This window comes from Pirellulales bacterium (assembly GCA_035546535.1).
Classification (GTDB): domain Bacteria; phylum Planctomycetota; class Planctomycetia; order Pirellulales; family JACPPG01; genus JACPPG01.
Genome location: DASZWQ010000031.1, coordinates 57,672 through 113,480 on the forward strand (window position 1 = coordinate 57,672; position 55,809 = coordinate 113,480).

Annotated in this window: 38 protein-coding genes, 3 tRNA genes and 1 pseudogene (1 of these 42 cut by a window edge); 25 read left to right on the forward strand and 17 right to left on the reverse strand. The window is 62.3% G+C overall.

What is annotated here, in order from left to right; genetic code table 11:
* Positions 1-735: the 5' portion of a carbon-nitrogen hydrolase family protein gene (locus VHD36_03695; protein HVU86399.1), read on the reverse strand. It extends 90 nt beyond the left edge of the window; only the first 735 of its 825 coding nucleotides appear in the window; its start codon is at positions 733-735; the stop codon falls past the left edge of the window.
* A 154-nt stretch (positions 736-889) separates the two neighbouring features.
* Here VHD36_03695 and VHD36_03700 point away from each other — a divergent pair, with 154 nt between their 5' ends.
* Both VHD36_03700 and VHD36_03705 read left to right on the forward strand, forming a co-directional pair.
* Complete coding sequence (locus VHD36_03700; protein ID HVU86400.1) at positions 890-1,744, forward strand: glycosyltransferase family 2 protein; 855 nt, start codon at positions 890-892, stop codon at positions 1,742-1,744.
* Positions 1,745-1,825: 81 nt separating this feature from the next.
* Positions 1,826-3,181 (forward strand): right-handed parallel beta-helix repeat-containing protein, encoded by a 1,356-nt coding sequence (locus VHD36_03705; protein ID HVU86401.1) that lies wholly within the window; start codon positions 1,826-1,828, stop codon positions 3,179-3,181.
* A 149-nt stretch (positions 3,182-3,330) separates the two neighbouring features.
* Here VHD36_03705 and VHD36_03710 read toward each other — a convergent pair whose 3' ends face one another.
* Positions 3,331-3,696, reverse strand: a complete 366-nt coding sequence (locus VHD36_03710) for a MauE/DoxX family redox-associated membrane protein (GenBank protein ID HVU86402.1) — start codon at positions 3,694-3,696, stop codon at positions 3,331-3,333.
* A 202-nt stretch (positions 3,697-3,898) separates the two neighbouring features.
* Here VHD36_03710 and VHD36_03715 point away from each other — a divergent pair, with 202 nt between their 5' ends.
* From VHD36_03715 to VHD36_03735, 5 genes are all read left to right on the forward strand, one after another.
* Positions 3,899-4,654, forward strand: a complete 756-nt coding sequence (locus VHD36_03715; protein HVU86403.1) for an ABC transporter ATP-binding protein — start codon at positions 3,899-3,901, stop codon at positions 4,652-4,654.
* Positions 4,651-7,170 (forward strand): FtsX-like permease family protein, encoded by a 2,520-nt coding sequence (locus tag VHD36_03720; GenBank protein ID HVU86404.1) that lies wholly within the window; start codon positions 4,651-4,653, stop codon positions 7,168-7,170. Before VHD36_03715 ends, VHD36_03720 begins: the two co-directional genes overlap by 4 nt.
* A 328-nt stretch (positions 7,171-7,498) precedes the next feature.
* Positions 7,499-8,719, forward strand: coding sequence for a cyanophycinase (locus tag VHD36_03725; GenBank protein HVU86405.1), 1,221 nt, complete (start codon positions 7,499-7,501; stop codon positions 8,717-8,719).
* 310 nt (positions 8,720-9,029) lie between these two features.
* Positions 9,030-10,415, forward strand: coding sequence for a lactate racemase domain-containing protein (locus VHD36_03730; GenBank protein ID HVU86406.1), 1,386 nt, complete (start codon positions 9,030-9,032; stop codon positions 10,413-10,415).
* A 216-nt stretch (positions 10,416-10,631) separates the two neighbouring features.
* On the forward strand, positions 10,632-11,543 hold the full coding sequence (locus VHD36_03735; GenBank protein ID HVU86407.1) for a DUF1559 domain-containing protein: 912 nt from the start codon (positions 10,632-10,634) through the stop codon (positions 11,541-11,543).
* A 7-nt stretch (positions 11,544-11,550) separates the two neighbouring features.
* Here VHD36_03735 and VHD36_03740 read toward each other — a convergent pair whose 3' ends face one another.
* The 8 genes from VHD36_03740 to VHD36_03775 form a co-directional block, all read right to left on the reverse strand.
* Positions 11,551-13,227: an efflux transporter outer membrane subunit gene (locus VHD36_03740; protein HVU86408.1), complete on the reverse strand. Its 1,677-nt coding sequence runs from the start codon at positions 13,225-13,227 to the stop codon at positions 11,551-11,553.
* Positions 13,228-13,491: 264 nt separating this feature from the next.
* Positions 13,492-15,105 (reverse strand): DHA2 family efflux MFS transporter permease subunit, encoded by a 1,614-nt coding sequence (locus tag VHD36_03745; protein ID HVU86409.1) that lies wholly within the window; start codon positions 15,103-15,105, stop codon positions 13,492-13,494.
* A 43-nt stretch (positions 15,106-15,148) separates the two neighbouring features.
* The gene (locus VHD36_03750) at positions 15,149-16,774 is read right to left on the reverse strand and encodes an HlyD family secretion protein (protein HVU86410.1); all 1,626 of its coding nucleotides are present in this window, start codon (positions 16,772-16,774) and stop codon (positions 15,149-15,151) included.
* Positions 16,775-16,960: 186 nt separating this feature from the next.
* The gene (locus VHD36_03755; protein ID HVU86411.1) at positions 16,961-18,070 is read right to left on the reverse strand and encodes an ABC transporter permease; all 1,110 of its coding nucleotides are present in this window, start codon (positions 18,068-18,070) and stop codon (positions 16,961-16,963) included.
* A gap of 4 nt (positions 18,071-18,074) precedes the next feature.
* The gene (locus VHD36_03760; GenBank protein ID HVU86412.1) at positions 18,075-19,232 is read right to left on the reverse strand and encodes an ABC transporter permease; all 1,158 of its coding nucleotides are present in this window, start codon (positions 19,230-19,232) and stop codon (positions 18,075-18,077) included.
* The gene (locus tag VHD36_03765) at positions 19,229-20,962 is read right to left on the reverse strand and encodes an ATP-binding cassette domain-containing protein (protein HVU86413.1); all 1,734 of its coding nucleotides are present in this window, start codon (positions 20,960-20,962) and stop codon (positions 19,229-19,231) included. The genes VHD36_03760 and VHD36_03765 overlap by 4 nt, the downstream gene beginning before the upstream one ends.
* 3 nt (positions 20,963-20,965) lie before the next feature.
* Positions 20,966-22,144, reverse strand: a complete 1,179-nt coding sequence (gene hlyD / locus VHD36_03770) for a secretion protein HlyD (GenBank protein ID HVU86414.1) — start codon at positions 22,142-22,144, stop codon at positions 20,966-20,968.
* A 175-nt stretch (positions 22,145-22,319) separates the two neighbouring features.
* On the reverse strand, positions 22,320-24,053 hold the full coding sequence (locus VHD36_03775; GenBank protein ID HVU86415.1) for a hypothetical protein: 1,734 nt from the start codon (positions 24,051-24,053) through the stop codon (positions 22,320-22,322).
* A gap of 208 nt (positions 24,054-24,261) precedes the next feature.
* Here VHD36_03775 and asnB point away from each other — a divergent pair, with 208 nt between their 5' ends.
* Both asnB and glgC read left to right on the forward strand, forming a co-directional pair.
* Positions 24,262-26,199: an asparagine synthase (glutamine-hydrolyzing) gene (gene asnB / locus VHD36_03780; GenBank protein HVU86416.1), complete on the forward strand. Its 1,938-nt coding sequence runs from the start codon at positions 24,262-24,264 to the stop codon at positions 26,197-26,199.
* 162 nt (positions 26,200-26,361) lie between these two features.
* Positions 26,362-27,624: pseudogene (gene glgC, locus VHD36_03785) on the forward strand (glucose-1-phosphate adenylyltransferase).
* A 377-nt stretch (positions 27,625-28,001) separates the two neighbouring features.
* On the opposite strand, the gene VHD36_03790 reads toward glgC, so the two are convergent.
* Positions 28,002-28,280, reverse strand: coding sequence for a hypothetical protein (locus VHD36_03790; protein HVU86417.1), 279 nt, complete (start codon positions 28,278-28,280; stop codon positions 28,002-28,004).
* A gap of 668 nt (positions 28,281-28,948) precedes the next feature.
* Entirely contained in the window at positions 28,949-32,212 is a 3,264-nt protein-coding gene (gene carB / locus VHD36_03795) for a carbamoyl-phosphate synthase large subunit (GenBank protein ID HVU86418.1), read from the reverse strand.
* Between the two features lie 253 nt (positions 32,213-32,465).
* Between carB and VHD36_03800 the strand changes: the two genes are divergently transcribed.
* The 3 genes from VHD36_03800 (at position 32,466) to VHD36_03810 (ending at position 35,055) form a co-directional block, all read left to right on the forward strand.
* Positions 32,466-32,753 carry a hypothetical protein gene (locus tag VHD36_03800; protein ID HVU86419.1) on the forward strand — a complete coding sequence of 96 codons (288 nt, stop codon included), beginning with the start codon at positions 32,466-32,468 and terminating at the stop codon, positions 32,751-32,753.
* Positions 32,754-32,956: 203 nt separating this feature from the next.
* Positions 32,957-34,027 (forward strand): putative zinc-binding metallopeptidase, encoded by a 1,071-nt coding sequence (locus VHD36_03805; protein HVU86420.1) that lies wholly within the window; start codon positions 32,957-32,959, stop codon positions 34,025-34,027.
* Positions 34,024-35,055 carry an ATP-grasp domain-containing protein gene (locus VHD36_03810; GenBank protein HVU86421.1) on the forward strand — a complete coding sequence of 344 codons (1,032 nt, stop codon included), beginning with the start codon at positions 34,024-34,026 and terminating at the stop codon, positions 35,053-35,055. The genes VHD36_03805 and VHD36_03810 overlap by 4 nt, the downstream gene beginning before the upstream one ends.
* Before the next feature lie 184 nt (positions 35,056-35,239).
* Here the strand turns inward: VHD36_03810 and VHD36_03815 are convergent, their stop codons facing one another.
* Both VHD36_03815 and VHD36_03820 read right to left on the reverse strand, forming a co-directional pair.
* Positions 35,240-37,351: a carboxypeptidase-like regulatory domain-containing protein gene (locus tag VHD36_03815; GenBank protein HVU86422.1), complete on the reverse strand. Its 2,112-nt coding sequence runs from the start codon at positions 37,349-37,351 to the stop codon at positions 35,240-35,242.
* A 178-nt stretch (positions 37,352-37,529) separates the two neighbouring features.
* Positions 37,530-37,874 (reverse strand): helix-turn-helix transcriptional regulator, encoded by a 345-nt coding sequence (locus tag VHD36_03820; protein ID HVU86423.1) that lies wholly within the window; start codon positions 37,872-37,874, stop codon positions 37,530-37,532.
* Positions 37,875-38,116: 242 nt separating this feature from the next.
* Between VHD36_03820 and argH the strand changes: the two genes are divergently transcribed.
* The 5 genes from argH (at position 38,117) to VHD36_03845 (ending at position 43,326) form a co-directional block, all read left to right on the forward strand.
* Positions 38,117-39,517, forward strand: coding sequence for an argininosuccinate lyase (gene argH / locus VHD36_03825; GenBank protein ID HVU86424.1), 1,401 nt, complete (start codon positions 38,117-38,119; stop codon positions 39,515-39,517).
* Between the two features lie 27 nt (positions 39,518-39,544).
* Positions 39,545-41,791, forward strand: coding sequence for a hypothetical protein (locus tag VHD36_03830; GenBank protein HVU86425.1), 2,247 nt, complete (start codon positions 39,545-39,547; stop codon positions 41,789-41,791).
* Between the two features lie 57 nt (positions 41,792-41,848).
* On the forward strand, positions 41,849-42,928 hold the full coding sequence (locus VHD36_03835; GenBank protein ID HVU86426.1) for a sigma-54 dependent transcriptional regulator: 1,080 nt from the start codon (positions 41,849-41,851) through the stop codon (positions 42,926-42,928).
* A 159-nt stretch (positions 42,929-43,087) separates the two neighbouring features.
* Positions 43,088-43,161 (forward strand) — tRNA-Ile (locus tag VHD36_03840).
* Positions 43,162-43,253: 92 nt separating this feature from the next.
* Positions 43,254-43,326, forward strand: a tRNA-Ala gene (locus tag VHD36_03845).
* A gap of 172 nt (positions 43,327-43,498) precedes the next feature.
* Here the strand turns inward: VHD36_03845 and VHD36_03850 are convergent.
* Positions 43,499-43,933 (reverse strand): hypothetical protein, encoded by a 435-nt coding sequence (locus tag VHD36_03850; protein HVU86427.1) that lies wholly within the window; start codon positions 43,931-43,933, stop codon positions 43,499-43,501.
* 522 nt (positions 43,934-44,455) lie between these two features.
* Here VHD36_03850 and VHD36_03855 point away from each other — a divergent pair.
* Positions 44,456-45,004, forward strand: coding sequence for a DUF4253 domain-containing protein (locus tag VHD36_03855; GenBank protein HVU86428.1), 549 nt, complete (start codon positions 44,456-44,458; stop codon positions 45,002-45,004).
* Positions 45,005-45,247: 243 nt separating this feature from the next.
* On the opposite strand, the gene VHD36_03860 is transcribed toward VHD36_03855, so the two are convergent.
* On the reverse strand, positions 45,248-45,811 hold the full coding sequence (locus tag VHD36_03860; GenBank protein HVU86429.1) for a hypothetical protein: 564 nt from the start codon (positions 45,809-45,811) through the stop codon (positions 45,248-45,250).
* 560 nt (positions 45,812-46,371) lie between these two features.
* On the opposite strand from VHD36_03860, the gene VHD36_03865 reads away from it, so the two are divergent.
* From VHD36_03865 to VHD36_03895, 7 genes are all read left to right on the forward strand, one after another.
* Positions 46,372-48,216, forward strand: coding sequence for a c-type cytochrome (locus tag VHD36_03865; GenBank protein HVU86430.1), 1,845 nt, complete (start codon positions 46,372-46,374; stop codon positions 48,214-48,216).
* Between the two features lie 415 nt (positions 48,217-48,631).
* Positions 48,632-49,801: a PQQ-binding-like beta-propeller repeat protein gene (locus VHD36_03870; GenBank protein ID HVU86431.1), complete on the forward strand. Its 1,170-nt coding sequence runs from the start codon at positions 48,632-48,634 to the stop codon at positions 49,799-49,801.
* A gap of 254 nt (positions 49,802-50,055) precedes the next feature.
* Complete coding sequence (locus VHD36_03875) at positions 50,056-50,478, forward strand: response regulator (GenBank protein ID HVU86432.1); 423 nt, start codon at positions 50,056-50,058, stop codon at positions 50,476-50,478.
* A 221-nt stretch (positions 50,479-50,699) separates the two neighbouring features.
* Positions 50,700-50,773, forward strand: a tRNA-Val gene (locus VHD36_03880).
* A gap of 481 nt (positions 50,774-51,254) precedes the next feature.
* Positions 51,255-52,148: a PEP-CTERM sorting domain-containing protein gene (locus VHD36_03885; protein ID HVU86433.1), complete on the forward strand. Its 894-nt coding sequence runs from the start codon at positions 51,255-51,257 to the stop codon at positions 52,146-52,148.
* A gap of 293 nt (positions 52,149-52,441) precedes the next feature.
* Positions 52,442-53,272 (forward strand): hypothetical protein, encoded by an 831-nt coding sequence (locus VHD36_03890; GenBank protein ID HVU86434.1) that lies wholly within the window; start codon positions 52,442-52,444, stop codon positions 53,270-53,272.
* Between the two features lie 206 nt (positions 53,273-53,478).
* On the forward strand, positions 53,479-54,597 hold the full coding sequence (locus VHD36_03895; GenBank protein ID HVU86435.1) for an SGNH/GDSL hydrolase family protein: 1,119 nt from the start codon (positions 53,479-53,481) through the stop codon (positions 54,595-54,597).
* 74 nt (positions 54,598-54,671) lie between these two features.
* On the opposite strand, the gene VHD36_03900 is transcribed toward VHD36_03895, so the two are convergent.
* Positions 54,672-55,631, reverse strand: a complete 960-nt coding sequence (locus VHD36_03900; GenBank protein HVU86436.1) for a PEP-CTERM sorting domain-containing protein — start codon at positions 55,629-55,631, stop codon at positions 54,672-54,674.
* Positions 55,632-55,809 lie beyond the last annotated feature (178 nt).

The following is a 55,809-nucleotide window of genomic DNA, read 5'->3' on the forward strand; positions in this document are numbered from 1 at the left end:
AATCACGCCTTCGCCGTCGGCCGCGGTGGCCAACACCGTGCCCCATGGATCAACGATCATCGAGCGCCCGTACGTCGTCAGCCCGGGAGCGTGCTGGCCGTATTGATTGGGCGCGATCACGTAGCACTGATTCTCGATCGCTCGGGCGCGCAGCAAGATTTCCCAATGATCGCGCCCCGTCGCCAGGGTGAAGGCAGCGGGAATGCAGAAAATAGCGCTTCCCAAGTCGACCAATTCGCGAAATAGCTCGGGAAAGCGCAAGTCGTAACAGATCGCCTGTCCGATCGTGCCGCAGGGCGTTGGCGTGGCGCACAGCGCATCGCCGGGCAATAGCCAACTCGACTCGCGGCACGACACCTGGCTGGGAATTTCGAAATCGAACAGGTGCCGTTTGCGGTATTGCGCCAGGATTGTGCCCGTCGGATCGATCAACAAGCTCGTGTTGAAACACTTCGTCGGATCGGGACTCTGCTCGCAGTAGCTTCCGGCCACGAGCGTGATCGATAGCCGCTTCGCCAGCGCGCATAGCAAATCGCTCGTGGGCCCCGGAATCGACTCGGCCGAGCCGACCATCTGTGCCGAGCGGCCCAGGTAAGCGAACGTTTCCGGCAAGGCAATAAGCTGTGCCCCCGCGGCCGCCCCTTGTTCGATCAAAGCGCTGGCTCTGCGCAGATTATGTGGCTGATCGTCACCCGACGACATCTGTACAGCGGCGACACGAAAGAGGTTGCTCATGGGTGGATCGTTCCTGGCGACTACGTTCGACTTTCGGCCGCAAGTCAATTGTACAGTTTGGAGATTTCTTCGTAGGATAGCACACGTGGTTCGGGTGTCGCCTCGGGCGGTGGCGGACAAAATCCTTCGAGGCAATTCAACCAGCAAGGTCGACGTGTCGCAGCAGCAACCGAACGAGGAAAAGTCACAGTTGTGGCGCCTGGCCGAACAACCTTCGGCCGAGTTTGGCTCTCCCGATTACGAAACGGTGCGACAATTGCTCGGTCCGAGCGTCTGCCGCCGATTGGGAATCTATGAATTGCCGCCGGGTTTCGTCCTGTCGGTCGTGATCCCGGTGTACAACGAGCTGCGCACCATCGAAGAAGTGGTGCGCCGTATCCGTGGCACGGGCTTGCCCATCGAAATGGTCCTGGTCGACGACGGCAGCGTGGACGGCACGCGCGACATTCTCTCCGAGTGGCGCGATCAGCCGGACATGAAGATCATCTTTCACGCCCATAACCAGGGCAAAGGCGCCGCCCTGCGCACCGGCTTCGCCGCGGCCACGGGCACCGTAGTAATCGTGCAAGATGCCGACTTGGAATACGATCCGGCGGAGTTCGTCAAATTGATTCAACCGATCATCGAGAATCAGGCCGACGTCGTTTTCGGCAGCCGCTTCTCGGGCGACAACCAGCGCGTACTCTATTTCTGGCACTATGTCGGCAATCGCGTGCTGACTTTGTTGTCGAACATGATGACCAACCTGAACCTGTCGGACATGGAAACCTGCTACAAGGCATTCCGACGGGAAATCATTCAAAAGATCGCCCCCACGCTGCGCGAAAACCGTTTTGGCATCGAGCCGGAGCTGACCGCCAAGATCGCCAGCATCAAGAACGTGCGCATTCACGAGCGGCCGATCAGCTACGCCGGCCGCACGTACGCCGAAGGCAAGAAGATCACCTGGCGCGACGGTTTCCGCGCCCTCTATTGCATCATTCGCTACTCGCGCGGCATCGGCGAGTAGAGCTGCGTTGGCGTTATCGGGTGCTTTCTTGCCTATCGCGCTGCGTCTACACTGGAAGCAATCCTTGAAAGGAGCGCTTTCATGTTCACTCGCAGTTCGCGAACTTGCGATCGTCGCCGCTTCTTGCAAACTTCGGCTGCGTTGACCTCCACCGGCGCGTGGCTGGCGACGGCCGCGGCCGAAGAGCCAGGCGAGGCGCCGCCGCCCCGCGCTACGTCGGGCGATACGCACGAGCCCGACTGGAACGAGCGACTCACGATTACCGTCGGGCCTGACAAGGCCGATCTGGTTGGAACGAGCGACAAGGTCCTGCAAGCTGCGGTCGACTACGTGGCGCGTGCCGGCGGCGGTACGGTCCACGTGCAGCCCGGCACGTTTCGTTTGCGCAACGCTGTTTATTTGCCATCGCGCGTGCGCATTCTCGGTAGCGGCACCGACTCGATCCTCGTCAAAGAACCTTCGGTAGCGACCGAGCTATCGGCCGACTCGGATTGGTTCGATCAGGAGATCACGCTCGTCGACCCGGCCGGATTTCGCGTCGGCGACGGCGTTTGCCTGCGGGCGCGCAATCCGCACAACGGCGGCCCAACCGTTTGCAAACGCACACTCGTCGCGCGCAGCGGCAATCGCTTCAAGCTCGATCGCGCCTTGCGCGAAAACTTCTGGCTGATGGGCGAATCGACCGTGGCCACGCTGTTTCCGATCTTCAGCGGCGAGAACATCGCCGATGTCGTGATCGAGAACATCACGCTCGACGGCAACCGCGCGAATAACGACAATCTCGACGGTAATTACGCCGGTTGCGTCTTCCTGCAAGACTGCAATCGCGTCACCATGCGCGGCGTTACGGCGCGAAACTACAACGGCGATGGACTGAGTTGGCAAATCTGCCACGACGTCACGGTCGAGGATTGCCACAGCTACGATCATGTGGGGCTGGGCCTGCACCCCGGCTCAGGCTCGCAGCGCCCTGTCATGCGCCGCAACCGGCTCGAGAACAACGATATCGGCATCTTCTTTTGCTGGGGTGTGAAAGGGGGCCTGGCCGAAGCGAACAAAATTGTGGGAAACCGCAGCTACGGCGTTTCGATCGGCCATCGCGACACGAACAACATCGTGCGCGACAACGACATCGAGCGCAGCGGCAAAGCCGGTGTGCTGTTCCGGCCCGAGCGCGGCCGGGATTTTGCCCCGCATCGCAATCGATTGGAACGTAACCGGATTTTTGATAGTGGCCCGGCCGACGGCGTCGCGGTCGACGTGCAAGGCCAGACCGAGTCGATCGTGATCAGCGCGAACGACATTCGCGAAACGCGCGAGCCCATGTCACGGATCGGCGTCCGCATCGGCGCCGAAACCAGCGACGTGCGCCTGGCGGAGAACCGGATCGAAGGTTTTGCGAGCGCCGTGGCGGATCTGCGCGAAAAGCGGGGATAAGGAATTCATCCGCCGCAGATAGACGCAGATTCGGCAGACAGGATTCGCCAGTCCGATATGGATCGATCCACTCTCTTTGTCGAAATTCTGCGTAATCTGTGAAATCTGCGGATTGTGCTTTCGCTTCCTTGCAATCTCGATGGCGAAATTCAATCGCGTGTGTACCACCACGCCCATAGGATCAATAGACCCTGGATCGGCAGCCGCGCCAGGTGAAACGACGGCGGTACGTCGGGGAAGATTTCCTGGTGCTGGTACACGTAGATGTTCGCCGGAAAGACCGCCAGCAGCAGCGCGATCAATCCCCAGGCGGCCGGCTTCGTGGTGCGCGGGATCATCAAGAGCACGCCCAGGAACACTTCGGCCAGCCCGCTGACGAACACCGCGAGAGCGTGCCAGGGCAGGTAGGGGGGCATGATCTTCAGGTAGAAGGCCGGGTTGATGAAATGGTTCATCCCGGCCACGATGTAGAGCGCACCCTGCACGTATTTCAGCACGCCTTTCACGGTTGGCATCGGCACGGACCTCGCTGGGATTGCGGCGACTACCCAAAGCCATTCGACCGATTCCTCGAACCTTCCGGCTGCAACTATCCGCCCACCGGCTGTGGCCCTGAACCTATCGGTTGTGGCGTGTTATAGTGCCCGCATGTGGTAAGGGCCAAGAGCGCCAGGGTGCGCTCGCGCTGCCTGGGCACCTCGTTCAAGGATGCGTTTCGTGTCTAATTCCTCGCAACCGGCGGTGCAAATCCGCGATTTACGCAAAGTCTTCGGCGCGGCGGCCACGCGCGTGATCGCACTGGCTGGCGTCGATCTCGATATTCCCAGCGGGCAATTTCTGGCCGTGATGGGTCCGTCGGGGTCAGGCAAGAGCACGCTCTTGCATCTCGTGGCCGGGCTCGATCAACCCGACGGCGGTAGCATCCGCGTCAGCGGCCAGGACATCTTGGCCCTTTCGGACGATGATCTGACGTTATTGCGTCGGCGCCAGCTGGGGCTTGTCTTTCAAGCGTTTAATCTGCTCGATGCGCTGTCGGCCGCCGAGAACGTGGCGCTACCGCTGATTGTCGATGGAGTCGACGAATTCACGGCCAACCAGCGCGCGGCCCAAGCGCTCGATCGTGTCGGTCTTGCTCACCGTGGCCGGCACTTGCCCAAGGAAATGTCGGGCGGGGAACAGCAGCGCGTGGCCATCGCCCGGGCCTTGGCCATCAGGCCGGTGCTGCTGCTGGCCGACGAGCCGACCGGCAATCTCGACACGCACAATGGCGATCAGGTGATGCAACTCTTGCGGCAACTGGTTAGCGAAGGGCAGACCATTCTCATGGTCACACACAACCCAGCACACGCGGCCATGGCCGACCGGATCGTCATGCTGCGCGACGGCGAGATCGTTCACGATCGCCTGCTCGGCCAGGAGCACGCGCGCGGCCATGCCGCGGCCGGCAATGAAAGCTCGGGCACGCTGCCATGATGCTGCGGCATTACACCTATCGTGAGTTCGTCCGCCGGCCGGGCCGGACGCTGCTCACGCTCGCCGGCATTGTCATCGGCGTGGCGGGTGTGTTTGCGATCGCGCTCGTGATCAACACCACGCGGCACGCCTATCAGCAGATGTTTTCGGATCTAACCGGGAACGCCGCATTGGAAATCGTGGCTGAAGGGGGCGGCGGCTTCGATCCTGCCTTCGCCGCCGACTTGACTACGATCCGCGGCGTTCGTTCAGCCGATCCTGTCGTGCAGATGGTGGCCGGCCTGGTGAACGGCGAGAACCCGCTGGGCGTGATGGTCATCGGTAACGATCCCGCGCGCGACGAAGAAGCCGCGGCCCATCTGGTCGCCGGCCGCGGCCTGGCCACGGACGACGAGGTGCTGCTGGTCGATAACTTTGCCAAGAGCCTGAAGCTTGCTGTCGATGCGAAGGTCCGGCTCTTGTCGCGTGGCGGCGTGAACGAGTTTCGCGTCGTGGGCCTGGTCGAGCCCAGCGGCATCGCCGGCTTTAACGGCGGTTCGGTCGTGTTCGTCACGCTGCCGATCGCGCGGCGAATGTTCAAGCTGGGCAATCAAGTCACGGCGATCCCCATCGTGCTCACCGACGGCGCCGACCCCGACACGGTGCAGGAGAAAATCGCTGCGCGCTTGCCGGCCGGATTGATTGTGCGTTCGCCGGCCACGCGCGGCGACCTGGCCCAGCACAGCCTGCTAGGGGCTGAGCAAGGGCTATCGGCCCTCAGCGTCGTGTCGATCGTGGCCGGCGCCTTCGTGATCCTCAATTCCTTCCTGATGAGCCTGGCCGAGCGGCGCAAGCAACTGGCCATCCTGCGCGCCATCGGCGTTACCAGCAGGCAGGTCACCGGATTCCTCCTGCGCGAAGCCTTGATCCTGGGCATCGTCGGCATGGTGATCGGCATTGGGCTGGGCCTGGGCGTTTCGGTGGTGCTGGTGCAGGGCATGGAACAATTGCTGGGCGTGACCTTGCACCGCCTGGAACTCGCGCTGCAGCCGTTCGTCCTGGCCGCGCTGTTTGGCCCCGGCATGGCCGTGTTTGCCACCTTCGCGCCGGCCCGCCGCGCCGCCCAGCGACCACCGCTTCCCGATTTGCTCGGATTGCAGATTCAAGGCAGCGATACGATCGTCGCACGGATGGCGTGGATCGGTGTGGTAACAGGCGTCATTGCTATCACGGGCGTGTCGTCGTTCATCGGGCGTTTGCTTCCCGGACCATTACAGCGCACTTTACCGGCACCGCTATTGGGCCTGATTCTCGTCAGCGGAGTCTTGTTGACTCCCGCGCTGTATCCGTACGTCGCCCGCCTGGTCGCCGGGCTGCTAAGGCCGCTCTGGGGTATCGAAGGGCGCCTGGCTGTGCAGCAGTTGTCGCGCAATGCGCTGCGCAGCGGGCTGACGGCCGCCGTTTTGTGCGTGGCTTTGGTGATTTCGATCGCTATGGGTCAGTCGATTCGCAATAACATCAAGGACGTCGAACAATGGTCGGTCCGCACGTTCAAGGCCGACTATCTGTTGCGCAGCACACTGCCTGAGCTGAGCTACGCGGTAGCCGCGCAATTGCCCGAGGAATTGCTCGACGAGCTGCGCCGGCTGCCCGACGTGGAGACGGTACACGAGCTGAACCTGGTGCAAGCCAAGGTCGGCGGCGAGGCGATCGTCGTCGTGGCGCGCTCGTTCGACGCCGAAGCGACCGAGGCGCTCGACATTGCCGAGGGGACGCAGGTCGAGGTGACGCGCGGCCTCTTGGCGGGCGAAGCCGTGATCGGCACGGCTCTGGCCCGGCGTTTGAACCTGGGCGTCGGCGACGAATTGGCACTCCACACGCGCCGTGGCGACCGCAAGGTGCGCATCGCGGCGACGGTCACTGAGTACATCGCGGGAGGCATGGCAGCCTATATCGAACGAAAGGCGGCACAGGACCTTTTCGGTTTCGACGGCGTCGATGTTTACATGATCACGGCCCGGCCGGGAGGGACGGATGCTCTCGGGAGGACGATGGCAGCCTTCTGCGAAGAGCGTGGCTACATGCTGCAATCCAACGCCGAATTCCGGGCACGCATTCACCACATGATGGGTGGCGTGATCGGCTTTCTGTGGTTGCTTTTGGCCCTGGTGTTCGTGGTCGCGTCGCTGGGCATTGTTAACACGCTAACCATGAACGTCATGGAGCAGACCCGCGAAATCGCCGTGCTCCGCAGCGTGGCCCTGCGCCAGGGGCAGGTGCGGGCGATGATCCTCTATCAGGCCCTGGCCCTGGGGCTCTGCAGCCTGGTGCCGGGCGTGGGCATTGGCCTGATTCTGGCTTTTTTGATGAATCTTTCCACGCACATCCTGCTGGGGCAGCCCGTCGAATTCCAGGCCGAGATCTGGTTCGTGCTGGCATGCTGCGTCGCCTGCCTGGCGATCGCGTCGGCCGCCGCCTGGATGCCCGCCCGACGTGCTTCGCGACTCGAAATCGTCCGTGCGTTACAATATGAATAGCATGTCCACTGCCGGCGGTCCGCCGGCGCCTGCGTCAGAGCGATGCCAAGTCGAAATTCACGAACTTGTAAGCATTTAGTTGCTGCGCGATGCCCGCGACCGCAAAAGTCGCGGGCAGCAAGTCGCTTGTCGCTGCGCACTGGGTATATAATGGGCACGTCAAGGCCACCGGGCCCAGGATTTGGTCTTGATGCGAAGCCGGTAATCTCGTTACTTTTCTGCCGGAGCATGACGCCCGCCCATTGCACGCCGACGAATCTGACGCACTTACACTTCGCCGGTCGATATGGTGTTTGACAGGGAGCGAACGATGGTGAGGAGTTCGAGAGTGGCTGTTCTTGGCCTGTGTCTGATTGGAATAGCCTCCGCGGCCAGGGCTGACGAGAAAAAGGGATCGTTGGTCATTATCGGCGGGGCTTTGCGTTCGACCGATAGCCAGGTGTGGGAACGAGACATCTGGGAACGCATTGTCGATCTGGCCGGTGGCGACAAGGCGCAGATCGCGGTCTTCCCGACGGCTAGCGGTACCCCGCTCGATAGCGGCGACCGGGCCGTGGCCGCCTTGAAGAAGGCCGGAGCCGAAGCCTTCGTCGTTCCACTGGGACTGATGAACGTCGACGTCGACTTCCGCAAGCTGGTCGTCGACGAGGAAATGGTCGAAAAGGTCCGCAATGCCACCGGAGTGTTCTTTACCGGCGGCGATCAAAAACGCATTACCAAAGCCCTACGCACCGAAGACGGCGAGAACACGCCCCTCTTGGATGCGGTGTGGGAAGTCTACAACGACGGTGGCGTGATCGCCGGCACCAGTGCCGGGGCCGCCGTGCTCAGCCGCGTGATGTTCGCCGATCCCGAGAGCGTGCTGGCCACGCTGAAGAAGGGTGTGAAGTTCGGCAAGGAAATCGACGAAGGGCTCGGCTTCCTCGATCACGGCTGGTTCATCGAGCAGCATTGCATGACCCGCGGCCGCTTTGCCCGGGCCCTGGTGGCCATGCACTCGCAGGGGCTGAAGTTCGGCATCGGCGTCGACGAGAACACGGCCTGCGTCGTGCGTAACGGCACCGAGGTCGAGGTCGTCGGCTTCAAGGGAGCCGTGGTCCTCGACCTATCCAATGCCAGCCATGACCCCGATGTATCGGGCTTTAACCTCAAGAACGTGCGCATGACGTATCTCGATCATGGCGACACGTTCGATCTGAACACGCTGACCGTCACGCCGGCCAAGCAGAAAGTCGCCGGCTCGATGCCGCACGGCGAGGAACTCGACAACGAAGCCGAGCCCTTCATGTTCCCCGACATCCTGGCCAACACGACCGTTGTCGAGGTCCTGGGACGGCTGATGCAACGCCGCAAGGTCGAGGCCATTGGCCTGGCCTTCGACGGGCTGGCCGCACGCCAGGAGCCGACGCAGGGTTTCGAGTTCCGCTTCTACCCCGGCGAGGATAGCGCTGGCTGGTACGGCGACGTCCCGGCCGGCACGGGTTTCACCGTCAGCAACATCCACCTGGATGTGCGGCCGATCGAAATCTCGGGTCCGCTGTACAAGTAGCCGTCGGGTAGTCGGGAATGTGTGGGTTGAGCGTCTGCGGCGCACGGACAAGCGCGTTGTCCGTGCCACCCGGCTAGCGTGTGCCATGCTTTTTGCCGCAGGCAATAAGCATGCGATTCTTCCTCTGACCCTGTGCCATGCTTTTTCGCCGCCAGGCGAATAAGCATGCCGATTGGGTCTTCGACGGGTCCCTCCTCTCAACGAACGCTGCCGCAGCGAACTCCCCCGCCAAATGTTTGACGCTCCACCTCCGCGCGCTGTAGCCTGACCCGCGGACTTTTTCGGGCTCGGCACAGGCGGAGGTTCGCGCATGCGGCTGGAAATCCCTTTCGGCGATGACCTACTTCCCGTAGAGCTGCCGGTTCGAGCGCAGGTCATTTCCGGTGGCCCCCAAGCGTCGCTTCCGCCGGTCGACGATCTTGCCGCCACGGTACGCTCGGCCCTCGATCGGCCGCTCGGCATGCCACGCGTCGAGGAACTCGTACGGCCCGGTGCACGGGTCACGATCGCCTTCGATGATCCGACGGTCATGTCCTTTGGCCCGGTCCGCCGCGTGGCCATCGAGGAGCTGTTACGTCGATTGGCCACGGCAGGTGTCCCTCGGCAGAACGTGACCCTGATCTGTGCCAATGCGCTACACCGCAAATACCGTGCAAGCGAGCTGGCCGATCTCTTGGGGCAGGACCTGGTCGATGAATTCGGCCCGCGGCTCTTTTCGCACGACGCCGAGGACCAAGAAAACCTGGTCTATCTCGGCAAGACGCCCGGCGGCTACGACGTCGAAATCAGTCGCTATTGTTTGGACGCCGATCTGACGATCTACCTCAACGCCGCCCACAATCGCGGCTTCTCGGGCGGGTGGAAAAGCGTGTGCGTCGGGCTGTCGACCTACCGGTCGATCCGCCATCACCACACGCCCGACGGCATGTCGATGTCGCTCTCGCACAATCGCATGCACGCGATGCTCGACGAGATGGGCGCGTTGCTCGAGGCGCGGCTCGACCAGCGGATCTTCAAGATTGATACGATCCTGGCCAACCCGTTTCAGGTCGCGCGGCTGTTCGCCGGCACGGTCGACGACACGCGGCGCGCCACGCTCGACGTGCTGCGCACGCTATATTCCGACCGGCGCGATCTAAGCGCGCAAAAGTTCGACGTCATCCTGTACGGCGTCCCGAACTGGAGCCCGTACGCGATCTATTCGTCGATGAACCCCATTCTGACTTTGATCTCGTCCGGGCTGGGATACATGGGCGGAGCGGTGGCAGCGCTGGGCAAGCCCGGCTGCACGGTGATCATGGCTACTCCTTGCCCCGATATGTGGGACCAGGTGCATCACGCGTCGTACCCGGCAATCTGGAGGGACGTGCTTCCACAGACGCGCGACCCCTATGCGATCGAGCGCGATTTCGCCGAACGCTACGCGCACGACGAACCGCTCATCAAGAAATATCGCGACGAGTTCGCGTTTCACCCGGTACACGCCATCCTGGCCTGCTACCCGCTCAAGCGGCTGGCACACATCGGTCAGGTGTTCGTCGCCGGGGCCGAATCTCCCGACGTGCCACGGCACCTGGGCTTCACGCCCGCCAAGTCGGTCGACGAAGCCTTGGCCCTGGCGGCCGGGCACCATGGTGCCGATTTCAGCCTGGCCTGCCTCGACCAGATGCCGTCGCCCACGAAGGTGCCGATGTAAGCGTATCGGACCGCGGCACACTGGTGGCTCGAGCACCAGTGCTCGATACGACGCTGCGTCATCGACAGGCGGTTCGTCAATCATCATTTTGCATTCTGCATTTTCTGCGCAGCGCTGGGCGGCTCCGTAACCGTTCTCTAGAATCAACGGCTGGAGCGGCATACTCGGCCGGGGGTCCGATATCCGGGGCACGGCCGGATTCTGGAGAGGTGCGAAATGAGCCGATCCTCTTGCGCGCGCCGCGGGTTCACGCTCGTTGAGTTGCTGGTCGTCATCGCGATCATTGGCGGGCTGGTGGCGATTCTCTTGCCGGCCGTGCAAGCAGCCCGCGAGGCGGCGCGCCGCTCCTCCTGCACGAATAATCTCAAGCAAGTTGGCCTCGCGCTTTTGCAGTACGCCGATCTGTACGGTGGATTCCCGCCGAGCAGCACCAGCCAGATCGACTTCGGCGTTTGGAGCCCCAACCCAGCCAGTTATCACTTGCACAGTTGGGCCAGCCTGATCTTTCCCCTGCTGGAACAGGCGAACCTGCAGAACCAGATCAACTACAATGTGTCGGCACTCGCCGCTGCCAACTACGCCGTGGCCGGGCAGCAGATCCCGATCTATCGTTGTCCTTCGTTTACCGGCAACGAATTCAGCCAGGCCGAGGTCTACGCCAATCTGTCGCCGAACTTTGCCACGCGCAATTACGCGGCGCTCGGGGCCACGACGATCGGAAACCTGTGGCAACAGCCAGACGGTGTAATCTATCCTCGCGCGAGCACGCGTTACGTCGACGTGACCGATGGGCTGTCAAACACGCTCGTCGTGGTCGAAACGTGCGAGCCGGACATCGCCGTATGGATCGATGGCGGCACGGCGGCCGTGGCGGTGCATCCGTACGACGAGTCGAACTCGCCGAGCTACGCGCTGCCGCAAATCGCGCTCAATTACCAGCCGTACTTCGGCGGCAATGGGCAAGGCATCGACGCACAGTTTGGGCCGTCGAGCATGCACCCGCGGGGCGCCGTGCATCTGGTCGGCGACGGCTCGGCGCGTTTCATCAGCGATTCGATCAACGCGGCCACCTACGATGGCCTGGTGACGCGCGCCGGCGGCGAGGTGGTGGACGCGTCGCGCTTCTAAACACACGCTATGGCTGCTTCTTGCCGTCCGCCGGCACCGGACCGTTGATGACGGGGCCGGGTTCAGCCGGTGCCGCAGGCACTTCTTCGGCTGGCGGCCCTACGGGCGGTTGATTGCCCGCGGCGGGCCCCTCGCCCGCGGCAGCGCCCCGCGCGGCCGGTAGCGGCATCTGACCGTCCATGAAGTAGCGCCAGCCGCCGCCGAGCGAGCGATAAACGTCGATCAACCGCAGCGCGATGTCGCCTTGCGTTTGGGCCAACTGATCTTGCTGCGTGACAAGCGTCGACTGCGCGTTGAACACGCGATTGAAATCGGTGACGCCTCCCTGGTATTGCAGCAAAACAAGATCGACGGCCCGGCCCGCCTCGAAAACACTCTGCCGCAAAGCCTCCGCCTGTTGCTGCGATTGCAGGAAGCCCACCAGCGCATCTTCGACTTCGCGGCCGGCGTTTAGCACGGCCTGTTGATATTCCAAGGCCTCGCGCTGCAGCCGAACATCTTGCGTGATGATGTTATTGGCGATGCGACCGTAGTTGAGGATGTTCCACTGCAGGCTCGGTAGAACGAACGCCGTAAAGCTATCCGTCCGGAACAATGTGCGGAAATCATTGGCCACGTAGCCTATGAACCCGTTTACTGCCAAACGCGGATACAGATCGGCCTCGGCGATGCCGATCTGCGCGCTTTGCGCGGCGACTTCGCGCTCGGCGCGGCGCACGTCCGGGCGGCGGCGCACCAGGTCGGCCGGAATGCCCAGGGCCACTTCGGCCGGGGCGCGGGGGATCGGCGCCCGATCGAACGAAGCAGCCAGGTCTGTCACTGGCATGCCCATCAGCACGCACAACTGGTTGGCGGCCTGGCGGCGGCCAGCGACCAGGGGCGGGATCAGCGCTTCGGTCTGGGCCAGGTTGGTACGCGCCTGGCGAACGTCCAACTCGGTGGCGGCGCCATTTTTGAATCGCTGCTCGGCCAACTGCGTCGAGCCGCGCTGAATCTCGACATTGCGGCGGGCAAAATCGAGCCGCTGCTCGAACGTGCGCAATTGCACGTAACTCGACGCGACTTGCGACAAGAGCATGACCAGCGAGTCGCCATAGCCTTCGATGGCCGCGTCGACATCGGCCGTCGAACTCTCGATCTGGCGGCGGTACCGGCCCCAGAAATCGAGTTCCCAAGAAGCGTTGAACCCGGTGGCCCACAGGCTCGCACTGGTCGGCAGCGGAATGCCGAGGTTATCGGTGATCTGCCCGTGGAAGTAGGTGCCGTTGGCGGTTTGCTTTTGCGGGAACAAGTTGCCGACGGCGATGCCGCGCTGGGCCCGCGCTTCGAGGATGCGCGTGCCGGCGGCGCGCAGATCGAGGTTCTGGGCGCGGGCCTGTTCGACGAGGCCGTTGAGCGTGGGATCGTTGAAGACCGTCCACCACGAGCAATCGGCGGCCGGCGCGCTAATCACGCGCGGATCGGCACTATCGACCCAGGCGGGGGCCACGGGTGCCGGTGGGCGCGCGTAGTTGGGCCCCACCTTCGCGCCGTTGCGCCACCATTGCCGTAGCGACGTGCACCCGCAAGTGGCGCCGGCGATCACCAGCAGCAGTGCCGCAACGAGGCGCGCGCGGCGGTGCGGCTGTGCATGAGACGCACGGCGCGCGGCAGACTGACTCGAGGGAATACTCTGCGGAGCCATCGGCGAAGGTCGCTGGCGGTGGGCGCACGAAGGGAAAACAGGTGAGGTGCGGCGGCGGCAGAAGCGTGCTGGCAAAGTCGCTACCAACGCTTCTCTACGAATTACTCGGCGAACTGCGAAAGACCGCATGAACCGGAGGGTCGGACGCCCCAGGACCGCCAAAATGCTCCTACCTTAACGTCTGCGGTAACTGTGCTAGCAGCGGTTTGCGAAAGTTGGGCGCTGCGAACGGGCCCGCGCGACGTCCGAGCAAGAGCCGAGTTGTCACTCGGCGGCCAGATGAGCGCCCTTTTCGGCGACCGAGCGCTTCATGAAGAAGACCAGCACGACCAGGAACAGGGCCAGCACCGACGCCAGCCAGAACACGTCGAAGTAGGCCAGCGACGAGGACTGTTGCTCGCGCAAGTTGGAAAGCATCTCCAGCGCCATGTCCTGCGACGCGACCGGGTCACCCGTTTGTTGATAAAAATAGGCCTGGGCGTTTTCCGTGAAGGAGGTGACCGCCGGATTGTAGGGATCGAGCGTTTCGTTGACGCGCAGGGCGTGGAACTGATCGCGGCGTTCGTGAATCGTTTGCGCCATCGACGTGCCCACGCTCCCTCCTTCGTTGCGGATCAAGCTGAACAGCCCGACCGCCGCGCCGCGCAACTCCTTCCGCGTATACATGTAGGCGGCGACGTTAATCGGCGCAAAAATCAGCGACAGCCCCATGATCGACACGACACGCGGCCAGACTACCAGGAACGGGCTGATTTGCAGATTCATCTGCGACATCCAGTAGCAGCCAGCGCCCATGACCAGCAACCCGACGATGATCAACTTGCGCGCATCGACGCCGCGGCCAAGCAGAAACCCGACGATCGGCAGCAGCGATACCGAGAAAAAGCCCGACGGCGACATCACGAATCCTGAGCTCGTGGCATCGTAGTTGAACAGCGATTGCAGCAGACCGGGTAGGGACGTGCTGATGGCGTACAACACTCCGTACGCGCAGAAGATGATGATCGAAGCCATGGCGAAGTTGCGTTCCGCCAGCGGGCGAAAATTGACCACCGGATTGGCAATGCTCATTTCGCGATAAATTAGCGCCACGAGTGACCCGACCATGAGGAACGTCAGCGTCTGCACGCGCCAGAACGGATCGCCGAACCAGTCCCATTGCTGACCTTTGCTCAAGACGACTTCCCAGCAGATCATCGTGGTGGCGAGGAATACCAATCCCAGCGTGTCGAAGTAAAAGGGACGGCGGCGCAGCTCGGCGCGCTCTTGCTTGAGATAGTCAGGGTCTTCGAGCAGATAGTAGGACGCGGCAAAGGCGATCGCACCCATCGGTATGTTGATATAGAAAATCCAGCGCCATGAGTAATTGTCGGTGATGTAGCCACCCAGCGACGGCCCGAGGATCGGCGCGAGCAAGCCGGCGACGGCAAACAGCGTCATGGCCGACCCCTGTTTCTCGGGCGGAAACGCATCAAGCAGCACTCCCTGCGTGCTCGGCTGCAGTCCGCCACCAGCCAGCCCCTGCAAGACGCGGAAGAAGATCAACTCACCCAGGCTGGTCGACATGCCGCACAAGCCCGAGCTGATCGTGAAGACCGCGATTGACATGAGAAAATAGTTGCGCCGGCCGAAATGCGCTGCCAGCCAACCGGAGATAGGCAGGATGATCGCGTTGGCCGCCAGGTAGCTGGTGATTACCCACTCGCTATCGATCACCGCGGCCGACAATCCGCCGGCGATGTACCGCAGCGCGACGTTAGCGATCGTCGTATCGAGCACTTCCATGAACGTCGGCACCACCACGGCCGCTGCCACGAGCCACGGGTTGACCGTGCGCGGCATGACGGCGGTGGGAAGTGCAGCGGCCGAACTGCTCATGAAAGGATGTCTGACCGGGGCTCGGTTGCGATACCGCTCGGCTTCACTGGGCCGGGCGCGATTGCGGTGCTGCTTGCGGCTGGGTCGTCGTTGACGGTTTGCTTGGCGCGGATGGCATGGCCGACGGAGCTTGCTGCGCGGCTGCCGCTTCGCGCGCCGCCTCGGGAATAACCTCTTGCAATCGCTGCCCCGCGTTCGGGCCGGTCGGCGCTTCGCGATAATGGACGTAGGGCACCACCGACAGCCCGACGAAGAGCGTGTGCTCGTCGGGATTGTAGTCTTCCAGATCGATACGCACGGGCAGACGCTGCACGACTTTCACGAAATTGCCCGTCGCGTTCTGCGGTGGCAGCAGGGCCAGGGTCGAGCCGGTGCCCATCGTGAAACCGGAAATGCGCCCTCGGAAATGGTGCTGGCTGCCGTACATGTCGACCTTGATGTCGACCGGCTGTCCGATGCGCAGCCGCGCGAGCTGGGTTTCCTTGAAATTGGCGTCGACCCATATTTCCGTCAGCGAGCGAATGGCCATCAGGGCCTGGCCCGCCTGCACGTTATTGCCCGGATTGACGTTGCGGCGGGTGACGACACCGTCGATCTCGGCCAGCACGTCGCAATAGCGCAGATTGAGCTTGGCCTGAGCCACGTCGGCTTCGGCCTGGTGCACTTTGGCCGTGGCCTGTTTGATTGGTGCCGCGTCGGCAATAAGCTTCGCATAGATACGATCGAGGTTTCCTTCGGGATCGCGCTTGTAAAACTCTTCGATCAGTTGCTTAGGAGAGAGGTCGTACGACGTAGGCACGATGCCAAGCGGTGCAGCGCTCACTAGGACGTCGGCCAACGCCTGCCGCACCGTGGAGAACGTCTGATCAAGATTCTCGGGCATCTGCAGAGGATTCTGATTGTTCGCCTGTAGGCCCAGGCTGGCACGCGTCTGCTGCGCGGCCTGTTCGGCGCTGGCCACGCGGTTTTTGGCGACGTCGTAGGCCGCCTTGTACTGATCGAATTGTTGCTTGCTGATGGCGCCGGTACCGATCAGCGATTCGCCGCGAGCGAAGTCCCGCTCGGCCAGCGCCAGATTGGCCTCCTCGGCTTTCAATTGCGCGACGTTCGATTGCAGCAGGGCCTGTTGGTTGCGCACGTCTTCCATGGCGTGCTCCAGGCGGAAGCGAGAACTGCGAGCCTGCGCCACGATACCGCGAACTCGATCTTGCGCGGCCACGAGATCGGCCTGTGCCGTTTCCAACGTGGCTTGCTGAAGAGAAAGTTGAATCTCGTACGGCTCGCGATCGAGCTTCACCAGCACGTCCCCTTTGCGGACGCGATAGTTGTCGTCGACCAACACTTCGATGACCTGGCCGGGAACGCGGGCGGCGACCGACGTTACGTGGCCGTTGACGTACGCGTCGTCGGTCGAGACGGTCGTCATCGCGCGGATCGTGATCGGAACCAGGAAATAGCACGCGGCAATCGTGGCCACCACCCCCAGCGCCATCCACAAACCACGGCGCGATTTGGCGGGCTTCGCCGCGCTTGGCACGTGCGTCGCCGTGGCAGCATGCCCGTCCGGTGGATGCCCTCCTGCCTGAGCCCCGTCGGCCGGATGGCCTTGCACGGCCGATTCGGCCGCGCCGCCGGCGGGGAGCGAAGCCTTGGATTCTTGTGCTGCCATCGTTCACTCCTGATGCACAGGCCGGCGCTCCTCGAGCACAGGCCAATGGCCAATCCGCCGATGTACGTCGCCTTACCATCGATCCTGCAACGCGCCTGTATTTTCCCGAGGCGGAGCGATTCGGCAAGCAGCCGGTAGAAAAGAAACCCGCCCGTCCTACGTGTTCGGAGCAGACACCCCGGCCGATTACTCCATGCGATGGCGGAATAACCACGCCGCGCTCGATAACGTGATCCCCGCGATCACGGCCATTGGCCACAGGTTGGCCACCACGACCGAGAGTGGGGCGTTTTTCAGAAAAATCCCCTTTACGATCACGATGTAATACCGGATCGGATTGGCCAGCGTGGCGTATTGCAGCCAGTCGGGCATGTTCTCGATCGGGCTGGCAAAACCCGATAGACACATCGCTGGGACCATGAACACAAACGCCCCCAGGATGGCCTGCTGCTGCGTCTTGGCCAGGCTGGAAACGAACAACCCCACGCCGATCACGGCAAACAGGTAAACGACCATGCTACCGTACAACAGCAACAGAGATCCTTCGAAGGGAACGCGAAACAGCGTGACCCCGACCGCGATCATGCCCGTCGCCTGCGCGATCCCCAAGATCAGGGCCGGCACGGTCTTGCCGATAATGATCTCGAGTGGTCCGAGCGGCGACACGAGCAGTTGCTCGAAGGTGCCCAATTCGCGCTCTCGCGCCACCGACAGCGCCGTGACCAGCAAGCCCATGAGCGTGGTCAGAATGGCCACCAGGCTGGGAACCGTGTTCCAGGTGACGGTCTGATTGGGATTGAACCACAAACGGCCGACAACGACCGTCGAGGGAGGCGCCGCCTGGCTGGCGGTGAGCAGTTGCTGATTGAAGCCGGTCACGATGGCGTTGGCATAACCCTCGACGATCTGCGCCGCGTTCGAACGACGGCCGTCGAGCAACAACTGAATCTGCGCCGGTCGGCCCGACGCCACCTCGCGCGAGAAGTCGGGCTGAATATACAGGACCACGAGCGCGCTGCGCGAATCGATCGCCGGCGCGATCTGGCTCTCGTCGGTAAGGAAATCCACCTCGGAGAAATTCGGCGAGCCGGTAAAGAGCGCGACTAAATCGCGCGAGCTGGTCCCCTGGTCGCGATTGAGAACCGCGATTCGTACATCCTTCACTTCCTGAGTGGCCGCGAACGAAAAGACCAGCAGTTCGACCAGCGGCGGCACGATCAGGATCATGCGGCTCTTCGGATCGCGCCATACGGCGAGAAATTCCTTGACGATCAATGAACGGATGCGCTGCCACATACGGCTACTCCAGTCGCATCCGGGTGGAGCGCAACAGCAGTATGAGCAACACGCCTCCCATCGCCAGCAGGGCGAGCGTGTTGGGCACCAGTACCGACATCACATCGCCGGCCAGAAACATTGTCTGCAGACTGGCCACGAAATACCGAGGTGGCAGCAGGTACGTCGACCATCGTATCGGCCACGGCATGGCGTCGATCTCGAAGATAAAGCCCGACAATTCGAAGGCGGGCAAGAATCCCGCGATGAGCGCGGCCTGGCTTGCGGCGAACTGGTTGCGCGTCAACGTCGAAATCAACAATCCCAATGGCAGCATGGCCGAGAGAAACGCCGTCGCGACAATCACCAGGGCCAAAATCGAGCCGCGGAACGGCACGCTGAACACGTATACGGCCGCCGTCACCGACAGACCCATCGCCCCCATGCCCAATAGAAAGTACGGGAGCAGCTTGCCGATGAGAAACTCGGCGCGGCCCACGGGCGTGGACATCAGCGCCTCGATGGTGCCGCGCTCCCATTCGCGCGCCACGACAAGCGCCGTCAGCAGCGTGCCGATCAACGTCATGATGATGGCGATCGAGCCCGGGATGAGAAAGTTCTGGCTGCGAATGTCGGGGTTGAACCAGTAACGCGGTTGGATCGTCACCAGGCCCGGCAGCGCCCGGCCCGACACCATTCCGCTGCGGGCGTAGGTCTCTTGCACCAGCCAGTTGCTCCACACGCCTTCGACGTAATTCAGCACCAGGCCGGCCGTGTTGGGATCACTACCGTCGACCAGCACCTGCACGGGCGCCGATTCGCCGCGCCCCACGCGCTCGGTAAAATCGGCCGCCAGCACGATTACGCCTTTTAGCCGACCGGCGACAAGCTCGTCTTCGACCTGTCGGCGGTCATGCGCCGCAATCACATTGAAATAAGGGGAATTGTGAAACGAGGCCAGCAGGCTCGACGTATCCGGCGTCGCTTGCTCGATAACCACCGCCACCGGCACGCGGCGCAGATCGAGCGTGATGCCGTAACCGAAAATGAATAGCAACAACAGCGGCAACAATCCCGCGATCAAGTAACTGCTGGGATCGCGGCGGATTTGCAGCATCTCCTTGCGCACGAGCGCCGCGACGCGGCGGAGCCAGGCCGCAGGGCCGGTGACCGTGGCGCTCATGACGCCTCCCTACGCTGGTCGTACGATTCGACGAGGTCGATAAAGGCGTCTTCCAGCGACGGCTCCTCCCGATCGGGCCGACGCACCGATTCTTTTAGTCGGTCAGGCGAACCCTCAGCAATGACGTGCCCTTGATAGACCAGGCCGATGCGATCGCAATACTCGGCCTCGTCCAGGAAATGTGTGGTAACCATCACCGTGACGCCACGGTCGACCATGGCGTTGATATGTCCCCAGAATTCGCGGCGCGTGAGAGGATCGACGCCCGAAGTGGGCTCATCGAGAAACAACACAGCCGGCTCGTGCATCAGTGCGCACGCGAGCGCCAGTCGCTGTTTGAAACCGAGCGGCAATTCGCCGGCATTCGTTTCCAGATAGCCGCCGAGCTTGAACGCCTTGACCACGCGCTCCGTAGCCGCCTCACGCCGCGCGCCCGCCAGCCCATACACTCCGGCGAAGAAATGCAGGTTTTGCCGGACGCTCAAGTCGCCGTAAAGTGAAAACTTCTGCGCCATGTAGCCGAGCCGGCGCCGTGCGCGACCGCCGGCGCGATAAAGATCGAAGCCGGCCACGCGGGCTGTTCCTGCCGTGGGGCGCAGCAATCCGCACATCATTTTAAAGGTCGTCGATTTGCCGGCGCCGTTGGGGCCGAGCAGGCCGAAGATTTCGCCGCGGTTGATGCGAAACGTGATGTGATCGGCGGCCGTGAAATCGCCGAAGCGCTTCGTAAGCCCGTTGGCCTCGACCACGACGTCGTTCGAGGCAGTGCCGGCGGGCTTATCGACGACCGGCGCGACGTCTCCCTTCGGTCCGCCGCCGAGCAAACCCACGAAGGCATCTTCGAAGCGCGGCGGTGTGGCCACGACGGCGTCTTTTGGTACGCCGAGCGCCGTCAGATCCGGCGCCTCGCCGTCGTCCCTCATCACCAGGCGGACACTGCTCCCTTGGATCACGCCGTCGACGACGTCGGGCTCCTTAAGCACTTGGGCCAGGACCTGTCGGCGACGGTCGCCGAGCCCCTGGATCAAAAACGTGCGGCCGCTGGCGCGATCCGTCAATTCCTTGGGTGGCCCGGCGTAGATGGCTTTCCCTTCATTCAGCAAGAGGACCGTAGCGCACCGTTCGGCTTCGTCCAAGTAAGCTGTGCTCCACACGACGCCGATACCGGTGTCGACCAGGTCGTAGACCATTTGCCACAGCTCACGGCGCGAGATCGGGTCGACGCCGACGCTCGGCTCGTCGAGCAGCAGCACCTGCGGTGCGTGAATCAGTGAGCAGGCGAGCCCCAGCTTTTGTTTCATGCCGCCCGAGAGCTTGCCGGCCAGCCGACCCGCAAACGGCCGAAGCGCAGTGAACGACAGAAGACGATCGAACGCCTCCCGACGCTCGGTGCCGATCACGCCGCGCAAATCGGCGTAGAGATCGAGATTTTCGAGCACGGTAAGATCTTCGTACAGACCGAAGCGCTGCGGCATGTAACTGAGCACACGGCGCACCGGCACGATGTCGCGCGCCGTATCGTGCCCCTGGACCAGAATGCGCCCGTCTGTGGGGACAAGCAGCCCGGCCATCAGCCGCAACAGCGTGGTCTTGCCGGCGCCGTCAGGACCGACGAGCCCCGTGACCTGTCCTGCTTCGACGCGCAGGTCGAGACGATCGATGGCCGGTGGCCCCTCGGCGCTAAAGCGCTTGGTAACTTCCTCGACCACGGCCAAAGGTTCACCGGCCATCACTCATTCCTGCGAAGTCAGGTCGAGTGTGACCGTGACCGGCATGCCCTGCCGCAGGCCATTATCGGGATTGTCGACCAGTACGCGCAAGCGATAAACGAGGTTCGTGCGCAGCTCGCGCGTCTCCACCGTCTTCGGCGTAAACTCGGCGACCGGCGAGATAAAGCCGATCCGACCCGGGTATTTCTTGTCGGGATGCGAGTCGGTGGTGACCGTGGCGGCCATGTTCGGATGGATGCGCCCCAGATCCTGCTCGTTGACGTACGTGCGCACCCAGACGGGCGAGGCCAATGTCAGCGTAAAAACCGTTTCGCCGGCATTGACGATGGCGCCTTTTTCACGTGCGCGAGTGAGAATCACGCCATCGCTGGGGGCGATCAACTCGCTATCCGTTTGGCGCCGCTCCGACTGGGTTACGGATGCGTCTTCGGCGGCCAACTGTGCGCGAGCGGCGTCGATATCTTCTTGTCGCGGGCCGATGACGGCCATCCGTTCCGATTCCTCGGCGGCCCTGAGCCGGGCCCGGGCTTCGTCCAAGGCCGAACGCGCCGAGTCGAACGTCTCGCGGCTGACGGCCCCTTGTCCCACCAGGCGTTCGGCCCGCTCGAAATCCTGCTCGCTGCGCGTGACCGTAGCCCGCTGCTCGGCGACTTGCGCCTTGGCCGAGGCGATCTCCTCAGGGCGCGAACCGTGCTCAAGCCGTGCGAGCGTCGCCTTAGCGTTGTCGCGCCGGGCGCGAGCCAGTCGCAAATCGTCGTCGAAGTATTGCTTGTCAAGCGTGGCGATCACCTGGCCAGCTTTGACCTCGTCGCCTTCGTCGACGGCCAGCGAAGCGATTCGTCCTTCGACCTTGAATGACAGGTTTACTTGCCGGACGTCGATATTACCCTGCAGGACGAGCTCTCGCTCGTTCTGGCGCTCGAGTTGGAAATGGCGCCAGGCATAGGCGCCGGCCGCCGCGGCGGCGAGCAGAACAATCAAAAAGATAATGCCCGCGGTTCGCCCGCGATGCGATTCGTACGCCGGCGACGCGGCTGGCTCATGCCGCTCGGCCGTAGGTGATGGGCCTTGGCCGGGCGGCCGTTTCGCGGCGTTGCCTGTGCCCGACGGCGGGTTCGACTGCGCGGAATCACCCGGATGTTTGCCCGTGACTTCTCCGGGATTGCGCTTGGCGGTCGACATGGGCGTCTTCTTGGGGGGGGCGTGATTGCCCGGTGATCGTGGTAGCGAACCGTCGAGGTGTCTACCATTGTTATACTCCGGCAGACCAGAGTGAGGCCATCGCTCCTTTTTGGGGTCGCGGGGCAAACGTGCGGCAGAGTAGCGGCAGAGAAACAGTCTGAACGATGGAAAGGGCCTACCGCGCAAGCGCCTCGAGCGCGGCCTTCGCCACGTCGGAGCCGGCGGCCTGAGCCTCGCGCAACATCGCGCGGCCGCGTTCGACGTATTCATTCCGGGCCGTGGTCGTCAGATAGGCGCCGATGAAAGCCCGAGAGTTGACGTCGTCCTTGGCGAGCCAGCGTTCGGCGAGCGCCGCGGCCAGATCGGCCGGCAATTGCTCCACGCGGAAGTCGCGGTTCTGTCCCTTGATGCGGGCGACCAGCCGATCCCGGTCGCGGCTCACTTCGACGACAATCACGACGTCGCCACCGTATTCCAATTCCGTGTTGCTGGTGACCGTCTTGAGGCTTTCGCGCACAGCGTTGTTAAAGCTGCCGACGCAGCTGCGCAGCGTTCGCACGCCCTCCACGTCGCCGCGCAAGCGATCCGTAGCCGCGTCGGCCATGGCCAGATTTAGCAGTTGGTCGACGTTCTCCAGTTCGCCACGTGCCAGGGCATTGCGGGCTTTCTCCAGCGTTTGACGTACTTTGGCCGCCTGGGCCGATTCGTCCGCCGCCGGGCGTGCAGGCATTTCCACCGCACCGGCAGGCATCGCCGGCTCGCGTTTCGGCATGGCGGGAATTTCCGGCATCGATTTCTCAGCATCGCGCAGAGTGGTTTGCGACGACTCCTCGCCCAATGTGCCTTCGCGTTCGGTGGCAGAACGTTTGCCAGTCGGCACCAGCTTTCGGTCCGACAAGATGCCCGTCGGATCATTGGTCGGCCGCCCTTGGACGCGCGGCTTGCTACTCTTCGGTGCGGCGGGTGCGCTCGGCTTTGCCGATTTTTCGTCGAGCGCGGCCGGCATGCTTTCCGCCGCTGCGACCGATCGCTGGCGCTCGCGCCATACCAGCACCATCCCGCCAGCCAGCCCACACGCGCCGAACACACATAAGAGCACCAGGATCATCGCCATTTGCGAGCGCTCGCGGGCCCGGCTATTGCGCCGGGTGATCGGCGCCGCGCGACGCACGCCTGGCTTCGTGAAGGATCCTGGCATGTTACTGTCTACGCTCGGATGCCAGGCTTCAGGAAGCGGCTCGTGGGCCGCCGGCGGTAACGACGGCACCTCATCCAGATGCACAGGCTGCGCCGCTTGAAACGCCGCGCCCGGACCCGCGATTAATCGCGCCTTGGCAGCCGTCGGCGCCGCCACCGGACTGTCGGGCGGCAGCGGAGGCGCTTCGACCGGGTTGGCCCAGCGGGGCATCGCGGACGCATCGGCCTCGTTCCGCCCAAGGACCGACTCGCTGGGAGCCGATATATCTGGCGCAGCACCCACCGGCGTTTGCACAACCGCGCGATCGGTGACCGACGGGGGGAGTAGCCCGTCGGCATTCGATGACGCGATAGTTGCCTCCTGTGGCACGAAATCAGGCTGTTCGCGCAATCGGGCATCGTATCGCTCGCGCGCCGCGGGGGTCGTGAGTACGGCCCGGGCCGTGGCGATGTCGGCCATCAGTTGTTGCGCGGCTTCTGCCTGGTCGCTGCCCAGCAGATTCGAAAGTCGGGCAATCTGGCGGCGTGCCGCCCGATGAATGCGGGCAATGTCCCCCTCATTCCGCCGCAGCCCGAGCAGAGCGTAATAGTCGGGCGGGCGCGGACCGGCAGGCAGTCCGAGCAGTTCTGCGTAAATATCGCAGCTCTCTTTCAACGGAACCTCGCCGCATGCGCGCTTGTTAATGGTGCTCGAATCGGAGCAAGCTGCCATTTCATCAATTATTCTCCCGAGGGCCCGGGCCCACAAGCAAAACCGTGGCTGGTCGCTCGGGGCCGCGAGCCTTGGCGGACCGGTTATAACGCGCGGGCCGAACTCGCTTAGGTGGGGCACGACCAAAGCATCCATGACGGCCTCCCCGCCTCGATTAGGCTAAAATCAAGAATCATGCTGCGTTCCGACGCCATCTGAACAAAACGTCATGTGTGGAATCACCGGAGCCGTCTGGACAGACGCCGCGAAACGCATCGAGCGCGAAACGCTCGTGGCGATGACCGACGTGCTGCGCCACCGCGGCCCCGATGATCAAGGTTTTTATGAGACGTGCGTGGCGCTTCCCGGCGCCGGCGAATCATCGATCGGTGTCGGGCTCGGCCATCGCCGGCTGTCGATCATCGACGTTGCCGGCGGCCATCAGCCCCTTTCCAATGAAGACGGCACGGTGTGGATCGTTTTCAACGGTGAGATCTACAACTTCCGCGATTTGCGACGCCGGCTCGACGGGGCAGGACATCACTTCCGTACCTCCAGCGATACTGAAACCCTCGTGCATCTTTACGAAGACGAGGGGATCGGCTTTCTTGAACACACCGAAGGAATGTTCGCCCTGGCAATCTGGGACGGTCGTCAGCGGCAATTGGTGCTTGCCCGCGACCGGTTGGGCAAGAAGCCACTCGTATATCGGCACGAGCCGGGTCGCCTGCTCTTTGCCAGCGAGCTGAAGAGCCTGCTGCAAGTGGCCGACGTGCCGCGCGCTATCGATCCCGCCGCCGTCGATGAGTTCCTGGCCTATCAATATGTGCCCCACCCGCGGACGATCTTTCACGGCATCCACAAGTTGCCGCCGGCGCACTACGCCGTGTATCGCGACGGCGGGCTGCAGGTCGGCTGCTATTGGAAGCCGGATTTTTCGCGCGAAGTGAATCGTTCTACGGCCGACTATCAGGCCGAGCTGCGCGAACTGATGACCCGCGCCGTGGAAAAGCGCCTGCAAAGCGAAGTGCCGCTGGGGGCGTTTCTATCCGGCGGTATCGATTCGTCGATTGTCGTCGCGCTTGCGCAACAATTGACGCATGAACCGGTGAAGACCTTCTCGATCGGCTTTCCAATCGCCGAATACGACGAAACAAGCTACGCCCGCGAAGTAGCCCGGCACTTGGGAACCGACCATCACGAAGAGCGGGTCGAGCCGGACAGCGTGAACATCCTGCCGAAACTCATCTGGCACTACGACGAGCCGTTTGGCGACAGCTCGGCGATCCCCACGTATTACGTCTCGCAAATGACGCGGCGGCACGTCACCGTGGCCCTCTCGGGCGACGGTGGCGACGAGTTGTTCGCCGGCTACACGCGCTATAAAGCGGTCGCCCTGGCGAACGTCTTTGACCGGCTGCCAGGCGCAATGAAGAAAATCGTGGCCAACGACCTCTGGCAGCGCTTACCGAGCGGCGGTCGACAGCGTTCGCCGCTGCGCCGCTTCAAGCGCTTTGCGGGCGTGTTGGCCGAGTCGCCGCTGCGGCGCTATTTCGATTGGATGTCGATTTTCAACGAGCCGCAGCGCGCCTCGTTGTACAGCGACGCATTTGTTGATGCGTTGCCGGACGAAGATCCCATCGCGTTTCTGGCCGCCGCTTTCGCGCGCAGCGCGGGGCGCGATGCGGTCACCACGGCCAGCCTTGCTGACCTGGTGACGTATTTGCCGTGCGACCTGATGACCAAGGTCGATATTGCCTCGATGGCACATGGTCTGGAGTGCCGGGCGCCGTTTCTTGATTCTCACGTTGTCGAGCTGGCCGTGGGGATGCCAGCGCGACTGAAACTGCGCGGCATGGGCGGCAAACGGATCCTGCTCGATACGTTTGGCCCGCTACTGCCCAAGTCGCTCCTGACGCGGGGGAAGATGGGCTTCGGGGTGCCACTTTCGCATTGGTTCCGCCACGAGCTGCGCGAGTTCACGCAAGACGTGCTTCTCGATCCCGCCACATTGTCGCGTGGTTACTTCCGGCCCGACGCAGTTCGCCGGCTCGTCAACGATCATCTGGCCGACACCTTCGATCACGGGTTCCGGCTGTGGTCGCTCTTGGTTTTCGAACTCTGGCAGCGCCAATGGGTGGACGCCGCCGTGCTGGCCGCCCGATAACAAGTGGGGCGAGCGGCTGGTCCTGGACGGCAACTTGTGCCGATGCGGAAGCTGCGCTCGGTCGCGACGAGAGCAGGGGCGCCTCTTCAGCCGGTTGGGCGAAATCGGTAAGATGCCCGTTCCGGGCCAGCAGTCCTCGACAGTCAGGTCCTTACGGAGACGCAAGCGATGGAGAGCGTTTTGGCAGTCGTCCTGGCGGGGGGTAAGGGTTCTCGGCTCGAACCACTTACGCGCGATCGCGCAAAACCCGCTGTCCCCTTTGGCGGCGCCTATCGCATCATCGATTTCACGCTGTCGAACTGCCTCAATAGCGGCCTGCGAAAAATTCTCGTGCTCACGCAATACAAGGCGATGAGCCTCGACCGGCATATCAACCTCGGCTGGCGCAATTATCTGTGCCGCGAGCTGGGCGAATTCATCGACGTCGTGCCACCGCAGCAGCGTATCGACGAAAACTGGTACCAGGGAACCGCCGACGCTGTTTACCAGAACATCTACACGCTCGAAAAAGAGCGGCCTGAGTACGTAGTGATCCTGGCGGGCGATCACATCTATAAGATGGATTACCTGCAACTGGTCAACGCCCACAAACAGCGCAAGGCCGACGTCACCGTGGCCGCGCTCCGCGTCGCGGCCAGCGAATCGCGCCACTTCGGCGTCATGCAGACCGAGGCCGACGGCCGCATCGTTGGCTTTCAGGAGAAGCCGGCCGTTCCCAAGACGATTCCGGGCGACGAGCAGCACATCCTGGCGTCGATGGGCATTTACGTCTTCACGGCGCGTTTCTTGTTCGAGCAGTTGTGCATGGACGCCACGCGCAATCACAGCTCGCACGATTTCGGCAAGGATATTCTGCCCGGTCTGGTGCAGACGCACCGCGTCTGGTCGTTCCCGTTCCGCGACGAGAACCGCAAACGCGACTCCTATTGGCGCGACGTGGGCACGCTGGACGCCTATTTCGAAGCCAACATGGACCTCGTGCAGGTCAACCCTGAACTGAACATGTACGATCAGCGCTGGCCGATCCGCACCTATCTGCCGAACTTGCCGCCGCCGAAGTTCGTCTTTGCCGGGGATGGCGAGGATGCCCGCCGCGGCCAGGCCCTGGATACCATCATCTGCGCTGGCTCGATCGTCTCAGGCGGCAGCGTTATGCGTTCGATCATCGGCACGAACTGTCGTATCAACAGCTTTGCCCGGGTCGAGGATTCGATCCTTTTCGAAGGGGTCGATATCGGCCGGCACGCTAAGGTACGCCGGGCGATCATCGATAAGGGCGTACACATCCCGCCGGGCGTCGAGATCGGCTACGACCACGAGCACGATCGGGCCCGGGGCTTCACCGTGAGCGAAGGGGGCGTGATCGTCATCGCGAAGGCCGACGGCATCGAACACTTCGTCGAAGCCGAACAAATTCTGTCGTAGGCGCGATTCTTGGAGAAGGAAGAATGCGTCCGCGGAACGACGCAGATTCTGAAGAAGGCTGGGCAGGGCCTAGTGCAGCCTAAACGGAGTGGCCGGATCAATGTCTTTCGCGCGCTCCGTGCACAATGCGAACGACCTCCACGCCGTTTGTAGTAGGCCGATAGTAGACGACATAATTACCTTTAACGTGTCGTCGCACCGGTCCAAGTCGGGGCGTCGAGCAGCGTTGCCCTAGCTCCGGGCTTCCGGCCAGTAAATGGCAGACGGCACGCATGTCGTCCAACCAGGTCATCGCGGCAGATGGGTCATCCACGGCGATATGGTCCGCGATGCCGCTCAGGTCACGCTCTGCCTCCGGAGTGAAACGGCGCTGGGCATCATCGCTTATCGCGTTGCGATATTGCTCGCTCGCGCACTGAATCGCGCAAACGCTGCCAGTCGGCGTCAGAAATTTCGCGCGTACGTCCAGCATCTGCCGAGCGAATTCCTTCCTCGACGGCGGCCAGGTGCTCAGCAGGCACCGGGATTGAATGCTCCGTCTTCTCGCGTAGCGCGGCGACCGCCGCTTCGAGTGCGGCCTGCTTGGAAGGGAATATCCCCTCGGCGACGACTTTCGCCAGGTATTCCTCGGTCAACGGTGAGAGCTCGCTGTGCATACACCGCATTGTAACCGGATTTCGCCCTGCGCGCAAAAAAACCCCCGGAAAGAATGGGTCCCAGGGGGGCAAAGGACGCCATCCTTTTCCGGGAGCGATTGGACGTTGCTTCGCCGCGTGCGGCGAACCTCGTAATTTGGTGTGAGTCCAAAGGCTGATGGGTCAGATCAGCCTGCCACGACTTCCTTGTCTTGCGCCCGCGCCGCCGCCAGAGGCGACAAGCAGCAGGCAGAACTCTCTTGAACCGTTTGTCTGACGTGCGGCGTCAGCTTGCCCACCTTCGTATAAGCGAAGCGTCTGCCAGCGTCCTTGCCGGCGAGATTCGCTTCGTTGGCTCGCAGAGAAGCATCATTCTCCAGATGCGAGCCCTCCCACGTGGATTCGTTGTTTCGCTGTGCGTCCGGCCGATGTGCTCCGTCCGGTGACGTTCATGAGGCGGGGAGGATATGGAAATCGGCCGCAAGGGTCAAGGGCGATTTGGTACGCATTTCCGGCCGGTTTTTACCGCTTTCCGTCCAGCAGATGCTGGCATGCGCAAGGTCAAACCCGGGCGAGGTTTTTCTTTGCTGTCAGCGCTGCGCGCACTGCTGACTACGCGCGCGAGGGGCGCGTGGCAAATCGTCTCGTCGCTTCGGCGGAAATGGAACACGTCGAACACCCGTCGAGGCTCACACTTCCTTGGCCACCGCCGGAAAGCGGTCCTGCAAGGCCTGCACGGTGAGCTCTTCATCGCGCAGCGCTTCCATGGCCCGCAGCGCCGCTTCGGCCGCGGGAATGGTGGTGATGCACGGCACGCCGTGCGCCACGGCCGCCGCGCGGATGCGTCCTTCGTCGGTGCGTGCGCCCTTGCCGCTGGGCGTGTTGATGATCAACTGGATCTGGCCGTCGATCAGGTAATCGAGCAGGTTCGGATGCCCCTCCTGCAATTTCTTGACGATCTTCACCGGGATGCCCGCCTCTTCCAGCGTCCGCGCGGTGCCCGCGGTCGCCACGATGTTGAAGCCCAGTGAGGTCAACTTCTCGCCGATCGGGCGGACGTGGCGCTTGGTGCGCATGGTCAGGCTCAGGAAGATCGTGCCCGTGCTTGGCAGCACGACGCCGGCGGCAAGTTGGCTCTTGGCGAAGGCAATCGAGAATCGATCGCTGATGCCCATCACTTCGCCGGTCGAGCGCATCTCGGGCCCCAGCACGATATCCACGCCTGAGAACTTGATGAACGGAAACACGCTTTCCTTTACCGAGACGTGACTCGGAATCGGGTCGCAGTCGTAACCTTGCTCGGCCAACGAGACGCCGGCCATGATTTTGGCGGCCACCTTGGCCAGCGGCATGCCCGTGGCCTTCGACACGAACGGCACCGTGCGGCTGGCGCGCGGGTTGACTTCCAGCACGTAGACGTTGAGCTTCTCGTCTTCTTTCTTCACGGCAAACTGGATGTTCATCAATCCTTTGACCTGCAATTGCTTTGCGAGCCGATGCGTGGCTTCGCGAATCTCGGCCAGCACCGGGCCCGGCAGGCTATAGGCCGGCAGCGCACAGGCCGAGTCACCGGAATGCACGCCCGCCTCTTCAATGTGTTCCATGATGCCGGCGACGATGGTCTGGTGACCATCCGAGATCGCGTCGACGTCGACCTCGATCGCGTCCTCCAGGAAGCGGTCGATCAGCACCGGCTGACCTTGCGCGACCAGAAACGCCTCGGCCACGTAGCGCTCGAATTGCAGCGGGTCGTAGCAGATTTCCATCGCCCGGCCCCCCAGCACGAAGCTTGGCCGGACAAGCGCCGGATACTGGACCTTGGCGATTTCCACGCGTGCCTCGTCCATCGTGCGGGCGATGGCGTTGGCCGGCTGCCGGAGGTCGAGCCGATTGAGCAGCCGCTGGAACTTTTCGCGGTCTTCGGCGTCTTCGATCGTGTCGACGCTGGTACCGATGATCGGTACACCGCACGTGGCCAGGGCCCGCGCCAGGTTCAGCGGCGTCTGGCCGCCAAACTGCACGATCACTCCGTCGGGCTGCACGCGGTCGCAAATATTGAGTACGTCCTCGGTCGTCAGCGGCTCGAAGAACAGCAAATCGCTCGTGTCGTAGTCGGTGCTTACGGTTTCGGGGTTCGAGTTGACCATGATCGACTCGATGCCCAGCTCCCGCAGCGCGAAACTGGCATGGCAGCAGCAGTAGTCGAACTCGATTCCCTGTCCGATGCGATTCGGTCCGCCCCCCAGGACCATGATCCGCCTGGTGCCGCGGCGTTTGGCGGGCGTTTCGTCTTCGTCTTCGTAGGTCGAATAGTAGTAGGGCGTGTAGGCTTCGAACTCGGCGGCGCAAGTGTCGACCGACTTGAACGTGGCCACGATGCCGCGCCGCTTTCGCTCGGCCCGCACGTCTCCTTCGCTCGTGCCGAAGATATAGCTGAGCTGCCGATCGGAAAAGCCGGATCGCTTCGCGCGGCGCAACAGCGCGTCATCCACTTCATCGAGCGACGGAATAGCTCGCAACGTTTCTTCCAGCTCGACGATCTCGAACAGATTGTCCAGAAACCAGGGATCGATATTCGTCAGTTGATAAATGTCGTCGAGCGACATGCCGCTCTTGATAGCGTAGCGCAAATACCACACGCGATCGGGATTCGGGATCGAGAGCTTGGCGCGAATCTCGTCGGGCGCTGGCTGCTGCGGCGTGCCCCACAGGTCTTTGTTATCGCAGCCGAAACCGAAGGCGCCGACTTCCAGCCCGCGCAGCGCCTTCTGGAACGATTCCTTGAAGGTACGGCCGATGGCCATCGTTTCGCCCACGCTCTTCATCTGCGTAGTGAGCGTGCTGCTAGCCTCGGGGAATTTCTCGAAGGCGAACCGCGGCACCTTCGTCACGACGTAGTCGATGCTCGGCTCAAAGCAGGCCATCGTCTCGCGCGTGATGTCGTTCGGCAGTTCGTGCAACCGATAGCCAATGGCCAGCTTGGCCGCGATCTTCGCGATGGGGAATCCCGTTGCCTTGCTCGCCAGGGCGCTCGAACGGCTGACGCGCGGGTTCATTTCGATGACGATCATCCGCCCGGTCCGCGGGTCGATAGCGAACTGGATGTTCGAGCCGCCGGTCTCGACGCCGATCTCGCGAATCACGGCCAGCGACGCGTCGCGCATCCGCTGGTATTCCTTGTCCGAAAGCGTCTGCGCGGGAGCCACGGTGATCGAATCGCCCGTGTGGACCCCCATCGGGTCGAAGTTCTCGATCGAGCAGATGATCACGACGTTGTCGTCAACGTCGCGCATCACCTCCATTTCGTATTCTTTCCAGCCGACGATCGACTCTTCGACCAGCACCTCGTGGATCGGCGACAGCTCCAGCCCGTAGCTGACCAGGTTGTCGAAATCCTCCTTGTTGTAAGCGATCGACGAGCCGCTTCCCCCCATCGTGAAGCTGGGGCGCACGATGCACGGCAGCCCGACCTCCTGCTGCACGCGCCGGGCTTCTTCCAGGTTGTGTACCGTCTCACCGCGGCATACGGAGAGCCCGATTTTCTTCATAGCTTCGGCAAAGCGGCGGCGGTTTTCCGCCTTGTCGATCACGTCCGGCTTGGCGCCGATCATCTCCACACCGAATTGTTCGAGCACGCCGTGCCGGTGCAGATCCATTCCGATGTTCAGACCGGTCTGCCCGCCCAGGGTCGGCAATATCGCGTCGGGCCGTTCCGCTTCGATCACCTTGGCCACCATCTCCCAGGTCAACGGCTCGATGTACGTGCGGTCGGCCGTGCCCGGATCGGTCATGATCGTGGCCGGGTTCGAATTCACCAACACGACCTCGTACCCCTCCTCGCGCAGCGCTTTGCACGCCTGCGTGCCGGAGTAGTCGAATTCGCACGCCTGGCCGATGACGATCGGGCCGGAACCAATCAGCAAGATCTTGTGCAGGTCGTTACGCCGAGGCACGTCTGGGATTTCCTTCTGTTGCTTGAGTCCGTTCAGCGCCGCCACGCCCTCCAGCAGGACTACTGCCCGCGCGGCCGTATGAGCCCGGGCCCTGTTCCGTCCGGGGGGCCTCACAACCGGCGCGCGGCGGGGCACCGCTCGTCTGACAAGGCTCGGCACCGATCCGGCTGGGCTATAAAATCCCTCGATGATAACACGCGCCTGCTAGTCCTTCCAGGACCAGCCGCGCATCTCGGAAGAGCTTGAGAAAGCCATGAAATTCGGCACAAGGACGCTGTTGCTGGGCACCGCATTTGTCGCTGTTTCGCTTGGATTCTGCGTGGCGACGGTCCGGACGATCGAACGCCACACGCTGATCGTGACGTACGGGATCGAATTGGCTTACTACGCGGTATTTTCGAGTTCCCTGTGGCTGCCGCTTGCCTTCTTCGTCTACGCCGTCGGGTCAAGACGGCTCACCGCCCGCATGGTTGCCTGCTTCACCAGTGCCGAATTTCTGGCATTTTGCGCGGTCTGGTATTTCCTCTCCCACGCCGCGTAAAGTCCGGCGTTTTGCTGGGTGCCGAGATTCGAGCCCGCTTTTCAGGGACCGCCTTCCGGATCCGAGGCTTCCCGCCCTTCAGCCCTCGAGGACGTAAGTTAGACTAGTCATGTCGCCTCGCTGGGCGAGGATTTCCGACAGGCGGCGGACCGCAAGCGGCGAACCGACCGCGCCGCGATCAACTCTGGAGTTGTCAGTTCGCCGTGCGATCCCGTTCCCGCCATATCGCCGCCGTCTTGAGCGAACCGCGACGGCGCGCGCGGGAACCGCGCTGGGCACATCTCTCCGATCGCGAGCTGCTTGAGTGGCGGATGTGCGACCTGGGCGTGCGGATCGAAGGCTCGATCCTCGAATCGCGCGTGGCACGCATCAATGAAGAGCTGGCCCGCCGGGGCCTGCGCTTCCGCCCCGCGTTCTGGCTTTCGGAGGAATGGTTCTCGCCCGACGGCGTGGCTGGCGTGGCGATGCCGTTTTATCTCGCCCATCCGCGTCTGACGAAGCTCGAGCAGCGGCAGATGCTGGCCGTCGAGGGGGGCACCCGGCAGTGGTGCCTGCGGATCATGCGGCACGAAGTAGGGCACGCCATCGACAATGCCTATCGATTGCATCGCCGCCGTCGCTGGCGCGAATTGTTCGGCAGCGCCACGCAGCCGTATCCCGAATTCTATTCTCCGAAGCCGTATAGCAAGCGCTATGTATTGCACCTGGATAGCTGGTACGCACAGAGCCATCCTTCGGAAGATTTCGCCGAGACCTTTGCCGTGTGGTTGCGGCCGCGCTCGCGCTGGCGCCGCCAGTATGCCGATTGGCCGGCGCTGGAAAAGCTCCGCTACGTCGACGAACTGATGAGCCAGATTGCGCCGCAGGCGCCGCTGGTCCGCTCGCGGCTGCGCGTCGACGCGCTCGATCAGCTAAAGAAGACGTTGCGCGAACATTACGAGGAAAAGCGGGCCCGCTACAGCACCGAGCACGCCGCGGTTTACGACCGCGATTTGCGGCGGCTATTTTCCGATTCGAAGGATAATACCGAGGGCCCTGCGGCCTCGGCGGTGTTGCGCCGCATGCGTCCCGACCTGCGTGAGCTTGTCGCGCATTGGACCGGCGCGCATCAATATACGATTGACCAGGTGCTGCAAGAGATGATCAGCCGCTGCCGCGAGCTGAAGCTGCGCATGCACCGCTCGGAGGGAGCCACCAAGCGCGACGCGCTGGTCGTGCTGACCGTCCACACGATGAATTACCTTCACGCAGGTCACCACCGGTTGGCGTTATGAAACCATTACGCGTCCTGGTGCTCATGCACGAAGACCTGGTGCCGCCCGACAGCATCGCCGGCCTCAGCGTCAAGGAAGTCGCGCCGTTCAAGAGCGAATACGACGTCTCGGCCGGCCTGCAGAACATCGGCCACGAAGTGCGGCCGCTGGGCCTCAGCAGCGACTTGGGCGTGTTGCGCGACGCCATTCTCGAATGGCAGCCCGACATCATGTTCAACCTGCTCGAAGAATTTCACGGCGTGGCGGTCTACGACCAGCACGTCGTCGGCTACTTGGAGCTGATGCGCAAGCCCTACACCGGCTGCAATCCGCGCGGACTGCTGCTGGCGCACGACAAGGCGCTGACGAAAGAGATCTTGTCGTATCACCGCATTCGCGTGCCCGACTTCGCGGTCTTCCCGCGAGAGAAGAAGGTCAAGCGGCCCAAGCGGCTGAAGTTTCCGCTGCTGGTGAAATCGATCAGCGAAGAGGGTTCGGTCGGCATTGCCCAGGCTTCGGTCGTCCATAACGACGAGAAGCTGACCGAGCGCGTGGAGTTCATTCACGCCCAGACCATGACCGACGCCATCGCCGAAGAATTCATCGAAGGGCGCGAGCTCTATGTCGGCGTACTCGGCAATCAGCGGCTGGAAACATTTCCCACCTGGGAAATGTTCTTCCGCAACATGCCCGACGACACGATGCGGATCGCCACCGAAAAAGTGAAGTGGGACCACGACTACCAGAAGAAGCATGGCATCGAAACCGGTCCGGCCGAAAAACTCGACCCGGCCGTCGACGCGCAGATCGCCAAGGTCTGCAAGCGCGTCTACCGCACGCTCAGCCTGAGCGGCTACGCCCGCATGGATCTGCGCCTGACGCCCGACGGGCAGGTGTACGTGCTCGAGGCGAACCCTAACCCGAACCTGGAATACGGCGAAGATTTCGCCGAAAGCGCCGAAAAGGCCGGTATCTCTTACGAGGCGCTCCTGTCGCGAATCCTCAATCTGGGTCTGAACTATCAGGCGGCGTGGCAGTGGGGCGGGTAGGTGTCTTCGCCCAACTACTCTTCGCGTAGGTCCAGTTCAATTCCTCTCCCTTCGGGCCCTTCGGGAGAGGTGAGGTGAGGGGTGAAACGATCAGTGCATTCGAGGTAGAGGCAATCCGTGTTCGCTGCGGAGCGTTCAGACCCTCCCTCGATCCCTCCCTGAAGGGGAGGGAAGTAGAGACAGGTCAGTTTTGACCTGGATTCTCAGCCGGCGAGGCTTGGTTAACTCCAGATTTTTTCTGCGACTCGGCGGCTTCCTCTTGTACCCATTCACGCATGACTTCATCAATGCCATCCCAAAACTCGGTCTGATCGGCGCCGATTGTCAGCGTGCCGCCCTCTTTGGCGCCGATCTGCAGTCGCGCCAAGAACACGTCGAAGCCATTGAGGGCGTCGAGGGTCGGGCGAGCCCCGGCAACGGTCTCTTTTCTCGCCGCAAGATACGGAACCGCGATGGCGTCGTAGTCGCCGAGGCTGAACCCCTTGTGAGGTAGCACCGGCACTCGCTGCGGCAGCTTGGCCGGAAACCTGATTGTTGCGCCGGAGGCGGATTGCACTGGCAAGAAATTTTCCCAGCCCGGCCCTCGCTGCGGTAACTCGCCTTGGACCTCGCCCTTGGCGTCGACGAGCAGCAATTGGCTTTGGTGCGCCGGCACTTGCTCGGGGGCTAGGTCCTCATGCGGGGCAAAGTGGACGAGATACCAGAGAGGCTCGTTCTTGAGATGATCGGGCGTTTCAATGTTGATCCGCACCGGTACGGTCAGCGTTGTAGTTCGCGGCGGTAGCGCACTCGCGGGGGGCACTGCTGGAGCCGGTGGTGCGGTCGCGAGCGCATTCGACTCCGCGACGTTATCTACCAAGTCGTCCGCGCGAAGGGCTGCACCGCGTATGCCGGTCGGCCCAGGCTCCTCGGCGTCATGCACCGGCGCGGTAGTGGAACTGGTCGGGGAAGCATCTTCGTGCCCTGTGGCGCCGAGCCGGATGCCATGTGACGAATCGCCTTCAGAAACCGCCGCGTCCCTGCGAGACTGCTTGATCATTTCTAGGCGGGTGAAGCTTTGGCGGACATCCGCCCAAAAGGCATTGCCGTGTGAAGTAGACTCGTCCACCACGACGCTTTCACGATCGATGTTGCGTTCAACCCTTGGTGCCGCGGTGAGCACGTGCAATGTCGGCCGATTGTTTGCATTGTCAGGGAGCACTTCCGCGCCGTAAGCGGCAAATGCGACATCGTACAGCGAAGGGATAATGTTCTGGGCCCGTGATAACGGAATCATCGACGGTATTTCACTGATAAATTCACCGAAAACGCGTGGCATGCTACCAGCGCGCAGGAGGCCGCCGCGGCGGCCCGTTCCGTTGATAAAGTCGATGGGGAATTCTCCCAGGACCGTGCCTTTCGCATCGAGTAACACGGCAACCGCTTTCGGCTCGCCGACGTACTGCCAAAAGATGCCGTCCACATTCCTGCCAAGTCGCCGCAGTTGCGCCACAAAATAAAGCCGATCCGGACTGATGTCTCCGGGAGCAGTTATTGTAAAGGTCGCGGGAACGGACGTGTCGTATTTGGTCGGGCAGCGTATCGTCGTTTCGCTCGGACGCCCGGGTCCTAAAAGAATATCAGTTCGTCCTCCCGATTCGCTTGTCGCTTTGACGTAGCAAGTGACCGTATAAGGACCCGCCGGCAAGCGGCCGAAATCGGCGAGCCCGGTCGCATCCGTTTGGACCTGCTGCTCGATTGCGTCGTCTTTTCCAAACGGTCTCCCCGTGCAACTCGCACCGCCTTCTACCGGATTCCCCTCTTCGTCGACCAACTTGACCCGTAGCGGCTGCCAATCGCTGAACCGTCCGTCACCGCCCTGCGATTCCCGCGGCTTGCGCACTTCGGCCAGCATCGCTTGCATCCATTCGCGCTGCGCGCCGAGCATTTGCTTCTGGTCCTCGCGATTGTTCGCCATCAGTTGCGCGAGCAACGCCACCGCGCCGATCGCGGCCGCGGCTGCCACCAGCGTCACGCCCAGGATGACTCGCTGCGTCATGATCTTCTCCTTCATCGCGTCCCACCACAGCCGCCGGGCGACCTCTCGCGGATCGCCAAACCGGTCGAGCGCCTCACCCAATAGTTCCTCTTCGCTCCGGCCCCGATGCTGCTCGTCGCGCAATCGTTCGCGCGCCACCGAACACGCCAGATGATCCGCTAACTCGTCGGCGATGTCGCTCCGCAGCGCACGCGGCTCGTCGTCGCGCGGCGCCGGCAGATGAACCGAAATGTCATCGGGCGGAATCATCGACACCACGAATCAAATGGTTCCAAAAACTCCTCTCCCCTCAGGGGAGAGGGGGAGAGGTTGGGTGAGGGGTGAAACGTTCCGCAACATTGGATTCGAAAATCGCATCGAAAGCACCGAACGGTTCGACCCTCCCTTAGTCCCTCCCTGACAGGGAGGGAAAGTTTTTCCCTCCACACAGCGCAGCTTACGAAATTGCCGGCGCGGCGCCGCGCTCCAGCCCCAGCACGCCGTTGACGCCCGCGGCGAACGATTGCCATTCCTGACGGCGCGTTTCCAAGAGTGCCCGGCCCGTCGCGGTCAACTTGTAGTACTTTCGCCGCCGTCCGTCGCACTCGGTCCAATAAGATTCGAGCAGCTTTTCACGCTCCAGTTTGTGCAACGCCGGGTAAAGGCTTCCTTCCTTGAGCGCCAGGCGCCCCGCCGAGCGCGCCAGCACCGACTGCACAATCTCGTAGCCGTAACTCGGCGCGCTAGAGAGGACTTCGAGCATCATCGTCTCGAGCGTGCCGGAGATAAGTTTGGGATCCATCGCAGGGCTCCATACATCGACTGGCTAGGCATATACATAGACATTCTATGTATTGTTGTCAACAACTTTTCTGGGGCTGGCCCGCTCAACCTGCTAGCACTGCCCGGAAAACTCGGAAGAATCGTGCCTAGTTACAGGGCACAGGCTGCCTTTCGGTCGTTGACAGTTCGTCGTAAGCCGTTTACAGTGAATGTCTTGTTGCGTTTTTGTCTCCTCCTTTGGCTTGAACAAAAGTGGGAACCGTGGCCAACAAGCCTTGGGGCGGCGTCTTTGCCGAGGCCACCGACCGACGCGTCGAGCAGTTCACCGAAAGCGTGAGCTTCGATCGCCGGCTCTACGCTCAGGATATCCGGGCTTCGATCGCCCATGCCCAGATGCTCGCCAAGGTCGGTCTGATTTCGACCGGCGAGTGCCAGCAGATCGCGCAGGGGCTCGATCAGATCCGCCACGAGATCGAGCAGGGGCAATTCGAGTTCCGCATCGAGCTCGAAGACGTCCACATGCACATCGAGCGGGCCCTGGTTGACCGCCTGGGCGATGTGGGCCGCAAGCTGCACACCGGCCGTAGCCGCAATGACCAGGTTTCGACCGATCTGCGGCTGTGGGTGCGCGATGCCATCGATACGATCACCTCGCGGCTGACGGACTTGCAAAGGGCCTTTGTCGGACGCTGCGCCGCGGACCGCGATTGCATTCTGCCCGGCTACACCCACACACAGCGGGCCCAGCCGGTGCTGGCGCCGCACTACTGGCTGGCCTATTGCGAGAAGCTGGCGCGCGACCGCGACCGCCTGGCCGATTGCCGCCGCCGGGTGAATGTGCTCACGCTCGGCACGGCGGCACTCGCCGGCACGACCTTGCCGATCGACCGGCATGATGTGGCTCAGCGGCTGGGCTTCGAAGCCGTGGCCTCGAACAGCCTCGACGCGTCGAGCGATCGCGACTTCGTGCTGGAATTCGCTTTCGCCCTGTCAATGATCGGCGAGCATCTCAGCACCTGGGCCGAGGAATGGATCCTCTGGTCAACCAGCGAATTTGACTTCCTGCAACTGCCGCAAGCCTTCTGCACTGGCTCGTCGATCATGCCGCAGAAGATCAATCCCGACGTGTTGGAACTCGTGCGAGGAAAAACCGCGCGATTGATCGGCAATGTCTCGCGCTTGCTGGTGTTACTAAAAGGTTTGCCATTGGCGTACAACCGCGATCTGCAAGAAGACAAGGAAGCGATCTTCGACTCGGTCGATACGGTGCTGGCCTGCCTCGAAGTCGCGGCGCCGCTCGTGGCGGGCGCGAAGCTGAACCGTCCGGCAATTGCCGCCGGACTCGACCGCGGCTACCTCGACGCCACGACGCTCATGGAGTGGTTGATCAAGCAAAACATTCCACAGCGCACGGCGCACGAGATCGTGGGCCAATTGGTGCGCCAGGCGATGCAGCGCGGCGTGCCCCTGGTCCGGCTTTCGCTCGCCGATTTTCAGGCCGTGCATCCGACGATCGATAAGTCGGTGTTCGACGTGCTGGGGGTCGAGCGCGCGATCGAAGCCTTTACCAGTTACGGTTCGACGGCCCCGGCCGAAGTGGATCGACAAATCGCGGCCTGGACCACGCGCCTGAACAAGAGTCCCGCAAGCGCCGACGGCTGAAACGGCAACCATCCTGAAATTGCAACCATGACGACGCGTCCCACCACACGGATTGCTCTGCTGTTGAGCCTGGCGGCCGCCGCGGCGCTCGCGTCGCGTGTACAGGCGCAGGCCGATGCCACTCCCGCGTCGCGCCCTTTGCGCGCTACGGACGAGGCCGTGATCCGTGCCCTCGCCGCCGCGCGACCCACGACACCCGTTGAGCTTGTGAAGGCCGCGCGCATTATCCTCGATCTGGGACAGCCGGCGCTGGCCAAGCCGTTTGTGCAAAAGTTGGCTGGCGCAAAGCTGGATGACGAAGCATGTGCGGCGCTGGTCGACGAAGTAGGTTCGGCGGTGCTCTTGCGTCTGGCCCGCGATCCGGCGCTCGCACCGGTGGCCGGTCAGTTCTGCAATGCGACGCTCGACGGCGCGCAGCGCCACGCCCGTGATCCAGCTCGCCTGGCGGCGCTGGTGAAGCAACTTGCCGGCGCCGCGCCGTATGAAGAAGCTACGATCATTGCCGCGCTACGGCCGGGCGCTGATGCCTCGGCCTTGGCATTGATCACGGCGCTCGCCGATAACGGCCGCGCGGCCGAGCATCCGGCGATCGTCCGGGCACTGATCGAATTGGGCAAAGTGGCAAGTGGGCCGCTGGTCGCGCTACTTGGTTCGCGCGACGCGCAGCTCGTGGCTCATGCCGCACAGATCCTTGGAGAGCTTGACGACCCAAGCATCGCCGGCCACTTGCTCGGTCCCGCGCTGGCCGCTGACAGCCCGGCCGAGGTTTCCGCGGCAGCCCGCGCAGCGCTGGACAACTATTTCGGCCGCGTGCCCACGAATGATCAGGCGCTCGCGATTCTGTTGCGCAAGGGTCAGCGCTCGCTGGATTTCGTAAAACATCCCGAGCGCAACCTGCCGTCGGATGTCGATCCCGCGCCGCTGGTTTGGCAGTGGGACGATGCGAAGAAGAAGCTCACCGGCGCGCGCGTGACACCCGCCTTGGCGGAAGTAATCATGGCCGTCGGGTCGTTGGCCGATGCCCGGCGCGTCGCGCCGGCGAATGCCGACGTGCGTCGGCTGTATCTGGCGGCGCTTGCCGAAGCAATCGCGTACGCCGGCGACAGTCCCGCGGTGGCCGCGCGGGTCGACCAGGCAAAAGACCTTTTGGCGCAGGCAAACCTGCTGGAACTGCAAGATCTGCTCAGCTATTCGCTGGCCGAGGATCGCCCGGCCGCGGCCACGGTCGCGGCGCGCCTGCTGGGCGAATCGGAAAACGTGGATCTTCTCTATGCCCACAGCCCGCAAGGGAGCGCCCTGGCCCGGGCCTTGTTGCATCCATCGCGTGACCTTCGCTTCGCGGCGCTCGAGGCGATCATGCGTCTCAATCCTCGTTCGCCGTATCCCGGTGCGGGCGTGGTTGCCGAGACGCTCGAATATTTTGCCCGCTCGACCGGATTTCCCAAAGCACTGGTGGCGGCGGCCGACGCCACCGAGGCGGGCCGCCTCGCCGGACTATTGGCTGAGCAGGGGTATGAACCCGACATCGCGGTCGACGCGACCAGCATGCTGCGGATGGCGCGCGCTTCGACCGATTACGAAGTGATCTTCGTCGATTCGGCGCTCGCGCTCCCATCGTCGGCGCAGTTGCTGCAGCGCCTACGCAGCGATAGCCGCCTGGCGCGGATTCCGTTGGCCGTCGTGTCGATGGCCGATGAATTTCCGCAAGTCGAGCGCGTGGCGCGCCGTTATCCCCTGTGTATGGCCGTGATGCGCGTGCACAACGCTCCGGCGATGCAATTCGAGCTCAACCGCTTGCTGCAACGCTCCGGCCGAGTGGTTGTGCCGGGCGAAGTGAGGCGCGAGCAGGGTATCAAAGCGCTTGAGTGGATCGCGGCCCTGGCGAGCGAACGACAGCAGATTTACGACACGCGCCGGCTCGATCTGGCCGTGATCGGCAGCCTCGACACGCCTGGCATGACCGAGGCGGCGATCGCCACGCTCGGTCGGCTCGATACCAATCGCGCGCAGCGCGCCTTGGTCGACCTTGCCAGTCGCCCCACGGCGGCACTGGCGGCACGACAGGAATCAGCCCGTGCGTTTGCCGATAGCGTGGCCCGTCGCGGCACGCTGCTGACGAGCGAGGAAATCGCGCGGCAGTATGATCGCTATAACGCCAGCGAGCACTACGACGCCGACACGCAAACGGTGTTGGCCGACATTCTCGATGTAATCGAAGCCCGGGCCAAGGCCGATTGGCTGGCGCTCGAGCAGAACGACAGCCCCACCCCGTAAAAAAGCGTCACTCCCACCATGCTGTGCCGGTCAAACGCCGGCAAAGCGATTGCGACGATGAGCCGTTCCTTCCGACCCGCCGAGACCAACACCTCCGGCCCGCCGATCCGCGGCATCATCGGCTCGGGCGCGGCGATGGAGAAGGTCTATCGCCTCACGCGACAGGTGGCCAAGAGCAACGCCTCGGTGCTGCTGTTGGGCGAGACTGGCACCGGCAAGGAGCTGATCGCCAAGGCCGTGCACCAGCTCAGCCCGCGCGGGACGGGGCCATTCGTGCGCGTCAACTGCGGGGCGCTTTCCGAAAGCCTGCTCGAAAGCGAGCTGTTCGGACACGTGCGCGGCTCATTCACGGGCGCGATCGACAATCGCACTGGCCGCTTCGAGGCGGCCCATACCGGCACGGTGTTTCTCGACGAGATCAACTCCACCACGCCCAAGCTGCAGGTGAAGCTGCTGCGCGTGCTGCAAGAACGCGAGTTCGAACGCGTGGGCGATACGCAAACCATCCGCGTCGACACGCGCGTCATCGCGGCCAGCAATCGGGACCTGTTGGAAGAGGTTGAGGCCGACAAGTTCCGCGAGGATTTGTATTACCGCCTGAACGTGGTACCGATCCATTTGCCTCCCTTGCGCGAGCGGCGCGAGGACATACCAGAATTAATCAGCCACTTCCTCAACGTCTACAACGAGGAAAACGACCGCTACGTCGTACACATCGAACCGAAGGCGATGGAGGCCCTGCAAGACTACGCGTGGCCCGGCAACGTGCGCGAGCTGCAGAATTACATTGAGCGTACGGTCGTCATGGCTCCCGGCGACGAGCTGACGTGCGAGCTATTGCCCGACACGGTGCTTGGACAGCGCCGCCCGCGCAGCACGCGTTTCAAGGAACCGGACCTGGAGACGCTGGCGTTCGAGCTGGTGCAGCAGGCGCTAGCCACGGCCGGGCCGCAGGAAGACGCGCTGCACACCAAGGTGGTCAATCGCGTCGAGCGCGAGCTGATCGCTCAGGTCCTGGCCAGTTGCGAGCACGTGCAGATCAAGGCGGCCGCGCGCCTGGGCATCAACCGCAACACGCTGCACAAGAAGCTCAAAGAATACAACCTGGACGAAAGCGGGTCCGACGGCGCCGCGTAATCGACCGACCGGGCGCATTTCCGACCGGAATAGGCGGTTTGACAGCTATCGGCCAGGACTTAGAATATTGGATTCGCAGTCGAGAACTGGCGGCGCGCTGGTGGCTTTTGCGCCCGCGGCTACCGTCCGACGCGAAGGCGGGCGAGCCAATCGCCCCGCGGGCGCATAGCTCAGTTGGTTAGAGCGCAGCCCTGATAAGGCTGAGGTCCCAAGTTCGAATCTTGGTGCGCCCACTTTTCCTAGGAATCAGCAGTGCCGGTCCTGCGACGCGAAGGTTGGGCGTGTCCGAGCTTTAGCACTTCGCGTTCGTCGCTCCGCACTTCTTGGGGACGTAGCTCAATTGGGAGAGCACTGCCTTTGCAAGGCAGGGGTTGAGGGTTCGATCCCCTTCGTCTCCACTTTCGGCAGTCAATCATTCTCGACCGTCATTTCCGCAGCTTTTCGGTGTTTGCTCGCTGCCTTCGACGAGACTTCCGTTCCGGAGCGCCGCGGCTCCCGGCGAAGAGTCCATCCGCAGATTACACAGATATCGCAGATTGATTAGGAAAGTGAGACGGGTTCGTCTCACCTTTACTTGCTCGCCTCGAGCCTCATCCGTTCGATTTGCGCCTGCAGCTCGAATTCCTGGGCTTTCATCAACCCAATTCCCGAACCGCGTCCCGCTTTTTCTTGCTCCTGAATAATGCGCTGCGCCTGGCGAGCTTCTGCGATCGCCTGGTCACATGCCTTGATCCGATCCGCCTTGGTCTCGGCATACTCGAGTCGCGCGGCAAACAACTCGCGTTCCGCGGTGTGGAACGCCACGTACTCGCCGCGTCCGTTCTCAAAGAGCTTCTTCGCGGCCTCGGAGATGTGTACCAAGAGCGCCAATCGCTTCTCCTGAAGTTCCTTGATCGTAGGCTGAGCCTTTTGCGGCTCCTCCGCCCCGCCCGAATTGCAAATGATGAGCAATAGGCCCACGCTGATCGCTGCCACGCAAATCGAAGGTTTCGGGGACGGACGCATCGTCGATCTCCCAATGAAAGGTCTAAGTTCCGGGGAACGGGTGGCTCGTGGCCGTTGATTCTACACACCGCGACCGTTCGATGGGTACTGCCTGCGCGACAACACGTGGTGACTGCGCGCTGCCGAGGCGCGCGTTGTTTAGGTCATCAGGAGCAGCTTAGAATTACGTTTATGAAATGTATTCATTGCGAAAAAGACGCGCGGGCGGTGTGCCAGTTCTGCGGTCGGGCGGTGTGCGCCGAGCACATTTTAGAAAAGCTTTTTGCCTCCGGCTATTCCAGCTCCTTCGGCGCCTGGAGCTGGCGCCGGAACGCCGTGCGCGTCGAAGACGCCGTGTGGTGCGGCAAATGCCATCCCGACCACCAGTACGCGTCTTAGCATTGACATAGAATTGGGACGCACTCTTCCCTCTGGCACATTTAGACGCATATCAGCAAAGGAGGCAACGTGCGATATTTGTCGGCTCTCGCAACGATGCTTATTGGTTGCTCCGCGAATCCCGTGTCGGACACTGGCAAACCCATGAATCTCGAGGAAGCGTCCGCGCGGTTGGCGAAACTGGCTGGGCGACCCGTGCGTCCATTCGCGACAACCGATTTTGGGCGCGAGAAGAACCTAGCTGCTCGATCTGTGATCGTAACAGAAGTCGATGCACCAAGAATCGTCGACGAATTGCGACGCGAAATAGGACCGGGACTAATTGCCTTCGTCGGTTGCACGCGATCTCTTGCGAATCCGCCCGCGAACGGATGTGAAATCGTAATCGCGATCGGCGAGGATCAGTTTGATACTCTGCGAGTCGCACAGTCGGATGCGGCGAACTACGACATGGCGACGGAAGACTTGGTGCGAAAGCTTCAAACGTACAACTCCAAGTACGGCATCGACATTTTCCACGCTGAGACGGACACGATCGAGTTCAGGCTCCGGTCCGTACCAATGGATTTGCCGGCTTTCTGTAAAGACTTGTACGAATTCTGTCCGGATATTGTTGATCAGGGAGTCGGAACCGTCGAGGCGCTTGAAAAAGAGGTGGCCAAATCGGGAAAAGTCTACCTCTGGTGGGACTGAAGTAGACTGAAGTCCAATTGAGACGCCGGATGTATGTCGCCGTCGGGAGGGTTCAAAACGGAACGCCCTCCAACCGGAACACATGAGGCAAGAAACTTTGATTAGGCGCCACGTGGAGCCGCGCTTCGCCATCAAAACAAAAAAGGCCGCTGCCCGATTTCTCGAGCAGCGGCCTTGGCTTCTCACGTCGGCACTTATTGCGGCGCCGGCGAAGTCATCAAAGCGATCAAGGGACGGCGGGCCTTACTGCACGAGGGCCTCGGCGTCCTTCAGCACGGCGGCGATGGCGGCATCGTCGAGCGCGCCCTTGGCAAAGCCGTGGTTCGCGGTGACCTTGCCCCCCTTGGCGACGATCACGGTCACTTCCGCCGTCGGGTTGATCCCGTAGTCGGCCGGGCCGTTCTCGAATTCCACGGGCACCACCATCGGCACGTTGCCGGCCTTGGTGCTGGCGCTGAACTCTTTGGCCTTCGATTCCAGGGCGTCACGATCGCTGCCCAACAGGTTGACGAACGCGGCCAACTGCTTGCTCGAATTGGCGGCCACGGCGCCGTCCAGCTTCTTCACGAGCGTCGCGACCTTGTCGTCGGTCGAGCGCGAGAAGACCATCACCATCGGGCGGGCGCCGTACTTGCAGCGATAGCACAGCTCCGAGCCGACCTTCACGTTGTCATCGGGTCCGGCGCACTTCACGACGTCGAACGGACCGATCAGCTTGCCCGGTTCCAGGCCGCTCTTCAACTCGGCGGCGACGGCTACGCTGGCCGCAAAGGCCAGGGTCAGGCAGATAGTCAAAGCTCTTTTCATGACGAGTTACCACTCCACAAAAGGATAGGGAAGTAACGCACGGTAAACCGAAAACTTCAACCGCGCCAGTCCACGCGGTAAATACGCGACGAAATTCTCTGCGGCGAGTCAAACGCGATGCAGGTTCGAAGGTCCACGGCCACTACGCATGCCGCGAACGACACTCAATACGAAAAAGTCACGAGCAGGATCTTTAAGGACTGTGAGTGAATGCCTGCCCGTCTATCGCCTCTAAGGGTACTGAGATCATGTCGCAAAGGCAACCATAGACGTGCTTGCAACACCGGGCGGCTGGCCGGCGGCGGGGTTGTCGTTAGTCGCCTTACGGCACGAACTTACCACAGGCATTGATGTGCCGGGCGTGGCGAAAAAATGATCAGCCCGCGCGTCCGCGGATCACAACGTCAAGCAATTCGCGGGACCGTCGCGAGGGCCGTTCCCTCGCCATCCATCTAGCCGCTTGGCAGTCGCTTGAGCTACGATAAAACGATTACTGCCCAACAATTCACGCCGCTGACTCGCCGAACGTTCTTTTCAGCATTTGTAGTGGACACTTCTCGATGTTCATGCCCCTCGTCCGTCCGCTGCTATTGTCAATGGTCGCCGCAGCGGCGTCTGGCGCCTTTTGCTTATCGAGCTTGGACGTGCTCGATACGTCGACGGCCGGGGCAGGGGAAACGTCGGCCGAACCGAGGGCCGAGGTCGATCGCTCGCCGGTCGACGTCGCACTCTCGCCGGATGAAAAATGGGCCGTCGCGGCTAATGAAACCTCGAACACGATTTCGCTCGTGGAACTGGCAAGTGGCCGCGTTGCTGCTGAGTTGCCGTGCGGCCAGCACCCGGCGGCCTTGTCGGTCTATGGCGAAACGCTGCTGGTGACTTGTAGCTATAGTGGCACGCTCGAGCGCTTTCGCTGGCGCGGCGAGACTCTGGAGCCGGTTGCCAAGATCACGCTCGGTTTCGAGCCGGTCGGCGTCACGATCTCGCCCGACGGTCGCGAAGCGTACGTCGCCCTCAGCATGGCGGCGCAGGTCGCCGTGGTCGATCTCGAAACGAACCAGGTCGCGGCGAAAATCGACGTCGGACGTTGGCCGCGCTACGTGGCGCTCGCGCCCGACGGTGCGCGGCTGGCCGTGAATTGCAATGGCGACCGCGCGATCGCTGTCGTCGACACGCGCAAACGCGCGATGCTGTTTCTCAACGAGTTCGGCGGCATCAATGCCGGCCACATGCAGGTCTCGGCCGATGGCAATTGGGTTTACGTTCCCTGGATGATTTATCGCCACAACCCGATCGAAGAGCGCAATGTGCAGCGCGGCTGGGTACTGGGCTCGCGCATCGCGCGGCTGCGCATGGACGAGCAAGTGCTGCGCGAAGCCATCACGCTCGATCCGCCTGGTAAAGCCGTGAGCGACCCGCACGGCCTGGCGCTGAGCAGCGATGGACAGTGGCTGTACTCGACCGGCTCCGGCACGCACGAGCTGTTGGCGTTTCGGCTGGAAGGGTTGCCGTTTCAATCGACCGGCGGGCCGGGTGATCACATCGATCGGGCGCTTGTGCGCGACCCGCAACGCTTCTATCGCATCACGCTTGGCGGACGGCCGATGGGCATGCGGCTGACGCAGGACGGCCGCCGCGCGCTCGTGGCCAACTACTTACTGAACAGCCTGCAAGTCGTCGATCTCGAACGTCGCGATATCGCGAGCGAGATTTCCTTGGGCGGGCCGGTCAAGCCTTCGCTGGCCCGACGCGGCGCCGCGATCTTCTACGACGCCGGTCGCAGTCTCGACCAGTGGTACGCTTGCCAAACATGCCATTACGAAGGGGGCAGTAGCGCCGTCACGATGGATACGAAAAACGACGGCAGCTACGGCACCTTCAAGACCGTGCCGAATTTGTACAACGTCTCACAAACGGCGCCCTGGACCTGGCACGGCTGGCAAGAGAATCTCGGTGCCTCGGTACACAAGTCGATCACCGAAACGATGCTCGGTCCGGAACCAACACCCGAGGATATCGAAGCCGTCGTCGATTTCCTGCAGGAGATGCGCGCGCCGCCGAATCCGTTCCGACAGCCGGACGGCTCGCTGTCCGAGGCAGCCCGTCGCGGCGAGCGGATCTTTCAAGGCGAAACGGCGGGCTGCTCAACCTGTCATCAAGGGCGCGAATTCACCGATAATCAATTGCACGACGTGGGGCTCGGCTCGCCGAAGGACGTTTATCCCACATACAACACGCCCTCGCTGCGGAACGTGTACCGTAAGGTGCGCTTGCTTCACCATGGCCGGGCCCAAAGCATCGCCGAGGCGCTCGGCGACTTGCACGCCCCCCAGAATGTCACCGGCCGGGGGGAGTTGTCGGCCGAGGAGCTGGCGGATTTGATAGAGTATGTGAAATCGCTGTAAGCGACGATTCAGCCCGCGCGAATCCTCAGGCGAATCACGAACCCCCACCATCACCGCCCGCCATTTTCTCACTGCCCGAAATCCCGCTGCGCCCGCCCCGCGTACGCCTGCTTAGCCACGGAACACAAGCGCGCCACGAGAACCTCAGGCGCCGCGCGGTGTTTTACTAACCAGCTATTGGGCGACAAAGCGGTGCGTCGCGAGACAGGGCAACGAGCGACTGCTGCTCCAAGCCGTTTAAGTCCATCACGGAGAATTGTCGATGTTTCGTCGTTGCTGTTTCTGCATCGGGGCTGCTTTTCTTTTTCTAGCATTGAACATGGTGTCCTCGGTTCACGCCGGATCGCCCGAGAGTGCTTGCCGGGGCGGTTTGACCAGCAACGATAGTTGGCCTACCTTTCGCGGCGCGGGGCGCATGGCCTCTTCGCCCGACATGGGATTGTTGAGTGAATGGCCCGAGGGCGGACCGAAGCTCGCGTGGAAAACCGTTGGCGCCGGGCGCGGCTATTCGAGCCTGGCCATCGCCGGCGGACGGATTTACACGCTCGGCGATGCCCCCTCCACCGCCGCGGATCAGGATGAGTACCTGGTCTGCTTCGATCAGGCCGACGGCAAGCAATTATGGAAGGCCAAGACCGGTGCCCCGTGGGCCGAAGGCAAGCCCACGTGGCAAAGCTCGCGCAGCACGCCCACCGTCGATGGTGATCGCGTTTATGTCGTCACACCGCACGGTGTGCTCGTCTGCTGCCAGGCCGACGGGCACGAACTGTGGCGCAAGGATTTAATGAAGGATTTTGGCGGCAAGAAGGCCGATGGCTGGGGCTACAGCGAGTCGGTGTTGGTCGACGGTGACCGCCTGATCTGCACACCCGGCGGCTCCGAGAACACCATGGTCGCGCTCGACAAGTTGACCGGCTCGCCACGGTGGACAACATCGCGCCCTGAGGATCGCGGCGCCGGACATTCATCGATCGTCGTCTCGAATATCGGCGGCACGCGCGTCTATGTGCAAGACACCGGCAGTGGCGCCATGGGCGTCCGGGCCGCGGACGGCAAGCTGCTATGGACCTTCGACATCGACCAGACCACGGCCGTCATTCCCACGCCGATCGTGCGCGATGATCTGGTGTTCTTCGTGGCCGGTTACGGCCGCGGCGGGGCGCTACTCAGGCAAGTGCCGGGCGCCGGCGGCGAAGTCTCGGTCGAAGTCGTCTATCCGCTGAACAAGGAACTGGGCAACAAGCACGGTGGCGTCGTGCTGGTGGGCAACTTTCTCTACGGCGATTCCGAAGATCGCGGCATTCCCTGGTGCGCTGACCTGATGACGGGCGAAGTGAAATGGAAGTCGCGCGGATCGGGGCATGACTCGGCCTCGATGGCAGCCGCCGACGGGCACCTGTATATCCACTACGCCGACGGAACCATGACGCTCGTGAAGGCCTCGCCCGATGGCTTCCAAGAGACGGGCCACTTCGAAGTGCCCGGTAGCGGCGAGCGCCCCAGTTGGGCTCATCCCGTGATTGTCGACGGCAAGCTCTACATCCGCGAAGGCGACACGATCGTTTGCTACGACGTGCGGAAGTAACAGAGTTGTTATTTTTGGTCGGTAGCGCGCGAAGTTACGCCTGCCGATGCGCCTGGGGCGAAAAACCAAAAAGGGCGGCGCTAACGGTATGCATATGCCATTCGGCAGAGTGGGGGTAAAAACACTTGTAATGGTCGAAAACCACAGATAGGTTGCAAGCGCAAGGTGGATGAGGTGCTGCGCTTCGTGAGGTAGCTTCCGATCGCGAAGCCCTCGCTCTCCGGCCGCCCCCCTTGCGTCGACAGGGATGTTTTATGGAGCGAATCGGACGAGCGCCGCTGCGTGTCCTGGTTGTCGACGACGAGCCTGATGGCCGCTACCTGCTGGCCAGGTTGCTCGACAAGCTCGATTGCGAAACGGCAGAGTGCGGCGATGGGCCGTCCTGCCTGGAGTTGGTCCGCAGGCTTCGCCCCGATCTGGTCCTGCTCGACCTGGCCATGCCCGGCATGGATGGCTTCCAGGTTCTCGATAGGCTCGAAGAGCTCGACGACGGTCCGCGTGTGGTGGTGGCGCTGAGTGGATTTGGCGATAAGGAGATCGTCGCCCGATGCCGTGCTGCTGGCTTCCACAGCCACGAGTTGAAACCGATCTCATTCGCTCGACTGCAACAGCTCGTTGCTGAAGCGCGGCCTCTGGCACGCGAGCCGATCGCGTCATCTGGCGTGATCGCGTTGTAAGATTGCCCGTGACATAATTCGGGCCGCCTGCTGCCTGTGTCCGGTGCAATACGGCTGATTCGCGGCAGACTTTCCCTCGATTCAAAGCGGCGGATACGCTCTTGGTTTGCGGCAGCGCCGGGGGCTTGTCAGCAGCCCGGCAGGCGGGTTTAATCGAATGCTTGCGGCCCGTGGCGGGGCATGCTTGCCGGTGATACTCCGCTTCGAGCAACCGCGATTGCGGGCGTTTAGCTCAGTTGGTTAGAGCGCTATCCTCACACGGTAGAGGTCGCTGGTTCGAGCCCAGCAACGCCCACTTCTTTTACGTACTGCCGACGGGAACCCGCTGCGGCATCGTACCAGTACCGGCACTTTGAATTGTTTCAAGGTCGTCAGCTGCTGAGTCTTCGTCGGGCAATTCGCCGTGGTTCGAAGTTAACGGCATCGGCCGGGCAACGCGGGTGTGACCATTGCGGTCAAACCGCGTGCGGCCCGGGGGCTATTCATCCGAAAAATGCCTGCCTGCACGGTACCGTCCATCGAGCAGGCTTCCCATGTCCAGGGAGGCGTTGCACCGGCTTCGCCGACGGGTTCGAATCGCGCCTCTATCATGCAAGGCCAAGGCGGCGAGGAATTTAGCTGTAACATCAAAAACTACTTTTTGCCCGAAAATAATTTGCTTCTTTTGAGGGGTGCGGGTACGATCTGCGGGCGCCGGCGCGAGAGGGGGGAGTCTCGTTCATTTCGCAACGTTCTGGGGCTGCGGCAACCGCCGCCGTTCGTGAAAGGAGCCGCTCATGGGCCGGAATCCGCGTCATGCGCTGGTGGGGTTTGTCTTCGCGCTCGTCTGTAGTGCACTCGCTTCTCCGTCGATCGCCCAGATCACGGGTGTCGTCAACTCCGACGTGGAAGCCTTCTTCGGCTCGCAGAGCGATGCCTTCCAATCGTCCGAGCCACCGATAGGTCCCACTTGGGCGTCAAATGTCGCTGGTCCCTACGGCGTGGCCGGCCCGAACGTTCCGGCGCTCTATCCCGGCTACCCGTCGCCGAACCTCGCCCTCACTCCGAACATTCCGTATGACACGGGACACATCGGCCCCGGCTTCTCTGATCCGCAGTTGACCACCTCGAATTACAGCATCGTTGGCAATTTCAGTGGCGGCACGTTCACTGGCGATGCGTATGCCCAGACGTTCGGGCCGCCGATGACGCTGAATCAGCCAGCGTCGGCCACCGGTTTCGCCTATGAGAAGGCCGAATTCGCCATGACCTTTAGCGTGGGTCCGTCGGGCATCGCGGCGGGGCTCGCGCCCGCCTACCCGTTTATCGTCACGGGAAATGTATTACCTGGCTCCGGTGCGTACGCCCAGTTCGGCGCGCAGGTTGATTACTGGTGGGTGCCTGTCATCCCGGGCACTATCATTCCGTCGGGGCCAGCTGTGAACCTGGGGACGTTGACCTACAACTATTTGCAGACCGGCGGCGGTCCCTTCGGCTCGCTGGTCAACCATTCGGCCACCACGCTGGCAGGTGCGACCGGCGTGGGTTTCTTGCAGATCACGGGCGAAATGTTCGTCTCCGGCGATCCGTTTTCGATCAGTGTCATGTCGGTGCCCGAGCCGTCGACCTTTGCATTGGCTGCGGTCGCGCTCGCGGGCCTCGGCGTCTGGGGCTATCGCCGCCGGCGGTAACTGCTTTCGCTTGAGGGACAAGTGCAGACAGCCCCGGGGTGGGCAGCGCGGGGGACGCTCCGCGCCGATAGCTTTCGCCAGTGACCGAGCCGTGATTCTTCCTGGAAAGCCCTGGAGATTGCGGATCTCAAGGGCACAGGTTTCTGGCGAAGGGTATGTTTTCGAAGGTGGGCGCGAACGCGGCGGCATGACTTTCCCGGCGGGAAAGTCCGATTCGCGCCCCCTCGACGAAAACGTACAATGCCGCCCCCGGGGCGTTGCGCACCCGACTTGTCGTGGAAAGGATTTCTAGCATGTTCAAGCCGCGAACCGCCGAAGACAAATTGTTGCTCAGCACCGTTCGCATCGAGACCGATCGCTGCACCGCCACAGGTTTCTTTTTTGGGCTGCACATAGGGGACAACGATGTCCTCATCACCAGCCGGCACGCCATCCAGGGTTCATCGAGCGGATCGTTGCGCATCCACAACGAAGCCTGGCAGCAGGAACAGGACGACGCACCGCCGACGTTCGATCTCGAATTCCAGGACTTCGAGAATTTGTGGATCAAGCATCCCGACAAATCGATCGACCTGGTGGCGCTACCCAGCAAGGTCATCGACGATGCGGCCGCGAAGATCGGGCGCAGCGCTCATTGGATGACGATCGAGTCCTGCATGGTGCCGAAGGCGACGCGTCTCAAAGCGCTCACGACCATCGAAGATGTTTTCGTGGTGGGCTACCCGAAGGGCCCCTGGGACAAGTGCCACAATCTGCCGATTCATTGCCAGGGCACGACTGCCACCCATCCGGACATCGATTTCTGCGGCCAGCCGCAATTACTCGTCAATATGGCGTGCTTGCCCGGCCTGTCGGGCTCGCCCGTGTTCGTTCTCAACGCCAAAGGTTACGCGGACGAAAATGGGAACATTCACCCGGGCGAAACGCGCAACATTCTGCTCGGCGTCGTCCACGCCGCGACCACCATCGGCGCAGACGGCCAGATCGCGGCGCGTGCCGCCTCGGCGCCCCTTGGGTCGGGCGAGGAATCCACCGTCCCGCTCACGTACATCGTCAAGTCGCGGGAGCTATTGGGGTTCGCGGATGTGATTCACAAGCAGCAGCCGGCCGCATCGGTCCACTAGTTGTGGCCGCTTGGACGCGGATCCGACCTCGCGAGTGCCCGCTCAAAGGCTTAACACGATCGTTATCGGTCGCGGCATCGACTCACCACGACAGCCGATTCTTCCTTCGCCGCTGATTGCAACGGCATAGCGCGTGGCTAGAATTGCCTTCGAAACAAGGCAATACAGTCGTGCTGTTGTACCCGCATCTTTGAGGAGTCGCGCTAATGATCGAGACAAACAGCGTGCGAGCCGCCATTCGTTGGCGATCATTTCATGGCCGGCTCTTGAAGACTCTCGCCGCGGGCCTCACCCTATTCACAAGCGCGATCTGCTGCGCAACAGCCGACGCGAGCCAATTGACGATTGGCGCACTTGGCGACAGCCTCACCGACGAGTACGCCTACAACGGTCGCGGATATGCGCAAAACTGGGTCGAGCAGTTGGTCAATTACGCCGGCGTGAATTTTGGCCCGCTGGGAAGCTACGCGGCCCCCAGGAATCAAGGCTACGCTTACAACTGGGCTCGTTCCGGCGCGACGAGCAGCTCGATGATCTCTGGCGGACAGGTGTCGGGCTTAGCGGCCCAGATCCCAAGCGCTGGCATTCAGTACGTCACGATCGATATCGGCACGAATGATTTCAGTCCCGGCGGCACGGCCTTCAATAACATCTACAACGGCACCTGGTCGTCGACGCAGATAACGAATTACATCGACCAGGTGGCGACGAATATCTCGACCGCGATCAGCGCCGAACAGAACGCGGGGGCGAAGGTGGTCGTCGCCACGGTCGGCAACTATGGACTCGTGCCGGGGGTTGCCGCGGTTTTTCCCGACTCGGCCGGACTGCAGCGTCTCACCAACGCCATTTCGCAGGTGAACGCCGGCATCATGAGCACGGCCCAGACGGATCACATCGCCGTGGTCAACTATGACTTGTTGGCTCAAGTGTTATTCGCCAGTGGCATAGCTTCCAACGGCAGCGTGTTGATTGGTAACGTGCCAATCTTTCTCAACCAGAACACGAGCACGAATCCGTCGCAGGCCGCCTTCGTTTCCGATGGAATCCACCCCAACACCGCGATCCAAGGCCTGGTGGCCAATCTGTTCATGCAGGCGCTCAACACCGGCTACAACGCCGGCGCGCCGTTATTCACCGAAGCGCAGCTCTTGGCGCATCAAGGGCTTGCCTATGGTGGCTCCGACACTCTGGCCGCGCAAATTGGTTCCTACTCCAATTACATCGTCAACTTCGTCCCCGAACCGTCGGCGGTCGTGCTCGCGGCTTTGGGCATTGGCGCGATGCTGATTGTCGTGGCGCGCCCTTCGCGGCAGAGCGTATAGAGGAACACCAAACGCTCCCCGGGCCGGTGATGCCGTCCACCGCTTTCGCATCCGCGCCGGCGCCCAGTGACAGCTCACGCATGACGACGTCGAACGACGACGACTAGCATCCCGACAGCTCCAAAGAACATCATCACGATAGAGCAGGGCTCGGGAACGATCGAGAAGCCCCATCCTACGCCGTAATTTCCGACATAGATCGTGTCCGTCGCCGGATTGCCTCCGCCTGCTGGCGTGTAGACGTCCCAAGTCGGAATGGCTTCGAAGTGAATGTAGAACCCGACGCCCGAGAAGAATCCAGGACCATCGGAGAATGTCGGCGGTACGGAGTACGTCTTACCAGAGTCTGCGGGCACGTTATTCGAGTCGTAATACGGGCCGTTGTGGCCATTATTCGTGCCGGCACCATTGTTTGTGCCGTCCACCTTAACACCGGGTACGAACCCGTTGTCGATATACCAGTAACCAGTGTTGTTGGGAGCAGCAAGTTGCGTTCCGGCATAACCGTTGGCTTTGTTCATGCTCATGTTGAAGAATTGCAGCCAATGCGCCGTGACCGTCGAACCAGCCGGCACGTTCATGGGGGCAGCAAGGGCCGGATTCAACGTAAAATCCATCTCCTCGCCAAAGGCGTTTCCCGCACCATTCAGAGTGAGCTCGTAGTCCGTGATGTTGAAGGTCGCGTTATTGGCGAGCGTCACGGTGTTGGTATTAAGCGACCAGTTGTTTGCAGCGCTAAACTGTTGGGCTGTGAGAAGGCCCTGCAAGGCCGGACTGAACGTCGCCACCGGGATCAGTGTCGCTTTGTCGGCAATCGCCGTTTGTTGAGGATTCAGCGAAGTCGACTGCTTATTGGGCGGTGGATTTGCCACGCCACCGCCGAGGGTGATCGTGGGAACTGCTTGTGCCGGCGCGGCCAACACAACGCTTAGCAGGCCCAAGCCCAGGAACCCTACAATTGAGATTCCGCGAGAAGATTCCGTGCGGCTGAGATGCCCGAAAATCGGGGCAGAGAAGAATCTTGTGCACAACATTAGCGGGACCCCCTTTCCAGATCGTGGATGACCACCGCCTATTGAGTCCTAGTCAGACAATGGGCTGTTATATTGGAGGGCATGAGACCTCCCGGAAGTCCTGCTGCATTGGAGAAGCGCCGACGTAAGGCGGTGGAGTTATTGCAGCAGAATTTGACACTCGAAGCAGTCGCCGCGG

Bases quoted from the DNA above. Each gene is read 5' to 3' on its own strand.
- VHD36_03830 (HVU86425.1), top strand. From the start codon at position 39,545: ATGACGACGCGTCCCACCACACGGATTGCTCTGCTGTTGAGCCTGGCG.
- VHD36_03720 (HVU86404.1), top strand. From the start codon at position 4,651: ATGATGCTGCGGCATTACACCTATCGTGAGTTCGTCCGCCGGCCGGGC.
- VHD36_03735 (HVU86407.1), top strand. From the start codon at position 10,632: ATGAGCCGATCCTCTTGCGCGCGCCGCGGGTTCACGCTCGTTGAGTTG.
- VHD36_03760 (HVU86412.1), bottom strand. From the start codon at position 19,232: ATGAGCGCCACGGTCACCGGCCCTGCGGCCTGGCTCCGCCGCGTCGCG.
- VHD36_03895 (HVU86435.1), top strand. From the start codon at position 53,479: ATGATCGAGACAAACAGCGTGCGAGCCGCCATTCGTTGGCGATCATTT.
- VHD36_03710 (HVU86402.1), bottom strand. From the start codon at position 3,696: ATGCCAACCGTGAAAGGCGTGCTGAAATACGTGCAGGGTGCGCTCTAC.
- VHD36_03850 (HVU86427.1), bottom strand. From the start codon at position 43,933: ATGCGTCCGTCCCCGAAACCTTCGATTTGCGTGGCAGCGATCAGCGTG.
- VHD36_03765 (HVU86413.1), bottom strand. From the start codon at position 20,962: ATGGCCGGTGAACCTTTGGCCGTGGTCGAGGAAGTTACCAAGCGCTTT.
- VHD36_03835 (HVU86426.1), top strand. From the start codon at position 41,849: ATGAGCCGTTCCTTCCGACCCGCCGAGACCAACACCTCCGGCCCGCCG.
- VHD36_03730 (HVU86406.1), top strand. From the start codon at position 9,030: ATGCGGCTGGAAATCCCTTTCGGCGATGACCTACTTCCCGTAGAGCTG.
- VHD36_03885 (HVU86433.1), top strand. From the start codon at position 51,255: ATGGGCCGGAATCCGCGTCATGCGCTGGTGGGGTTTGTCTTCGCGCTC.
- VHD36_03865 (HVU86430.1), top strand. From the start codon at position 46,372: ATGTTCATGCCCCTCGTCCGTCCGCTGCTATTGTCAATGGTCGCCGCA.
- VHD36_03810 (HVU86421.1), top strand. From the start codon at position 34,024: ATGAAACCATTACGCGTCCTGGTGCTCATGCACGAAGACCTGGTGCCG.
- VHD36_03855 (HVU86428.1), top strand. From the start codon at position 44,456: ATGAATCTCGAGGAAGCGTCCGCGCGGTTGGCGAAACTGGCTGGGCGA.
- VHD36_03870 (HVU86431.1), top strand. From the start codon at position 48,632: ATGGCCTCTTCGCCCGACATGGGATTGTTGAGTGAATGGCCCGAGGGC.
- VHD36_03820 (HVU86423.1), bottom strand. From the start codon at position 37,874: ATGGATCCCAAACTTATCTCCGGCACGCTCGAGACGATGATGCTCGAA.
- VHD36_03875 (HVU86432.1), top strand. From the start codon at position 50,056: ATGGAGCGAATCGGACGAGCGCCGCTGCGTGTCCTGGTTGTCGACGAC.
- VHD36_03790 (HVU86417.1), bottom strand. From the start codon at position 28,280: ATGCACAGCGAGCTCTCACCGTTGACCGAGGAATACCTGGCGAAAGTC.
- hlyD (HVU86414.1), bottom strand. From the start codon at position 22,144: ATGTCGACCGCCAAGCGCAATCCCGGAGAAGTCACGGGCAAACATCCG.
- VHD36_03775 (HVU86415.1), bottom strand. From the start codon at position 24,053: ATGGCAGCTTGCTCCGATTCGAGCACCATTAACAAGCGCGCATGCGGC.
- asnB (HVU86416.1), top strand. From the start codon at position 24,262: ATGTGTGGAATCACCGGAGCCGTCTGGACAGACGCCGCGAAACGCATC.
- VHD36_03860 (HVU86429.1), bottom strand. From the start codon at position 45,811: ATGAAAAGAGCTTTGACTATCTGCCTGACCCTGGCCTTTGCGGCCAGC.
- VHD36_03890 (HVU86434.1), top strand. From the start codon at position 52,442: ATGTTCAAGCCGCGAACCGCCGAAGACAAATTGTTGCTCAGCACCGTT.
- VHD36_03750 (HVU86410.1), bottom strand. From the start codon at position 16,774: ATGGCAGCACAAGAATCCAAGGCTTCGCTCCCCGCCGGCGGCGCGGCC.
- VHD36_03705 (HVU86401.1), top strand. From the start codon at position 1,826: ATGTTCACTCGCAGTTCGCGAACTTGCGATCGTCGCCGCTTCTTGCAA.
- VHD36_03900 (HVU86436.1), bottom strand. From the start codon at position 55,631: ATGTTGTGCACAAGATTCTTCTCTGCCCCGATTTTCGGGCATCTCAGC.
- VHD36_03755 (HVU86411.1), bottom strand. From the start codon at position 18,070: ATGTGGCAGCGCATCCGTTCATTGATCGTCAAGGAATTTCTCGCCGTA.
- VHD36_03800 (HVU86419.1), top strand. From the start codon at position 32,466: ATGAAATTCGGCACAAGGACGCTGTTGCTGGGCACCGCATTTGTCGCT.
- VHD36_03740 (HVU86408.1), bottom strand. From the start codon at position 13,227: ATGGCTCCGCAGAGTATTCCCTCGAGTCAGTCTGCCGCGCGCCGTGCG.
- VHD36_03745 (HVU86409.1), bottom strand. From the start codon at position 15,105: ATGAGCAGTTCGGCCGCTGCACTTCCCACCGCCGTCATGCCGCGCACG.